This window comes from Bradyrhizobium sp. R2.2-H, assembly GCF_004346455.1.
GTDB classification, from domain to species: domain Bacteria; phylum Pseudomonadota; class Alphaproteobacteria; order Rhizobiales; family Xanthobacteraceae; genus Bradyrhizobium; species Bradyrhizobium diversitatis.
Genome location: NZ_SMBR01000016.1, coordinates 56,719 through 114,389 on the forward strand (window position 1 = coordinate 56,719; position 57,671 = coordinate 114,389).

Below are 57,671 nucleotides of genomic sequence, written 5' to 3' on the forward strand. Positions count from 1 at the left end.
CCAGTAGAACAGGTGGTTGGCGAACAGATTGACACAGACGCCGAGCGCCTTCATGCGCCGGAACTGCGCAGCATCCGCCATCTGGCAATGCTGCAGGGTGTGGCGGTGATCCGCGCGGGGCGTCGCGGCCAGCGCCTTCTCGATGGCATCGAGCGCCAGCTCCGTGGCCTCATCTCCATTGGTGTGGATGTGAAGCTGAATGCCCGCCTTATGATAGAGGTCGACCAGCCGTGGCAGATCCTCGGGCGCAATGTACCAAAGTCCGTTCGGGGCACCGTTGTGATAACCGGGCCATCGTAGTCGGGCGGTGAAGCCCTGGATTGAGCCGTCCACGACCAGCTTGACGATGCCGTAGTGCAGGCTGTCGTTGCCGTTCTCCCGTAATGTCGCGATCTTCGAGATCGCCTGCTCGGGCGTGTGCGAGGCCGATGCCAATGCAGGGACCAACCGCACACCAAACTCGGGCGAACGGGTGGCCGCCGCGTAGAGCTCGATCGTCGGATCCGTGAGATCATTGTGCAGATCGGTGATCGTGGTCACGCCCTGCACGCAGGCGGACGCGGCATAGCGATCGACGTCGTGCATCGTGATGGCGGAGGACAACGGATTGCCGAGCACGCGGAAGACGCGAAACCGAGCGGCGATACCCTGCAGCTCTCCGCTGGCCAGACCGTCCTCGCCGGCGACGACGCCGGAAATCTCGATCGCGTGCAACAATTCGGCGCGCTCCAGCGCCAGCGTGTTGACGTTGCTGATATGGAAGCTCGCATGGATCACCATGATCGGCCGCGTGGTCGAGACGCGATCGAGATCCCGCCGTGTCAGCATGCGTCCGCCGATATGCAGCGGATCGAAGCCCCAGGCGAACAGCGTTGCGTCGGGATCGCCGATTCTGGATTCGGCCTCCTGCAGCCGGGCGACTATCGCGTCGATGTCACGTACGCCCGATACGACCTTGCCTTCCGGCGAGCGACGATCAAACGCCCCGACATAGGGCAGCGACCACATCATGCCCTCCATGATGTGGCTGTGGCCCTCGACGAACCCGGGCAGCAGCACCTTGTCGCGGAAGCGGTCGTCGATCGCTCCGCCGGCGAATGGTGCAATCTCCGCAGCATTGCCGACTGCAACGATGCGGCCATCGCGCACCGCGACATGGGTCGCGTGCGGTCGCGACGGATTCATCGTCACGATCTTGCGGGCCGAGTAGACGACCGTCTCCGCGCTCACATTGAACTCCCAGATGTCACGTTATCGACCCTGGGACCTCGCGTGGGCCTAGACCAGCGCCAGATGCCATGCACAAATGGAGCCAGCCCATGCACGGCAGCGCGCCATTTTCGCCGGTATGGCGCGGTTTTTGCTTGGCTTTTTGTGTTTACGCGACCACCCTGGACAAGCCCCGATGGGAAAATTTGTACTCCTGCGGCAATCCGAAGCAACGGCACCGGCTGCCCCACCAAACGATGTCCTGTTCTGGGGATCGCTATTCCAGGGCCTGGATCGGGGCGGCAGTTTCCTGCAGCTCCAGATTCGCCGGATGATCGTAACGGCCATCGAGGACGGCCGGCTGCCTCTCGGCGTGCGCATGCCGTCCAGCCGAGATCTTGCCGCGCTCCTCAAGGTCTCGCGCAACACCATCGTCATCGCCTATGAGCAGCTCGTCGACCAGAACTTCCTGGTCTCGCGCGAACGCAGCGGCTATTTCGTCGCCGGCCTGCCCAAGCAGATTGGCGAGGCCAAACTGCCTGCGACCGAGGCTTACAGCCGGCGCTGGACCGAGCGCTTCGCGCTCCAGCCTTCGGCGTTCCGCAACATCGTCAAGCCGCTCGACTGGCAGACCTACCCCTACCCCTTTATCTTCGGCCAGTTCGACCCGAGTCTGTTTCCCACCAACGATTGGCGCGAGAGCGCGCGCGCCGCGCTCAGCGTTCCCGAGATCAACAACTGGGCGCGCGACATGATCGACGGTGACGATCCCGCGCTGATCGAGCAATTGCAGCGGCAGGTGCTGCCGCGCCGCGGCATTCGCGCGCGCGCCGACGAGATCATGATCACGATCGGAGCGCAGCATGCCCTCTATTTGATCGCCAAGCTGTTCGTGCGGCCGACGACGACCATCGGCATGGAAGACCCGGGATATCCAGACGCCCGCAACATCTTCGGCATGATGACGTCGGACGTCGTTCCGCTGCGGGTCGATGACGACGGACTGGTGCCCGACGACGACTTCGCGCGCTGCTCGCTTGCCTATGTCACCGCCAGTCATCAATGCCCAACCACGGCTGCGATGTCGCGCGCGCGTCGAGACGAAATTCTGCGGGCGGCGCGGGACCGCGACATCGTCCTGATCGAGGACGACTATGAAAGCGAGCTGATCCCGGAAGGCGATGCGCTGCCGCCGCTGATGAGCCTCGACCAGGACCAGACCGTCCTCTACGTCGGCAGCCTCTCGAAAGCCCTGGCGCCTGGGCTGCGGCTCGGCTACGTCGTTGCGCCGGCGCCCGTGGTCCGCGAGCTGCGGGCATTGCGGCGGCTGATGCTGCGGCACCCGCCTCTCAACAACCAGCGCGTCGCCGCGCTGTTCATCGGCCTCGGCCATTACCGCTCGCACCTGCAACAAGTCGGCCGCGTGCTGCTGGAGCGCGCCAGGCTGGTTGACGAATTGCTGCCGCAGACGCTGCCGACATGCCGTTGGGCCCGCGGATCCGGCAGCACGAGCTATTGGATCTCCTGCCCTGACGGAATCGACAGCGCAAGGCTCTCGGAGGCCGCGCGCGCCGAAGGTGTCGTGATCGAGCCCGGCGACGTGTTTTCGATGAGCCCCGACGCGACACGGCATTGCTTCCGGCTCGGCTTCTCGTCGATCCGGACCGACCGGATCGCCGCCGGCATGGCGAAGCTCGGCGAAGTGTTCGCGCCACAGGGTTAGAACAGGTCGCTCACGCCCTTGATGGCGCTGCCAAGCGCCACCACGGCAAGGCTGGCGATCGATACGCGGCGATGCAGCCGGTCGCTGCCACGGTGAAAGCCGAGATCGCCGAGCCAGGTTCCGAACAACATGACCGGAACGCCCAGCGCGGTCAGCACCACCGTGCTCTGATTCAACAGCCCCAGCATGGCAATGCTGATGAGCGCGGCAACGGACGAAACCAGGAAGAACACCATCATCGAAGCGCGCGCCGCGACGCGGCCGAAGGGACCAGCGCTGTAATAGATGATGACCGGCGGCCCCGGCATCGCCGCCAGGCCGTTGAACAGGCCCGCGCTCATGCCGACCAATGCCGTGACGCTGCGCGATGGAGCCACCGCGAGCCGGAAGCCGGCATTGAGCGCCACAACCGCACCAGCCGTGATCATCGCGATCATGATGCGTGCGGCCGGCGCGGACGCCACGCGCAGAATGAGCGCGCCGAGCGGCGAGCCGATCACGCCGCCGATGACGAGCCAGCGCAGCGACGGCCAATGGCAGACGCGCGAGGCGCGCGGAAGATCGCCAAGACCGATGATGAGCTGAAGACACACCGCGACCGGAACCGATTGCATCGGCTGCATGAACAGCCCCAGCAGCGGCACCGCCGTCAGCGCGAAGCCGAAACCGGTGAAGCCGCGCACCAGAGCCGCCGCCAGGATCGACATCGCGGCGGCCAGCATCACGGCAGGCGTCGGGAGCGCCATTGCGGCGATATCGCGGATCGCGACCACGGCCTCTGGCATAGTCATCGTCGATGCAGGGCGAGAGAGGGGAGATTGGCGGCCATCGCCGGATATCAACAGGCCGGAACTTCGCTGCGGAAGTGCCAGCTGCCTCCGCCTCGCCATGCCAGTCTGGCCGTAGAGCCCGTGCAGTCTGGTTCTACGGCCACCTCCTCACCGCGTGGCATGTCCAGATGCTCCCATCAGGCTGTAGCGGCGCGCGTTGGCGCGCGAGGATACCGGCATGCGCAACATCAATACCATCAGGCAAGAGCTGCTCGAAACCCTGTTCGCCGCCTTCAACCGGCACGACAGCGCGGGCGTAATGGCGTGCATGACCGAGGACATCGTGTTCGACACGGCCGCGGGTCCCGACATCTGCGGCCGACGGCTGGCCGGCGCGAGCGCGGTTCGGGCCGCTTTCGAGGCAACCTGGACCGGGATGCCCGATGTGAGCTGGGAGTGCACGCGGCACACTGTGTTCGGCGACCGCGCCGTCTCCGAATGGATTTTTCGCGCCACCTCGCCGGACGGTGCGCGCATCGAGGTCGAGGGCTGCGATCTCTTCGGATTCCGCGGCGAGAGGATCTGCACCAAGAGCGCCTTCCGCAAGGACAGGCCGGCGCAGCCGGCCGCGCAGCGGAGCGACGCGCGATGAACGTGCACGCTGCGCCGCCAGCGGCGGCCTATGATCCGCACTATGACCCGCTGGTTTCCAGTGGTCCCGGCCGCAATCGGCAATATGCCCCGACCTACTGGATCGCCACGGCCGGCACACCTCCGCCGGACGACGGCCCGATCATGAACGACACGGTTGCCGACGTCGCAATCATCGGCTCGGGCTATACCGGGCTCGCCTGCGCGATCTTCCTTGCGCGCGAATACGGCATCAAGGCCGTCGTGCTCGAGGCCAATCGCGTCGCCTGGGGCTGTAGTACCCGGAATGGCGGCCAGGCGCAGAATGCCTCAGGCCGCCTGACGCGCTCGCAATGGATCAAGCGCTGGGGTCTCGATACCGCCAGGCGCATGCACGCCGAGATCACCGAAGGATTCGAGACCTTTGAAGAGCTCGTTCGCGCGAGCCCGGTCGACTGCGAGCCGCAGCGCGGCGGACACCTCTATATTGCCCATCGCCGGCGCAACCTCGACAAGATCGCAGCCGAATCGAAGGTCCTCAACGAGCTGTTCGGCTATGCGACGCGCGTCGTGTCACACGATGAGCTGCGCCGTGATTTCGTCGACGAAGCCGAGGCCGTCGGCGCGGTCCACGAGCCTCTCGGAACCGGGGTCCATCCGGCCAGGCTCGCGTTCGGCTACCTGCGCATGGCACGAGATCTCGGCGTGCGCGTACATACCGCGAGCCCGGTGCAGCGGATCGAACGGCATGAGGGCGCATATCTTCTGCGCACGCCGGGCGGGACGGTGCGCGCTGCCGCGGTAGGGATCGCGACCGGCGCCTACACATCGCTCGGCCTGACGCCGGAGCTCGGCGGCCGCTGCATGCCGATCCTCTCCAATTCGCTGGTGACACGGCCGCTGACACGGGCCGAGATCGATGCGACCGGGTTCCGCACCAGGCAGGTGATCACGGACACCCGCACGCTTCGCTTCTACTACCGCCTGCTGCCGGACAATCGTCTCCAGATCGGCAGTCGCAGCGCGATCACCGGCGCGGACGCGGCCCACGACCGCCATCTTCAGCTCCTGATCGGTGGCCTTCACCGCAAATTCCCGCCGCTCGAAGGGATCGAAATCGACTACTCCTGGTGGGGCTGGGTCGACGTCAGCCATGACATGATGCCCCGCATCTTCCGGCCCGACGCAAAGCAGAAGCTGGTCTATGCACTCGGCTATGGCGGCAACGGCGTGTCCTATTCTGCGCAAGCGGGCCGCCGCATGGCCCAGATGCTCGCGGGCAAAACATTCAAAGGCCAAGAGCTGCCAATCTTCACCTCCCCGCTCCCGACGCATCCCTTCGCGCCATTCCGCCGTCTCGGTCAGCGCATGCTCTATCATTGGTATCATCTGCGCGATGAAGCCCGCTGATTGCCGGCATCCTTCAGAGCTGCTGGCTAGCTGCAATCTCTACAGGGAACCGGCGAGAAGCCTGGTGCGAACTCAATCCGCCGTGCTTTTGATTTCCCGGTGCACACGTCGTGCACACGCGCCCTCGCAATCGACTGAAATATTTGAACTCTCGCTCGCGTGAGCACAGGAACTGCAGGCGGGCTCGAAAGACACGGAGCAGAATGCAGTCCCGGATGCTGACAGCGATCTGCAAGGGCAACGCACGGCCGAGGTCCGGTCGACGCTGAGGCGGCTGTTGGAGCGGCCAGCGATGGCCACCGGCATCCCTCAGGATGGGCCAGAAGTGGATTCGGGTCCAGCCTCGGCGGGATCGGTCACCCCGACCGTGTGATAGGCACGGCCGAAATAGATCAGATTGTCGGTGCAGCCGGATCTTTGCAGCGCGACGACGCGGCAGAACAGCACATCGTGGGTGCCGACATTGACGACATCCGCAATCCGGCAGTCGAACGCCGCAGCACAGTCGGCCAGCACCGGCGCGCCGGTTGCGAGTGTGGACCACGCTGCTGCAGCAAACCGTTCCTCCGCTGGCACCTTGCCGCCGAACAGACGGGACAGTTGCTCGTGCCGCGCCGAGAGCACGTTGATGCACACCACCTTGTTGCGCGTCACACCGACATAGGCCGAGGAGCCGCGGTTGATGCAGACCAGCAGCGTCGGCGGATCGTCAGTGACACTGCAGATCGCGGAGGCCGTAAATCCAGTGCGGCCCGCGCCACCATCCGTCGTGACGATGCTGACGGCGGCACCAAGACAGGCCATCGCGTCACGGTAGTCCCGGCGAGCCACATCCTGCATCGATGTTCTCACCCCTCGATGGCAGGCGAAGGCGAGCTCGCACAGCACCTGTGCCAACACGGCAGCGCCGGCCGCGACATGATCGGGCTCGGCCCATTCGTGCTCGACATGGCTGGCGCCGTCGCGGCACGGGATGAAGATCATCGCAGCCGGACAGACTTTTGCGAGATGACGGGCATCGTGACCGGCGGCGGAGAGGATCGCCATGGCGGAATGCCCCTGCTCACGCGCGGCCTTCGCGATGCTCGCGCGCAGGCGCGGATCGAACACGTTAGACGGCGCATCCACGAGCGGCGTCACCGTAACCGAGCACGGCGGGGCGGTCTCCTGGCAAAGAGTTTTGATGCGCGCGCCGGCCGCGTCGAGCACGGCATTGTCGGGGTGACGCAGATCGATGCTGAAGCTGACGCGCGATGGCACCACCGACGGCGCGTTCGGCACGACAGCGACCCGGCCGATGGTGAACTTGATGTCGGCATCGATGGTGCCGATCTCGGCATGGAGCGCCGACGCCATCCGCGCAAAGGCCGCGAGCGCATCCCGCCTCTCCGACTGCGCCAGCGTGCCGGCGTGTCCTTCGCTCCCCTCAACCACCACCTGAAAGGTCTTCTTGCCCTGGATGCCGCTGACGACACCGATGGTACAGTCGGCCGCTTCCAGCACTGGTCCCTGCTCGATGTGCAATTCGAGATAGGCGCCGACAGCGAAGCCGAGCGACCGATGCGGCAGATCGGGAAACGCCGCGTGAAGACGGTCGAGCGCCTCGCCGACGCTGATGCCGTCCGCATCGCGCGCGGCGCGGATCGCGTCCAAGCCGCGCTCGCCGGTAAAGGCCTCCGAGCCCATCATGCCCGGCGCGAAGCGCGAGCCTTCCTCGTTCATCCAGGCGACGACGATGAGGTCGCGCATGGGCTTCTCGCCTTGCCCGGCGAGCGAGACGACCGCCTCCAACGCCGCCATCACACCGGCCGCACCATCGAACTTGCCGCCAGTGGGTTGGCTATCGAGATGACTGCCAAGGAGAAGCGGCGGCGCGACCCGATCGCGGCCGGCCAGCGTCAGGAAGAGGTTTCCTGTAGCGTCTGTCGACGGTATCAAGCCCGCCTCGCCGGCCCAGCGGATGACGCGGCGCCAGGCGGCGATCTCGCCATCGCTCAATGCCTGGCGGTTGACCCCGCCGGCCGGCGTCGCGCCGATCTCTGCGAGTGCCATCAAGCGGGTCCAGAGCCGGTCGGCGTTGATCAGGGGCTGGCTCGTCATCGACTACTTCGTGCGCATGATCTGGCCCGGCAGCGCGCGGGGATCGCGCGGCAGCCAGTGTCCCGCCTCGACCTGGGCGATGAACTCGGCGAGCAATGCGTTGAATGCTGCCGGCTCTTCCAGATTGAGCGTGTGGCCGGTCTTTGGAAAGACCGAAAGGCCGCAGGCGGGAATGGTCTTCTTCAGGAAGATGCCGGGCTGGAGACAGTGATCGTCCTCGTCGCCGACGACGACCAGCGTCGGCACCATCATCTTTTTCAAGCCGTCTTCGAGATCGTAGAAGGATGGCCGGCGAGCCTGGACGCCGCGCATGGTGTTGGCGGCGCCGCGGTCGGAATGGGTGGCGAGGCGATCGGCGAATTCCTGCCAGCCACGCGGATCCTTGTTCTGGAACTGCACGCGGCTCGCACCAAGCGCATAGATCTTGGAAAACTCCTTCGCGCCCTGCTTCTCGAAATTGTCGGCGACCTCGAGCGAGACGCCGCGGAAATATTCCTCGAACTCCTTCTCGCAGCCGTAGCCGGCGCCGGCCACCGTGAGAGACAACGCGCGCTCCGGGGTGCGCAGGCCGAAATGCACCGTGCAGAAGCCGCCCATGGAGAGGCCGACGATGTGCGCCTTCTCGATCTCGAGCGCGTCGAGCACAGCAACCGCATCGTCCGCCGCAATCGCCTGCGAATAGGCCTCCACGCCGTCAGGCACATCCGACGGCGGATAGCCGCGCGCGGCGTAGCTGATGCAGCGATGGCGCCGGCTGAAATAACGCAGCTGAGGCTCCCAGCTCTGGTGATTGCCGCCGAACTCGTGGATGAAGAGGATCGGCGTGCCCTCGCCCGCTTCCTCCACGTGCAGCTTCACGCCGTCTTTCGCTGTGATCATCGTCATCTGCATCGTCCCTAGAATTGCGGCGGCAAGTCGTTGAGCGTGCGCGCCTGCGTGACCATCTCCGGCAGCAGCGTGCAAAACTTCTCGACCCAGGCTTGCGGCACCGATGTGCTGATCTTCACGAAGCGGTCGCCGAATCTCTGGGTGTGATAGGTGCCCTGCCGGATCATGATGCCCTGGCGCCGATAGCATTCGACCAGCGCCTCCGGGCGGATGCCCGCCGCGATGGTTTCGAGCACCAGGAAGTTACCGTGCGAGGGCATGATCGGCAGCGCGAGCCCGTCGATCGCGGCGGCGGCCTCCTGGATCATCGCCTTGTTGGCCCGGTCGGTACTGCGGACCTTCTTCATCCATTCGGCCTTGACGGACAACCCCGCCTGCGCCGCGCGTTGGGCAATGACGCTGGCGCCGAGCACGCTGGTGGAGGTCTGCGCCAGTTCCTCGAAAAGGTCGGGCGCGGCGACGAGAGCTCCGATGCGGAGGCCCGCGAGCCCGAGCCATTTCGAAAAGCTGGTCGAGACCACCGAGCCTTTCGGGGCAACATGCAGTGCCGGGGTATGCCCGTCGGCAAAATCGCGATAGGTGCAGTCGTGGACCAGCAGCGCGCCGTAATCGCGCGCGATCTCCGCAAAGCTCTCGATCTCCTCTCGGGTGTATCGGATGCCGAGCGGATTGTTGGGATCGACGAGATAGATGACCGCGGTGCGCTCATCGACGTTCGCCTTCAGAGCCTCGGACGTCAGGCGGTAGTTGCAGGCGGGATCGTAGATCGGAATCTCGATCACCTCGGCGCCCTGCTGCCGCGCGAACAGGCACGGCCATTTCCAGGTTGGATCGGTCGTGACCAGCGTGGTGCCCGGCTTGCAGCGCGCGCGGCAGATCATCGCCAGCGCGTTGACTCCTCCCTCGGTCACCAGCGCTTCTGCGCCGGGCGCGCCGAGATCGGCGACGATCGCCGCGCGTAGCGCCTCGAAGCCGAGCGGCGGGGCATAGGCATTGAACTCGCCCGCCTCGATCGAGCGCAGCATCGCCTCACGCACGGCGGGATGGCTCTCGACGTGATTGGTGTTCTGGCCGAGCCAATAAAGCCCGGGCGTCGCCGAAAGCTCGTCGAAATAGCGGTTGCGGACGAGCGCTGTGGATTGAGATCCCGACATCGACGCCTCAGATCACCGAGCCGCGGGCGGCGATGCCGCCGTCGATCGTGACTACGGTGCCGGTGATGTAGCCGGACCGCGGCGAGGACAGGAAGGCGACGAGATCGGCGACCTCTTCCGAGGTGGCCGGCCGCTTGCCCGGATATTTGTCGAACAGTTCCTGCCAGCGGCCTTCGTCGCCGAGCATGTCGATCGCCTTGCGCTTCATGATCTTGAGCATGCGGTCGGTGGCCACCGGACCCGGATTGACCGCGACGACGCGCACGCCGTGGTCAAGGCTGCGGCCGCCGAGCGCCTTGGTAAAGGACATCAACGCCGCATTGCCGGTCGAGCCTGCGATATAGCTCGCGTCCCAGTTCTCACCGGAATTGCCGATGATGTTGATGATGACACCGTCCTTGCCCTTCATGCGCGGATAATAGAGGCGCGACAGCGTGATGTAGCCGAACACCTTGAGATCGAAGCCGCGCCGCCAGGCGGCATCGTCGAGGATTTCAAGCGAGCCGGCCGGGATGTCGCCGGCATTGTTGATGAGGATGTCGATATCGCCGACCTCGGCCGCGAGCTTTTCCATCGCCGCTGTGCTCGACAGGTCGAGCGCATGGATCGTGATCTTCACGCCATGGCTGGCTTCGAGCTGCTTCTTGGCCTCCAGCATCGCCTCGCCGTTACGGGCGGCGAGATGCAAATGACACCCCTCGGCGGCGAAGAGCTCGGCCACCGCCAGTCCAATTCCTTTCGACGCGCCGGTGATCAGGGCGGTCTTGTTCGTCAGCTTCAGGTCCACTCCGGGTCTCCAGGATGCAAGCCAGATATACAAAGTATAGCAATTTGCATACCAATAGGCCGGAGGTCATTCGAAGGCGGCTAGAAAGTCCAGGAGGTTGTCGCCGAGCAGGTTGACGTGGTCGCGCATCGCGTTGTGCGCCCGCTCGGGATCGTGGGCAAGGATCGCCTGCATGATCGCCTCGTGCTCGCGGACGGTGTCCGCGATCCGGTTCGGCATCCGCGTCACACGGCGGCGATAGGCGGCGACCTGGTTGCGCAGCTTGCGGGTCTGGTCGGCGAGGAACGTGTTGCGCGAGGCCTCGTAGATCGCTTCGTGGAATTCCTGGTTGATGTCGTAGAAGACGTCGATGTCCCCGGCTTCGCCCGCCGCCACAAGTCGCTGGTGAATCTTATCTATTTCAGTTCCCCAGGCCTGCGAGACGCGCCGGGCGGCGAGCCTTGCGCAAAGCCCTTCGAGCTCGGCCATCACCTGGAACATCTCGATCAGCGCCTGCGCCTTGATGCTTCGGACGGTCGCGCCCTGCCGGCCGCGCAGCTCGACCAGATTGTTGGCGGCCATCAGGCGGAACGCCTCCCGCACAGGCGTGCGCGAAACGCCAAAACGCTGGGCGATCTCCTGCTCGTCGAGCCGGCTCCCCGGCTCCAGATGACCGGCCGCGATCGCCCCTTCGAGCTTCTGGCGCAGGCTCTCGGCGAGCGTCACGCCCGGGCTCGCGGCAAGCGCTTCGTGCCCATTTTTGACGCGTTTGCCTCCGTCATGTGCACCAATACCCGCCATTATGTTTCCCCGACATCAAAGAACGTATACATCATGGCATTCTCACCCTAACGAAGCGACCTACTTTCGGTCGGAGATGCCCGTATCTCCGACCTATTCATCGTCGATCTCGCAAGTTTTATGCCTGATTTGCTCGGAAATGACACTGGCACACGAGTTGCTAAGAGATTTCGACGCGGTCCGCTTTCGTATGCGAATGACCGCCGCCATTATACAAGGACATGCTGGTGCAGGCCGCCCGCCTCCCCGATCCCGGACCGACCATCGAAGCCCCGCAGGTTCACCCGAAGCCTGAGCCGCTGCTCGAGCTGCGCGCGATCAACAAGACCTTCGGCTCCGTCGCGGCGCTGTCGGGACTCCAGGCGAGCGTCGCCCCCGGCGAGTTCGTCACCGTCGTCGGCCCCAGCGGCTGCGGCAAGAGCACTCTCTTCAATATCGTTGCCGGCCTTGAGGAGCCCGACGCCGGCGGCATTCTGCGCTTCGAGGGCACGAGCTGCCATGCCGCCGACCTGCTCGGCCGCGTCTCCTTCATGCCGCAGCGCGATTTGCTGTTTCCCTGGCGCAACGTGGTGGACAATGCCATCCTTGCGCTCGAAGTCGAGGGCATGAAGCGCGACCAGGCGCGTGCCAAGGCGCTGAAGATGCTGCCCGAGTTCGGGCTGGCCGGCTTCGAGAAGCAGTACCCCAATCAACTGTCCGGCGGGATGCGCCAGCGCGTCGCCCTGATGCGCACCTTCCTGTTCGAGCGCGACCTGATGCTGCTCGACGAGCCGTTCGGCGCGCTCGATGCGCTGACGCGGGCGATGATGCAGCGCTGGTTGCTCGACGTCTGGCAGAAATACCGACGCACCATTCTCTTCATCACCCACGACGTCGACGAGGCGATCTTCCTCGGCGACCGCGTGCTGGTCATGACGGCGCGTCCCGGCTCGGTGAAGCTCGAACAAATCGTCGACCTGCCCCGCCCGCGCCGGCCCGAGATCGTTACCTCTCCCGAATTCGTGCGCCTGAAGCGCACGCTGCTCGATGCGATCGAGGAGGAAAGCATGAAGTCGTTCCAATCCTCCATCGCGCAGGAGACGTCGCAATGAGCGGGATCGACCCGGCCGAATGGGATGCCCGCGTCAAGCTCGCGGCCTGCTACCGCATGGTCGCCAAGCTCGGCATGGACGACCTGATCTACAACCACATCTCCATGCGTGTCCCCGGTCACGACGACCAGTTCCTAATCAATCCCTACGGTCTACTGTTCGACGAGATCACGGCCTCGAGCCTGGTGAAGATCGACACCAAGGGAAACAAGCTCGACGACACGCCCCACGCCATCAACGTCGCGGCCTTCGTCATCCACGCTGCGATCCACACCTCGAACCACGATGCGGCCTGTGTGCTGCACACCCATTCCGACGCGAGCGTCGCGGTTTCAGGACAGGAGAAAGGCCTGCTGCCGCTCAGCCAGTTCGCGATGCGCTTCTACGACCGCCAGGCCTTCCACGATTACGAAGGCGTCGCCATCGACCTCGACGAGCAGGTCCGCCTGGTTCGCGATCTCGGTCCGCACAAGGTGATGCTAATGCGCAACCACGGCATCCTGACCGTCGGCCGCACGCCGGGCGAGGCCTTCATGCTGCTCTATTATTTCGAGCGCGCCGCACGGATCCAGCTCCAAATGCAGGCGGCGGCCGCAGCCGGCGCCAAGCTGGTGATGCCGCCGCACGAGGTTTGCGAGAAGGCCGCCCGCCAGTTCTGGGAATTGCAGGGCGACATCCTCGTCCCCGGCGAACGCGAATGGCCGGCGTTGATGCGCCAGCTTGACCGCACCGATCCATCCTATCGCAATTGATCTTCACCGTCTGGAGTATGACCATGTTGAGCCGTCGCCACGCCCTCTCCGTCCTCTCCGCGATCGCACTGGCGACCGGCTCGCTTGTCACGGCTGCGCCCTCCGCAGAGTTGCAGAAGGCAAGCCTGCGGCTGAAATGGCTGCCGCAGGCGCAGTTCGCCGGCTTCTACGTCGCGGCGGCCAAGGGCTACTACAAGGCCGAGGGCATCGACCTCACCATCAATCCCGGCGGGCCCAACCTGCTGACCGAAAACCTGGTCGCGACCGGCGCGGACACGTTCGGCCTCTCCGGCGGCACCGACAGCGTGTTCGCCGCCCGTGACAAGGGACTGCCGATCGTCTGCATCGGCGTGTCGCACCAGATCACGCCATTTATCTTCGTCACCCGCAAGGACGGGCCGGTGAAGACGATCCAGGATTTCAAGGGCAAGACCGTCACCACCTGGTTCACCGGCGCCAACCATGTGCTCAACGGCATGCTGGCCAAGGAAGGCATCAAGCCGGACGAGCTGAAGATCCAGCCGCAGCAGGTGTCCGTGACGCCGTTCGTCGACGGCAGCGTCGATGTCGTCACGGCGACTTATTACAACGAGTTCTACACCATCCAGTCGCGCATGCCGAAGGACAGCCTGAAGACCTTCGTCGCCGAGGATTACGGCATCACCTTCCCCCGCGACACGCTCATCGTAGCCGAGGCGACCGCCAAGGAGAAGCCGGAACTGGTCAAGGCGTTCCTGCGCGCTTCGCTCAAGGGTTGGAAGGACGCATTCTCCGATCCCAAGGGGGCCGTCGACACCGTGATGGCCGCCGCTCCGACGCTTGATCGGACGCAGCAGGAGTTCATGCTCATGGAGGTTAAGCGCCTGATGACCGCAGGCGCGGCCGCCAAGAACGGCATGTTCTGGATCGACGCCGACGCGGTCAAGACCGCCCACGACTTCTTCCTGAGATATGGCGTGATCTCCAAGCCGCTGGATCTTGCCGCCGCCTATGATGCCAGCTTCATCCAGAGCGTCCCCGTGGCGGATCGGTTGCCGTGAGCGGCCCTGCCGCGACATCGCTCAGTGAGGCCGCCGCCGCGACGCGGTCGATCACGATGCCGGATCCGCTGCGCAAGCTGATCCGGCTCCTGCTCGGCCTCGCCATCGCGGCAGTGATCTGGGAAGGCGCGGTGATACTGTTCGGTATCAGGCCCTATTACCTGCCGCGTCTCAGCACCATCCTGCTGGCGATGGCGGCGACGCCTCGGGCCTATGTCGACGGTTTCCTGCGCACGTTGGCGGAGACGCTGATTGGCTTTGCGTCGGGCGGCACCTTCGGCGTGCTCATGGGCATCGTGTTCTTCCGCGTCCGCGCGCTGCGTGAGATGATCTTTCCGATCTTCGTGGTGTCGCAGACCATTCCGGTCATCGCCTTCGGCGCGCTGGTGGTGCTGTGGTTCGGCAACACGCTGCTCGCCAAGGCGATCATCGCATTCTACCTGACCTTCTTCCCGGTGACCGTTAATACGCTGCTCGGTCTCGAGACCGTCGATCCCAAGCAGGTCGCCCTGATGCGCAGCTTCGGCGCCTCCAATCGCCAGCTGCTACTGCGCCTGCAGTTGCCGACCGCGCTGCCGCAGATCTTCGTGGCGCTGCGGCTCGCGGCATCGCTGAGCCTCGTCGGTGCCATCGTCGGCGAATGGTTCGGCGACACCACGGGTCTCGGCGTGCTGCTGCTCCAGGCCATGTTCACCGAGAATGTCGTGGCGATCTGGGGCGCGCTGCTCGCCGCAGCCCTGCTCGGCACCGGGTTCTATGCAGTGGTCGCCGCGGCCGAGCGGCACCTCGTGTTCTGGAACGCCGAGCAATGAGCCGGGCGATCGCCTCCCCCTCGCTCGCCGTCCAGCGCGGCATTCTCGGCGCCGTCCTCCTGGTCGCGTGCTGGGAAGGCGTGGCGCGCGGACTGCATCTACCGGCCTATGTACTCCCCGCCGTCAGCGAAATCCTCGTCGGCCTCTGGTCCAAGCGCGCAATACTCATCGACGCCGCCGGCTACACCCTGCTCGAAGCGCTCGCGGGCTACGGGCTCGGATGCCTGATCGGGATTGGCCTCGCCGTCGCCATCGCATTAGTGCCGGCATTGCGCAGCGCGATCCTGCCGCTCGCCACTGCGATCAATTCGGTGCCCGTAGTCGGCTATTCCCCGCTGATCCTGCTCTGGTTCGGCATCGGGGTCAGCTCGAAGATCGTGATGGTGGCGATGGCGGTAAGCTTCACCATCCTGCTGTCGATGCTGGCCGGGCTCGACCGTGTCGATCGTCGCGCCGTCGACCTCATGCGCAGCTTCGGGGCAAGCCGTTTCGGCGTGCTGTGGCGCCTACGGTTGCCGACTGCGCTACCGCTACTGCTCGCCGGCATGCGCGTCTCCACGGTGCGCAGCGTGATCGTGGCGATCGTCACCGAAATGCTCGGCGCGCATGGCGGATTCGGCTGGGTGATCTATCAGGCCGTGCTCCAGATCGACTTCGTCCAGGTCTGGGCAGCGATCTTCGTCGCATCCGCGGCGAGCCTCGCCTTCTTCGGCCTGATCGGTTTCCTCGAACGCAAGATCCTGTTCTGGACGTGACGCCAGGAAACACACCATGAAACGACAGATGCATCTCGGCCTGTTCATCCTGGGCACCGGCAGCCACGTCGCAGGCTGGCGCTATCCCGGCGCGGTCGACAGCTTCCAGGATTTTGCGGCAATCCAGGAGATCGGCCGCACCGCCGAGCGCGGCAAGTTCGACCTGATCTTCATGGGCGACAATCTCTATGCCGACGCCGCCGCCCATCCCTCCTACACGCTGCGGCTGGAGCCGCTGACCATGCTGGCGGCCCTTTCGACCTCGACCAGCCATATCGGGCTCGGCGCCACCGTCTCCACCACCTATAGCGATCCCTTCTCGGTCGCGCGCGTCTTCGCCTCGCTCGATCACATCTCGAACGGTCGCGCCGCATGGAACGCGGTGACGACGGCCAATCCGGCAACCGCGGCGAATTTCGGCACCACCCATCCCGACCACGCCCGCCGCTACGAGATGGCCGGTGAGTTCCTCGACGTGGTCAAGGGCCTGTGGGACGGCTGGGCGGATGACGCCATCGTTGCGGACCGCGCCAACGGCATCTACATCGATCCGGCGAAGCTTCGCCCGATCGACCATGAAGGCGCGTTCTTCAAGGTGAAGGGCCCGCTCAACATCGGCCGCAGCCCGCAAGGCCGCCCCGTCGTGCTTCAGGCCGGCGGCTCCGAGGCCGGACAGGCACTTGCCGCGCGCACCGCCGACATTGTGTTTTCGGTGGTGCAGGATATCGACGAAGCCAAGGCCGGTTACGCCTCGCTGAAGACGCGCCTGCCGGCGTTCGGACGCAGGTCCGAGGACGTCACGGTGCTGCCGGGCGTGATGCCCGTCGTCGGCCGTACCGACAAGGAGGCGTTCGAGAAGCTCAACGTGCTGCAGAGCTTCGTCAGCGGCAGCAACGCACTCGCCATCCTCTCGGACCGCTTCGGCCGCGACATGTCGGCCTACGATCTCGACGGGCCGATCCCCGACATCGCGCCGTCGGACAGCTATCACAGCTTTGCCAGCGTCATGCTCGCCAAGGGCCGCCGCGAGAACATGACGCTGCGCGATCTCTACAATCTCACCGCCGCCGCTCGTGGCCATTGGGTGCTGTGCGGTTCGGCCGAGCGTATCGCGGACACGCTCCAGCTTTGGTTCGAGGAGCATGCAGCCGACGGCTTCAACGTCATGCCGCCCTATTTCCACGAAGGGTTCGAAGATTTCGTCCAGCTCGTCGTGCCGATCCTGCAGGAGCGCGGACTGTTCCGCAGCGATTATGAGGGGACGACATTGCGCGATCATCTCGGCCTCGCGCGGCCGGCGAACCCGTTCTTCGCGGCTTAGAGCACCCCGGCAGTTCGCAGTGCCTGCGCGAGTGCCTGCAACTCGCCGCGTGTCGCTGGCGGCTGCGGCGGCCGCGCCGAGACCGCCAACTCGCTCGAGCAGAAGGGCATCGCAAAATCTGGGTCCGTGACATCGCCGGCACAGACATTACGTTTGCCTTCCGCGACAAGCTGCCTGGCCAAGCCGTTGCCGACGCGCTGACGGCGATCCGCGCCGACGGCACCTATGACAAGCTGTTCGACAAGTTCGGCATGCCCAAACTGAAGGCCACGACGTTCGCCATTCGCGGCGACGGATCGACCAATTAACAAGCTTGCGCTGCCTCATGTGTGGCCGCGCATATACGACCGCCCCTATCAACAACTGCCGTTGATGAGAGAACAGCATCCGCCCGCTATACTCGTTGGTCGCGGGGAACGCGACCAGTCCACACCCTAAGGACGGCTTGATCTCGGATCGATCAGCACGACTATTCGACTACGTGGCGATTGAGTGGCAATTTTCATCTTCGAGAACTGAGGTTGCTCGTCAGCACACGCACAGTCTGCGGTCATCCTCGAAAACTTTACATTGCACTTGCACCACTGAAGGCCGAGCCGTCCGCCTCAGAAGGCTTGCCCCTCGTTGGCTGAGCAGCGCGACATTGGCGCCCGCCTCAGCGAGATGGAGCGCGGTCGCCAAGGCCAGTATATCCGCCGCCGACGATGGCCGTGTCGACCTTGATCGAGCCATTCAGTCCGGCGATGTCAGGCGCCGGTGGTGCGGTCAATTCCCAGAGACCGTGGGCTCTGGCGTTGCCTAGCATCGGCTCCGACGTCCTCTTTTGCGTCCGCCCGCGGGTCGGATTGTCCGAGCACGTTTGCACAACGCTGCGACGCCTCTTCGATCACGAGCAGGTCTATGACAGCTTCGTGAAAGGCTGACATGCGGCGCGCCACCAACACGATCAATTACGGCCGCACGCTTCCGCTCGCCCAGGGCGTCAAGTTCGACGTCGATTGAATGGAAATCGCCGTGAACGCGTCACTGCAGACATCTTTGCATTTCCGGCCGACCTCCCGCCTCTCGTCGATCGGGATATCCAGCGATTTTACGGAGCTGCTTCGCGCGATCGCTCTTGTACCAAGGTGGTTACCGAGGCGAGACAACGACGACTACCCTTCCGCACGGTAGAGCGTTGGAACGCAAAACGGCAGATTACGCTATCGAGACTCTCGTTGACGTCGCGCACGCGATGCCCGTGAAACGCCATCCACGTCTCGATCCGGCGTACGCCCGTGCGTCCCAGCCCCGGCTGTGCAAGGAGTTCGGCCCTGGTATGGAGCGACGCAATTTCGAGGAGATAGTTCATGCGCGTCGACGGCTCCCTGCCGATCAACGCCGCAAGTGGGCTGTAGACCAATATGACTGCGATCCGCTCCGGCAAATGACTCTGGCTTTGCTCGAGAGCGAAGGCTTTCCTCACGGTCAGTTCCACCCGAACCTACAAACATTCCAAAGATCGTTCTAAGAACATCTCTAGCAGAGCCGTTCGGCGTTGTCCCCGGTGCACACCCCCTGGTTGATATCGATTAGACAAGTTCTAGATCGAGGCCGTTCCAGGTCAATTATCGGAACACGCCAGATTGCGTCCTGCGGACATCGCGAATTAGGCCGCGACCTCAGCTTGAGCCGTGCCAGAAGCAACCCTTGGCCGCAGACGTAGGTTTTGCGGTCTCACCGCACTCGTCGATACGGGATCCCTGCCGGCCGTGCTTGCCGTGCCGGATTCGCCTGGTCCGGCACAGCAATTGGCGTGTCATCACCGCGAGCTAGGCAATGAGTTCCCGGCGCGATATGGTCGAAAGCAGCGACTCCGCAATCTCTTGCGACCGCACGGCAATCACCGAAAGCAACGTGTCGCTCAGGCCGTGGGAGGATTCCGAATAGCCCTGGAGGTGGATCTGCGGCCGGAACGCTGGATTGGTCACGAGCCGGTAGTTGCGATCCAGCGCCGCATCGCGAATGTAGCGGCGGATCGGTTCGAGAAACCCGTGCGGCGTATCCCTGTCGTATCCCGTCGCCAGAACGACCACGTCGTAAGTCGAACGACGGTTTTCGCCGCGGAACTTGTCGATCACGCCGATCTCGATGCCGTCCGGTCCCGCATCCACATTGGTAATCTCGCTGCGGGGACGCAACACGACCCTTGCGTCGCCACCGACGCGCTGCTGGTAGAGCAGCCGATACAGCTGGTCCAGCAGGTCGGAATCGACGACGGCATAGTTGGTGTTCCGGAAGTTGCGGACGATCGCATCCCGCCGCTCGGCAGGCTGCGCGTAGACGAAGTCCGTATAGTCCGGGTTGAAGATCTCATTGACGAAAGGACTGCTGTCGGACGGCTTGAGAGCATGGCCGCGGAAGATCAGATCGATGTGCGCTTCAGGACATCGGCCATGAAGATCGACCGTTACCTCCGTCGCGCTCTGCCCGCCACCGACGACGGCCACGCGCACGGCCCGGCCGCGCGGGACAACGCGCTCGATCAGGTCGAGATAGCGGCTGGAATGCAGCAGCCTGCGATCGTCGGCGGCCTCGGCAAACACCTGCGGAACATAGGGCTGGCCTCCTACCGCGACCACGAGATTTCGCGCCAGCCGCACGGTCTCTCCGTCGGCGAGCGAGCGCGAATGCACCCGCAACGATGTCACCGTCTGCCCGGCCGTCACCGGCTCGACGGCGACGATGGTCTCGCCGTAAGCGGCTTGCGACTTGAAATGGCCCGCCACCCACTGCAGGTAATCATTGAACTCGACCCTGCTCGGATGGAACGTCCGGCAGTTGATGAACTCCAGCAAGCGGCCGCGCTTGTGCAGATAGTTCACGAAGGTGAAGGGGCTGGTCGGATCGCGCAAGGAGACAAGGTCCTTGAGAAACGATATCTGCATGTCGCTGCCTGGAAGCAGCATGCCGCCATGCCAGGTGAAGTGCGGCTGCTTCTCCACGAACAGCGGCGTGCATTTTTGCCGAGACCGCTTCGCGCATTCGTCCAATGCGATCGCAAGCGCGAGGTTGGAGGGCCCGAATCCAACGCCGATAACGTCGTGCTCGACCGCAAGTTGATGAGACATGAAGCTGCGCTCCGCTCGAGCTCTAGGATGGGACCGCCGGGCCGGCAGCTGCCGGAAGCCAGAGCCGATCGCCGAAGAAGCGCTCGCGTAACAACATCACCAGGGTCGCGCGCTTATGGGGAAAGTCGAAATTCTTGATCTTCGCGAACCCCGAGCGCTCGAGATTGCGAAGCTGCTGGGAGTGCGCCGCCGCCGGCTCCCCGACGATCCGCTGCGTACGGCAATCGTCAAGGAACATGTAGTGCATCAGTGACGGCAGCCACGCGCTGATATAACGACCGCCGCGAAAAGCGTCCTCGCCCACGACCACGTGCCATCCCCGGTCATAGTCATCGGCATCATAAAACGGCGCGATGCGATTTTCCTTGGCCCAGTAAAGTTCGAAATAGCCAAACGGCTCATCACCGAAGCTGCCGATCAACGGCAGCATATGGGGATCAGCCAGGTTGCCGGCCAGATATCGCCGATGCTTGTCGAGATCGCCCGCCTCGTTCCAGAACGCATCGACGCGGGGGTCATTCATCCAGCGATGCAACAAATGGAGATCATTCTCGAGATCGGCCACGCGAAACGAGATGACCTCAGACAGCCAGGGAATGAAACGGCCGTACACCTTTCCCGTCGGCTTTGCGGCGCGGCGCGGATGGCGCTTGCCGTCCGTCATGACGTGGAGTTGCGGCAATGGCGGTCGCCCGGGGTTGACCAGCCAGTTGTCCCGCCGCTGCATGACCAGTTCGGGCAGCAGCACCAGCTGCCCCTCGGACATGATGGCAAGGCCGCTATCCATCAGTTCCCGTGCAAGCGACGCTCCTTCAGCGAGACCGAGAACGAGCCGATCAGCGCCCGGCCTCCAAGCGAACAGCGCTTCGGCGGACGCCGACACGGCCCTTGCCGCAAGCTGACTGTCCTCCGACGCATTCAAAATCTCGAGGTGATCGACGCGATCCCGAAGACGCAGTTCCAATGCCGTTACGTCGTCGGCAACGACGCGAAGGCGATCGTCCTCCTGGAAAACGGTCTGAGCGGAATATGGGCCGACCGGGAACGCACGAGGTCCGGTCCCGGAATCCGAAGCCTTGTTCATCCGGCCCTCGCATCTCGATCATCGCTGATGTGTGGTGTAGATCACTCGCCTACAGGCTGACAAGGAATGCGCGCACACGCAGATTAGATTCTCTACAAATCTGACGGCCTGTCGCAAAACGGGATCGCATCCTGTCGTTTGCGTGCGACAAATAGCACCAGCGGCTCGCTACAATGTGTCTAAAGCGGCGCATCGGTTGGAACTGCGGAAGCCCCAGCGTCGTTGCTGGCCCTTGCCTCGCTTGCGACGATCTTGCCGTCGCGCAGCCGCACCAGATGATCCGCGATCCCGAAATAGCGATCATCGTGGGAAATCACGATGATGGTCTTTCCGAGATGCTTCAGATCCGGGAGCAGCTCTGTGTAGAAGATGTGCCGGAAGGCCGGATCCTGATCCGCGGCCCACTCGTCGAACACGAGAACGGGTCTTTCCTCCAGCCACGCATTCATCAGGGCCAATCGCTTGCGCTGTCCGGTCGACAGGTCCGTCGTCGTGAACACGCCGTTCTCGACGGAGACCTTATGCGCGACCTCCAACCGCTGGAGGTAGCGCTCCGCGACATCGGGAACCACGCCCTCTCCGCGTATGAGATCCTCGAACAGATAGTAGTCGGAGAAAATGGTCGTGAAGAGCTGGCGGTAATCGTCCCGCGTCTCCGTCAGGACGGGCGAGCCGTCGCGAAGCACGATGCCGCCATGAGGAGCGTATAGACCCAGCAACAGCTTGATGAGAGTCGTCTTTCCGCTTCCATTCTGCCCCACGATGAAAACGATTTCTCCCTGCCGGACAATCAGATCAACCGGCCCAAGGACGAAGGGGGCACTGCCCGGCACGCCGCGAAAGGCATAGGTTACGCCACGGAGCTCGATCGATTCGATCGTAGTCTTGCCCGGCGGAGCGGGAGCAGTGGCCAGAAGATTATGCTCGGGGGTCGAGAACTGCTCCGAGAGTTCCGCAATGCGCCGCATCGCGACCTGGGCGCGGCCAAGCGCCGGCAGGATACCGATGACCTGATCAATGGGTCCGCGCATGTAGAGCAGGACCAGCACGAAGCCACTGGACACTGCGGCAGGGCTGTCGGGCCAAAGGAACGGACGCAAGGTCAGCGCCACGCCGATCACGGCAAAAAACAGCATCGTGCCGAACGCCCGCGCCGTCACGAACAGATTGATCGACCTGATCTGCACCGAGCTGATCCGGTCGACGGTCTGCTGGAGTTGCTCGGCATAGACGCGCCTCCGGCGGACGCGATTGAGACGCAGCTCCTTGGCGCCCTCGGCGATCGCGCGATACTGCTTGTGCAGCTGATCTTCCGCATCGCGCGCCGCGTTGAAGCCGTGGACGCCTCTGGTTCTTGCATAACCATGCGCCAGCGACCCCAGAACGATGACGGCTCCCGTGATCAGGAACAACGGCCACGACAGCACCGCCAGGTAAACCATGCAGCCGAGCGCGATCACGAGCGAGACGAAAAAGGACGAAAAGAAGAACGCGAAATCGCTGATCGTGTCGACGTCCTGCGTGAGGACCGGGATCAGGCGATGGGTCCGGTAGATTTCGAGCTGATCGATGGGCGCGGCCAGGATTTTGGCGGCCAGCGACTTGCGAAGCTCGGCGATGATCCGCTGTCCGACATAGTTGGCGCTGACATCGGCGCCGATGGACCCGATCAGGATCAGGAGGCACAGGCCGGCAAACGCCAGCAGCAGCGTGATGACGTCGGCCTGCGTGGCATAGAGCCCGTGATTGACGACCGCGAGCAACGCCGCGACGCTGGCGCCGCCAACCAGACCCAGAACGATGCCGCCGAGCACGAGCGGCCAGTAAGGCCGCAGGAGGTGCAGAATCTGCGCCATCAGGCCGCTTCGTGAGTTCATGATGAGAGCCGCGCTGGAGAAGACCTGAAGCGAACCTATACGGTCCGTCACGATCAGAACAAGCCGTGCCGATGTGATGCGAATACATGATGGCAGCACCGCTCTTCCAGCGCTTATTTCGTCGGCTCTTTCGATGGATTCTAATTTGGGATCCCCGATGCCTTTAATATGATGCGGGTAGTACCGCTTTTGCAGCGCAGCCGGCGAGCGAGCAGGATTTTGATCCGGCGCCGTGCCGGGCTGCGACATCCGGACATCGAAGCACTTGAAGGCCAGCATCGGACAGGCCCGATGGAGAATGACTTTGGACCCGCTTATCTCCGAAACCCGCATCGTGCTTCCCGATGCCGCCGGCCTCGCTGCGCGGATGATCGATCATCTGGCCGAGCATGACATCGCTTTCGAGGACCGCGGCGGCCTCATGGTGGCGACATTGCCGTTCGGAACCAGTTCCCTCGCCGTCGAGGCCGAAGTGCTCAAGATCCGCGTCGAGGCCGACGACAAGGGCAATCTGGAGATGCTGCGCGCGGTCGTCGCCTCGCATGTGATCGAATTCGCGGGCGACATTGCCCCGACCATCGTTTGGTCCGGTCATGAGTCCAACGGCGGCACGCTGGCCAACTTCCGCGAGGTGCGGCTGAAGGCCGCGATCACCCTGACGCCGCACATGCGGCGGCTGACCTTCACCGGCGAAGACATCGCCCGTTTCGTGAACGACGACGAGTTGCACGTGCGGCTGTACTTCCCGCCCGAAGGCCTCGCCAAGCCCGAATGGCCGTGGCCCGCGCCCGACGGACGTATCCTTTGGCCGGAGCCCGACCGCAGGCCCGTGACCCGCTACTACACAATCCGCCGCATCGACTTGCAGACCCGCGAGATCGATATCGATTTCGTGATTCATGATCATGCCGGACCGGGCTCGGCCTTCGCCGTCAACGCAAAGGCCGGCGCCGTCTGCGGCATGGCCGGCCCGCTCGGCCGCGGCATTCGTCCGGCACGCTGGTTGCTTCTCGTGGGCGACGAAACCGCCCTCCCCGCCATCGCGCGAATTCTCGAGACGCTGCCGGCGACGGCAACGGGTGAGGCCTTCATCGAGGTTGCCGATCGAAGCGAGGAAGTTCCGCTGGTCGCGCCGAGCGGCGTAGCGATCCGCTGGCTGCATCGCGCGGGCCGTCCCGCCGGAACGACGCAGCTCCTGGTCGACGCCGTCAAGGCCGTGCAATGGCCCGACCATGGTGAGGTCTTCGCCTGGGTCGCGTGTGAGGCGCAGGCGCTGAAGACCCTGCGAAACCATTTGCGCGACGAGCAAAGGCTCTCCCGCGATCAGCATCTGGCCGTCGCCTATTGGAGCCTGCGCCAACCATGACTTTCCAAAACGCGCAGACGGACAAAAGCACGCTCGCCGCGTCGACCAGCACCACGCAGGCCTTACAAAATGTACCCACCTCGTTGTTCGAGCTCGACCAGGTCGGCTTCGCGGTGGCTGGGCGCGCGCTGCTCGAACCACTCACCTTGTCCCTTCCCGCGCGCAGCGTCGTCGGACTGATCGGGCATAACGGCTCCGGCAAGTCGACCTTGCTGAAATTGTTGTCGCGCCAGCAGCCGAGCACGTCAGGAACGATTCTTTTCGAAGGCCGCGCACTGCGCGCCTGGAGCGATCGGGACTATGCCCGCAAGGTCGCCTACCTGCCGCAGCAGACGCCGCCCGCCGCCGGCATGCTGGTCAAGGAGCTGGTCGCACTCGGCCGCTATCCCTGGCACGGCGCGCTCGGCCGGTTCAGCGAGATCGACCGCAAGAAGGTCGAAAGCGCCATGGCGTTGACCCATATCGAGCCATTTGCGGACCGCCTGGTCGATACGTTGTCCGGCGGCGAGCGCCAGCGGGCCTGGATCGGCATGCTGGTGGCGCAGGATGCCGAGTGCCTGTTGCTCGACGAGCCGACCTCGGCGCTGGACATCGCCCATCAGATCGAGGTGCTGTCGCTGGTCAGGCAGCTCGCCCGCGAGCGCAATCTCGGCGTGGTCGTCGTGCTTCACGACGTCAACATGGCCGCCCGCTTCTGCGACGAGATCATCGCGCTCCACTCCGGGAAGCTTATTGCCCGCGGCAGGCCGGAAAAGATCATGACGCCCGCCGAGCTCGAAACCATCTACGGCATCCCGATGGGCGTGATGCCGTCGCCGGATCACGGCCATCTCATCAGCTTCGCGCGGTAAGCGGCATCGCTTGGGCCGCAGTCATCGCCGCTGCGGCCGCAGCAGCCAGATGAGGTAGGGTCCGGCGAGCATCATGGCGAAGATGCCGGCGGGCATCTGGAACGGAAAGATCACCATGCGTCCGGCCCAATCCGCCGTGACCATCAGGATCGCCCCGATCAACGCGGCCAGCGCCGCCTGATGCAACGCGCGCTGCGCGCCCATCATCCGCGCCATGTGCGGAGCAATGAATCCAACCAGACTCAGAAGACCGACCATCAGCGTCGCCGTCGCGGTCAACAATGCCGTGAGCAGCATGATGATGATGCGGCTTCTCGCCAGCGAGACGCCGACCGAACGCGCGGCCGTCGCTCCTAGCGGCAGAATGTCGAGCCAGCGCGACAGCAGCGGCACCATGATCAGCAGAACGAGCGCCGCCGCAGCGAGGACCGCGGCCTCGGCCGGACCGATCTGGTAAAGCGACCCGGTCAGCAACGACAGCAGCGTGCCGATCCGCGGATCGCCCGTCGCCAGCGCCATGGCGATGATCGCGCCGAACGCCGCGCTCATGGCGACCCCGGCCAGGAGCACGCGCTCCGGACTGAACTCGGACCGCCGGCTGAACAGCAGCACCAGCGCCAGCACGATGAAGGCGCCGATGCCGGCCGCCGCAATCTGCGCCAGCCGCGTGTGCGCGGGAAAGAGATAGAGCAGAACGATCACGCCCATCGCCGCGCCATAGCTGATGCCCATAACCTCCGGCGCGGCCATCGGATTGCCGGTCATCCGTTGCAGCAGCGTGCCGGCGACCGCCAGCGTCGCACCCGCGGCCAGCGCCGACACCATGCGCGGCCCGCGCCACGGCCAGAACTCCTGCAAGCCGGACGGACCGCTCCAGTGCCAGCCGTCCGAGCCGACCCCCAGGGCGAGTGCGATCCAGACCACAAGCAGCAGCAAGGCAAGAGCGAACAGGATCACGCGCCAGGGGTGATCGAGACGCGGCGGAGCGGATGGCGTCAGATTTCCCATCGGCATAGTAGCCCGCAGCCGCGGCAGCAGCAGGAGCAACATCGGCGCGCCGATCAGGGCCGTCACCGCACCGGCCGGCATTTCGCGATAGCCGGGCGGAATCAACAGCACGAGCTGATCCGTCAGCCACAGCAGCACGGCGCCGCAAAGAGGCGCCCAGATCAGCCGGTCGCGAAAGCGACGCGCGCCCGACAGCATGACGATAGCGGGCGCGGACAAGCCGACGAATCCCATGACGCCGACCACGCTGACGACCGAAGCGCTGAGCGCGATCGCAATGACGAGCGCGAAGATCCGCGCTCGCGTCAATCCGAGGCCCAGATTGCGCGCAGTCTCATCGTCGAAGCCGAGCAGCGTCAGCGGGCGAACCATCACCGCGATCAGGACGATCGAAATCAGGAGCCGCGGCGCCAGGAACGTCACGTTGCTCCAGTCCTGCTGATTGAGGAAACCCGCACCCCAAATGAACAGCCCGATCAGATATTCGTGGTTGAGCAGCACCAGCGCCTGGGTGGTCACGGCGCAGTAGTAACTGACGATCAATCCCGCGAGCACCAGGACGACGGGCGACAGCGCACGTTTCCAGGTCAGCCCGAACACGCAGAGAAACGCGGCGAACCCGCCGAACAGCGCTATCCACTCCCGGCCAAAGGCAAGCAGCGACGGCGCCCACAGGGTCGTCACAGCCAGCGCAAGATAGGCGCCGTTCAGGACGCCGATGGTGCTCGGCTCCGCAAGCGGATTGCGCAACACCTGCTGAGAGACCGTGCCGGCAAGACCGAGGGCCGCGCCGGCCAGCAACGCCACCGCAATGCGCGGAAACACGGTGTAGTGCACGAGCATCTGCTGGGGATCGGTGACCTCGGGCCGCCACAACACCGGCAGCCAGGCGCCGGCGGGCAGATATCCGGACAGGTTGCGCCAAGTCAGCGCGGCCGCGGCTGCCAGCAGCAAGCCGATCAGCACCGCCGGATGCATCTCCAGGCCGGACCGGGCCGGCAGTGCCTCAACCTTGCTCATGGCTTTCCCGCGGCAGACGTTCGGCGAGAAGGCGGGCAAAACGTTCGGCCGCCGGCACGCCGCCATAGAAGAACTGATTACCCAGGACCGTCAGCCGATGCGATCGAAGTGACGGCAGGGTTTGAAGCACAGGGCTCGCCTTCAGCAGCGCCTCGACATCCGTGACCCGCGAGGTCATCAAGACCAGCCGCGCGTCCGGAACCGCGGCGAGCACTTCGAGCCCAACACTGGTATAGCCCCATGGGCCGCTCTGTCCGGTCCAGGCATTCCTCAATCCGCACTGATCGAGCACCTCCTGATAGAGGCTGTTCGGACCGAACACGAGCGCGCGGTTGCGCGCGATCTCGCTGACGAGATAGAGCGGCTTGCCGCCGCGCCCCCGGAGCCGCTCACGATAGCCGGCCATGGCGACGTCGAAACGGGCGAAATAGGCTTCGCACGCCGACTGCACCTCGAGGCGTTTGGCAAGCTCCAGCGTCGAACGACGCGCCGTGTCGAGAGGATGCCCGCCGGGTCTGAAGATCGTGAACGTCTCGACCGGCGCGATCAGCTTGAGCCGCGGTATGGCGGCTGCAATGCTGGGATCGATGATGATGATGTCGGGCGCGAAGCTCTGCAGCAGTTCGAGATTTGGCTCCGAACGCAGACCGATCTCCTGAACGGCGGACGGGACAGCCGGCTCGACGACCAGCCGGCCATAGCGCTCGATCTCCGGAATCACCAGCGGCACGACACCAAGCGCCAGTATCGTCTGGGCACAGGCCCAGCCGAGCGCAGCGACCCGGAGGCCGGATTGCGATCCGGCGGTTTGAGCAAACGCCATGGGCCATCTACCCGCAAGGGCCGTGCCTCCGATCGCCGCGCCCGCGCCGAGGAGCGCACGGCGGGACAGCCTATGGTCTGGAATAGACGTGCTCATGGGATCCGTTCAGGCGCCTCTCGCAGAGGGGCCGCGAGAGATGATGATCATGACATACTCTCGTTCACGCCGCATTGCCATATCAGGCCGCCTTTTCGCCAGCGGCGAGAAAGGCCTTGGCGAGCGCCCGCCCGATGGTGGCCCTCGCCTGCAAGGCATCGGCCACGATATTCCCCATGCGCAGGAATTCATGGATCATGCCGGGATAAACGTGCAGATCGACGGGAACGTCGGCCGCGGCTAACCGCGCCGCATAATTGCGCCCCTCGTCCACCAAGGGATCGAACTCGGCGAGGACGATGCAAGCGGGAGCGAGGCCCGACAAATCATCCGCTGCGAGCGGCGCGAAACGCCAATCGTCGCGATCCGAGTCGTCGCGGAGATATTGCCGGAAGAACCAATCGACAGTGCTACGCTCCAGGAGATGGCCGGTACCGTAGCGCTCGTAGGATGCGGAGGTTTGTCGGGAGCTGAGACCGGGATAGGCGAGAACCTGAAGCACTGGCTGCGGAAGGTCCTTGTTTGTCTTCGCCTCGATCGCGAGAGCGGCGGCAAGCGTCCCGCCGGCGCTATCGCCGCCGACGGCAACGCGGCGGCCGTCGAGCCCCATTGCTCGGCCCTCGCGGCCAATCCAGGTCAGCGCATCGACGGCATCCTCGAAAGCCGTCGGAAATTTGTGTTCCGGCGCAAGCCTGTAGCCGACCGACAGCACGGTCGCGCCACTGTCTTTGGCGAGGCCGCGGCACAATGGCTCGTGCGAATCCAGACTGCCGACGACGAAGCCGCCGCCATGCATATACAGAAGTACCGGCATCGGAAGGCGATCGCTCGGCGCCTCGCTCGCATAGAGCCGCGCCTCGATCACCGCGCCATCCCGCGTCGGCAGCGAGAGGCGGCGCTCATGGGGGAGCGCCGGCGGATCGACATCGAGCAGCGGCGAGGATGCATCGAAATCGGCCCGCGCCTGCGCGGCGGTCAATTGCGGAAACGGAGTTCGCGCACCGCTTTCGGTGCCGGCCTGAACCATCTCGAGCAATGCTGCAATATCAGGATCAAGGCTCAAGGGCTTACTCCGCCGGTTCCGGAACGGCATCTTGTGCGACCGTCGATGCCGACGCCGGCACGAGCAGATCGCAGATCTCATCGAGAAGGCCGGCCTCCTTCAGGATCGTGAAATGGTTGTGGCCTGCGACGCCGCGATCGGTCGCCTTCGGCAGCTGCAGTTCCAGCCGACCGCGCTGCGCCAGACGAGCCGACGTCCACCAGCAGAGCGGCGTGGCTTCGAGGCCGCGTGGAATCGTGGTGTTCCGCGCCAGCCTGTTGAGATGTCGTCCGACAGCGAAGGCGGCGGACAGATCGTCCGCGCCTAGCGACGCATCATCTGCCCTCACGCTCCCGTCCTTCTCTACGACGGCCGCGACCAGATCGCGAATGCTCGCAGGAGTCTCCGGCAAGTCGGCACGCTTCGCTGCCTCGACTTGCGCCTTGATCCGAGAGGCCGCAGCAGCCGGAAGAACCGCCGACAGCAATCCAGCGAGATCATCCGCCCAGTGGGCGATCGCTTCCGGCCGGCTCGATCCGTCCGGCTGCAGCGGCACGAAGCTGTCGACCATGGCAAGACGTTCGACGCGCTCGCCACCGCGTTCGAGCTCGGCCGCAACGAGACCGGCCAGCAGCCCTCCCAGCGACCAACCGATCAGGCTGTAGGGGCCGCGCGGCTGCATCCGCCTGATCTCGGCCGCATAGTCCATGGCCATCGCTTCGAGCGAGCTGTCGGTCCAGGTTGGATCGACCAACATTCTCGACTGCAACCCAACCACCTGCCGATACCCTTCGAGACGGCGCGCGAGCGGCACATAGTCGAAGACCGTGCCGAAGCCGCCATGCACGCAGAACACGGGGGCTACGCCGCCAACCGCAGCATTCAACGCTAGCAGCGCCGATGGCGCCGGCGCGACGGCGGACGCCGCGGTGGCGCTGCCGGCGAGCAGCGCACGGATCGTCGGCTTCTGAAGCAGATCGCGCAGCTTGATCTCGATCCCGAACGCCTTGTCCTGGCGGAGCCGTGCCACGACCTTGAGACACAGGATCGAATTGCCGCCGAGCTCGAAGAAATTGTCGGTGACGCCGACCTGCGGCACGTTCAGAATGTCCGACCACAGGTGGGCCATCGCTGTCTCTGCCGGGCCTTGCGGCGCAACGAAACCGCGTATCGACGCATCGGGAGTCGGCAATGCACGACGGTCGATCTTGCCGCTCGACAATGTCGGCAGCCGCTCCAGCACCATGATGCGAGCCGGCACCATATAGGCCGGCAGGATCCGTCTCAGGAAGTCGCTCAAGCGCTCGACCAACGCCTCGGCCGCACCTGGCGCGGCGTCGCGTGCCACCTTCGGCGCGACATAGGCGATGAGCTGGTTTCCGGCCGCGTTTGGGACTGCCACCACCGCCGCCTGCGCGATCGCCTCGTGACGGAGCAGCGAGGTTTGGATCTCTCCGAGCTCGATCCGGAAGCCGTTGACCTTGACCTGATCATCGCTGCGCCCGAGATATTCGACGGTCCCGTCATCGCGCCATCGCGCCAGATCGCCGGTGCGGTACAGCCGGGCGCCCGGCACCGTCGAGAACGGGTCAGGCACGAAGCGCTCCGCAGTCATGCCAGCCCTAGCGTGATAGCCACGCGCCAGCCCGAAGCCGCCCAAATAGAGTTCGCCGGCAACACCCGCAGGAATGATGTCGAGTGCGCCATCGAGAATGTAAGCGCGGCGATCACCGACCGGAACGCCGATCGGCGCATAGGACGTGTCGCATTCACCCGCCCCGTCGACCTTCCAGACCAGCGGCGTGACCACGGTTTCGGTCGGGCCGTAGCCATTGATCAGGATACGGGGCTTGAGAACGCGCCTGACCTTGTCGAATCCAGCCTTCGGCATTGCCTCGCCGCCGAACGAATAGAGCTTGACCGGCGGCGGGTTGCCGTTCTGCTCGACGCATTCCGCGACCTGCTGGAGGTAGGCCGGCGGCAATCCGATATGGCTGACGCAATGGGCATGCAGGTTTTCGACCGTCTGCTCCGGCGTCCACAACTCGGCGTCACGCATCAGCAGCCGCGCGCCGTGCGACAGAACCGTCAGCCAGCGCTCATGAGCGCCATCGAAGGCCAGTGACAGAAAATGCAGCTCGCACGAGCTTTCGTCGATCTCGTAGAGACCGCCCGTGACGTGACAGTGCATCGCCAGCGGCCCATGGGCGACAGCGACACCCTTTGGTGTCCCCGTCGAGCCCGAGGTATAGATCAGATAGGCAAGGTTTTCAGGATGCAGGTCAGGTTGCGGTGGATGGTCGGGTCCTGCGCCGAAATCGAACGTGGACAGCGAGATCCGTTCGACGCCATCCGGGCTGTCCTCGATGTTGAGCTGTGCCGTCAGCAGGAACGCGATTGCGGCATCGCGCATGACGAACGCACGCCGCGCCGATGGCAGCTCGGGATCGATCGGAACGTAAGCTCCGCCGGCCTTGAGGACGGCCAGCAGCGCGATCATCGTGGCTTCCGTTCGCTCGACCACCACGCCGACGCGCTGCTCGGGCTTGAGCCCGCGGGCGATGAGGTGATGGGCCAGACGGTTGGCCCTGCGTTCAAGGTCCCCGAACGAGAGCACCATGCTGCCTATGGTCAATGCCGTCCGCTCCGGATGGCGCTGCGCATGACCGCTGATCGCCTTATGCACCAGCGGCAGCGGAGCACTCGCCGCGGCATTCCGATTGCAGCGATCTGCCAGTGCGGCGTCGAGCTCCGTGACAGGATCAAGGTTGCCGAGCAGAGCCATTGCGTCCCGCGTCAGAGCCGTTAGCAAATGCTCGAACTGCGCCTTGATCTGCGCCGCCTGTCCGGCCGTGAAATGGCTCGGCATATAGGTGTATTCGACCTGGAGCGTATCTTCAACGAGCACCGACAGATCCATCGGATAGTTCGTCACGTCGACATTCTTCAGGCCGCTGAACTGCAACGCGCCGTCGCCGCGATGCATGCTGCGTTCGATCGGATAGTTCTCGAAGACGATGATGCTGTCGAACATGGTCTGGCCGGCGCGGCCGGCCCAGCCCTGGATGTCGTAGAGCGGCGTGTGCTCGTAGTCCCGGATCGCCGAGTTTCGGTCCTGGAGCGCGCGCAGCCATTCTCCGATGGTGCTGGCGGGCGGAAGCGTTTCGATCACGGGCAGCGTATTGATGAAGAGCCCGAGCATCTGCTGCGATCCGTCAAGACTGGCCGGACGGCCGGCCACTGTCACGCCGAACGTCACGGTGCTCTGGCCCGTATAGCGCTGCAGCAGCAGCGCCCAAACGCCTTGGACGATGGTGTTCAACGTAACCCGCTCGCGGCGCGCGAACGCCTTCAGCTCCGCCGTCGCCCTCTCTCCTAGACGCGTGTAACAGCGTTCGTGGCCGGATGCCTGATGGCGGCGCGGGCCGAAAGCGTCGGCGAGCTGCGTCGGCTGGTCGAAGCTTTTGAGCTGCTCGCGCCAGAAGCCTTCGGCTACCTTGGCATCCTGCGCCAGCAGCCAGTCGATGTAGTCGCGGTAGCGCGTCGCATTCGCGGCGGGAGTCCCGCCGTAATAGCGCTCCAGGACGTCTCCGACGAACCTCGCCGAGCTCCACCCGTCCATCAGGATGTGATGATAGGTCCAGATCAGCCGGTACAGGTCGTCCTGGAGCCGCAGCAGTCGGACCCGCTGGAGCGGCGGCGCCTGGAGATCGAACTCGGCGGCGCGCTCATCGGCAAGGGCAGCCGCAATCCGATCATCACTGACCGCCTGCCCACGCCAGTCTTCCTGCTCGAACGGAGCGATGGCATCGCGATAGACCACTTGCAGCGGAGAACCGGAGAGGTCCCGCCACAGGAAGCCGGTCCGAAGCATCTGATGACGCGCGCCGACCTCGCGCCAAGCTCTGCCGAGCCGTTCCGGATCGAGACCCCGGATCTCGACACTGACTTGGTTGACATAGATGCCGCTGCCGGCATCGCGCAGGCTGTGAAACAGCATGCCCTGCTGCATGGGCGACAACGGATAGACGTCCTCAATGCGGTCCCAGTCGAGACCGAGCCGTTCGAGCTGCTCGACCGAGAGGCCCGCAAGCGAGCCGCGCTCCGATGCCGGGGTGGCCCTGTCGAGGTCCACATCGCGGGACGATGCGATCAGTGCCTCGATGGTCTGATGCCGGAACACGTCGCGTGGCTCGATTCGCACGCCTTCACGGCGCGCGCGGCTGACCATTTGCAACGAGATGATGGAATCACCGCCGAGCTCGAAGAAATTGTCGGTGACCCCGACTTGTGGCTGGCGTAGCAGATCGGCCCAGATTGCAGCCAGTGCCGCCTCGGCCGGCGTGCGCGGCGCGACGTGCTCCGCGCAAGCCGCGAGCTGATCCGGCGCCGGCAGCGCCTTGCGGTCGATCTTGCCGTTCGGCGTCAGCGGCAGGCGCTCCAGCACCACGATCCGCGCCGGGACCATGTAGTCCGGCAACATCGAGGACAAGGCCGTCTTGAGGCCGGCTCCGTCCAGTGCGTCGCCGCTGACATAGCCGACCAGCTGGCGGCCGGCGCCGGCCTCGCGCGCCACCACCACGGCCGCGCGGACGCCCTGCTGCGCCTGCAGCCGCGCCTCGATCTCGCCAAGTTCGATGCGGAAGCCGCGGATCTTCACTTGGTGATCGGCACGGCCGACATAGTCGAGCACGCCGTCGGAGCGCCACCGCGCCACGTCGCCGGTCCGGTACAGCCGCGCGCCGGATGGACCGAACGGATCGGGGATGAAGCGCTCGGCCGTCAGTGCCCCACGCCGCCAATAGCCCCGCGCCAGCCCGGCGCCCCCGATGTAGAGCTCGCCGGCAACGCCGACTGGCGCCAGGTTGAGATCACCATCGAGAATGTGCAGCGTGGTGTTGCCGATCGGACCGCCCAGCAGCGGACGATCGTCCGCCGCCTCGAGCCGATGGCGGGCCGACCACACCGTGGTCTCGGTCGGGCCGTACAGGTTCCAGACCTCGCCGGCCTGCTCCACCAGCCGCTGCGCCAGATCCGGCGGCAGCGCCTCGCCGCCACACAGCACCCGGCAGTTCGCCGGCAGCGAAGGACCTTCGTGATCGAGCAGCATCCGCCAGGTCGACGGCGTGGCCTGGATCAGGGACACGCCGTGTCGCTCCACGAGTGCCTTGAGCCGCGCAGGATCATGCGCGGCCGCACGATCGGCCAGCACCACGCAGGCGCCGATCGTCAGCGGCAGCCACAGTTCAAGGACCGCGATGTCGAAGGACAATGAGGTCAGGCCGAGCACCCGGTCGCTCGCGGTCATGCCGGGCTGCTCCGCCATGGTCGCCAGGAAGTTCGTCACGGCATCGTGGCGGACCATCACACCCTTGGGCAGGCCGGTCGAGCCCGAGGTGTAGATCACATAGGCAAGGCTCTCGCCGTGAACGGCGACACCCAGATTGCCGGCATCCCCGGCCTCACCATCCGAAGCGTCGAGCAGCCAGGCCTCGGCACCGGTCTCCTCCAGCACGGCGGTGAACCGATCGTGCAAGTCCGTCTGCGTCAGCACCAGCGCCGCGCCGCTGTCGCGCAGCATGTACGCCAGCCGCTCCGGCGGGTAATCCGGATCGAGCGGCAGATAGGCCCCACCTGCCTTGAGCACGGCGAGCAGCGCCACCAGCATCTCGACGCCCCGGTCAAGCGCCAGCCCGACCACCACGTCGGTCCCGACGCCGCGATCGCGCAATCGCCGCGCCAGCCGGTTGGCACGCGCATTCAGTGCGGCGTAACTCAGCTCCGTCTCGCCAAACACCAGCGCGATCGCTTCCGGCGACGTCCGGACCTGCGCCTCGAATTGCGCGACGATGCCCTTGCGCAGCACATCTCTGCGCGTGTCGTTCGCCCGTGCGAGCAGGACGTCATCCGCGCGATCGCGGGTCGCAATCATGCCGACCGGTCGATTGGCATCGATGCTCAACGCCTCGACCAGCCGCACAAAGGTTCGCTGCAGCCGTGCGATCTGGGCCTCGTCGAAGTGCTTGCGCTGATAGTTGAAGACGAGGCGCAGGCGCTCGTCGATGCCGATGCTTGCGAACAACGGGTAATTGCTGGTCTCGACGATCCGGGTCTCTCCGACCTGGATCTGCTGGCTCTGTCCGATCAGCGCGCGGTCGACCGGGTAATTCTCGAACACCAGGATGCTGTCGAACAGCGGCCGTCCCGGGCGCCCTGCCAGGCGCTGTATCTCATAGAGCGGCGTCGAACCGAACTCGCGCAAGGCCAAATTGCGATCCTGCAACTCGCGCAGCCATGCGCCGACAGTCTGCTGCGGGCTGACGCCGTCGATGACCGGCAACGTGTTGATGAACAGTCCGACCATTTCTTCAGCGCCGGCAAGCTCAGGCGGCCTGCCCGACACCGTGACACCGAAGCAGACCGTCCTCTGGCCGGTATGCTGTCGCAGCAGCTGCGCCCATGCCGCCTGCACCAGCGTATTCACCGTGATCCGCTCGCTCGCCGCAAATTCCAGCAACCGTCCGGTCAACGCAGGATCCAGCTCCAGCGCAAGCGAGCCGTGACCGGACGAGTGCGCCTCTGTCCGTTCGGCCAGGCTTTCAGCCAGGAAACTTGGCTCGTCCAGCCCGGCTGTCGCATCGCGCCAGAACCTTGCCGGCGCGTCGCTGTCACGGCCCTTCAGCCACGCGATGTAGTCGCGGTAACGATACTGCAGCGCCGGCAGACGTCCCTCGCCGCTATGCTGCATCACCTCCGCGATCAGCCGCGCCGAGCTCCACCCATCGAGCAGGATGTGATGATGCGTCCAGATCAGCCAATGCCGGTCTTCGCCGAGCCGGATCAGCCGGACGCGCTGCAAGGGCGGTCGCGACAAGTCGAACCCCGCGGCCTGCTCCTGCCGCGAGACGTCGACCAGCGCCGCGTCCAACCGTGTCTGGTCCCACCCTTCAATTCGCTCGCGCCAGTCGTCTTCAACAAAGGGCACTTCGGCGCGACGATAAACGACCTGTTGCGGCGCTCCGGACAGGTCACGCCAAACGAACCCGGTCCGGAGAACCGCATGACGATCGCTGGCTGCCTGCCAGGCGCGACGCAGTTTTCCGGTATCCAGGCCGTGGATCTCCGCCGCGACCTGATTGACGTAGAGCCCCCTCTCGCCGTCATGCATCGCATGGAACAACATGCCCTGCTGCATCGGCGACAATGGGTAGATGTCCTCGATCTCGCGCCAATCGAGTGCAAGCCTGTCGAGCTCGACCTGACCGAGCTCCGACAACGCCACGTCGGATGGCGTCAGGCCGCAGGCGCCGCCGGTGCAGTGTTCGACCAGCTCATGCAATGCAGCCTCGTACAACGCGGCCAATCGCTCGACCGTCTCGCGCCGATAGCGCTTGCGGCCGAAGCCGAACGACAGCCGTAGCCGGCCATCGCGGACCGTGCCGTTCACACTCAGCCAGCGTCTCAGCGGGCTCAATGCATCGCGGGATGGACCAGCACTTTCCGCCGCCATCGCGAACAGCACCGCTTCAGCGTCGCCGCCGTCGATCTGGCCCAAATAGTTGAAGGCGATCTTCGGATCGGCAACATGCGACAGCGCCGTGCGTTGCTCCTCCGAGCCGAGATAGCGCAACACGCCGTAGCCGAGCCCGCGGCCGGGAATGCCACGAAGCTCCTCCTTCACCGACTTGATCAACAGCGAGGACTCTTGCGAGCCACCGGCCAATCGCACGGGAAAAGCTGTCGTGAACCAGCCGACCGTGCGCGAGAGGTCGAGATCGCCGGACAGGTGCTCGCGGCCATGACCTTCCAGCTCGACGAGGACGTCGTCCTGTCCGCACCACCGCCAAACGGCGCGTGCAAGGCCGCCGAGAAGGAGATCATTGACCTGCGTGCGATAAGCCGACGGAGCTTCCGCGAGCAGCCGCCGCGTCCATTCGCTTTCGAACGTCAGCAGGACCTCATCGGCATCTGCAATGCAGTCGACGCCATCATGATCGTCGTCGCAAGGAATGTCTGCACCCGCATGGCGGCAGGTCCAGTAAGATAGTTCGCTCGCCAATTGAGGCGATGTTGCGTAGGCTCGCAAGCGCTGTCCCCACAGCGCGTAAGCGTGGGTCTTGGGCGGAAGCGCGACCGTGGCATCACCTTGCGCAAGCTGGGTGTACGCAGAGGCGATGTCCTCCAGCAGAATTCGCCATGATACGCCGTCAACCACCAGATGGTGGATCACGATCAGAAGACGCTGGCTGCCATCGGCGACGTCGATACCGACGGCTCGCAACAGCACTCCGTTGGAGATCGACAGGCTTGCCTGCGCCGAAGATGCCAGCGCAGTCACAGCATCGCGGTCGGCCGCCTGCCGGACCCAGAGCAGTACGTCCGCGGCTGGAGGAACACCGTGCTCGGCACGCCAGCCTTCCTGGCTCTCTTCGAAGCGGAGGCGCAGCGCGTCGTGATGATCGACCACGGCGCTGAGCGCGCGCCGCATCACGTCCCAGTCGAGACGATCTCTGGGCCGCAGCAGCACCGCCTGGTTCCAATGGTCCCGATTTTCCGTATCCTCCGCAAAGAAGCGGGACTGAATCGGCAAGAGCCGATGCGGGCCGGTGACCGGCCCTTGATCGGCGAGCGTCTCAATGGGCTGCTCGATCCGCGCCGCGAGCGCGAGCGCCTCCAGCGTCTGATGCTGAAACACGTCGCGCGGTTCGATCAGGTATCCGGCGCGCCGGGCGCGGCTCACCATCTGGAGCGAGATGATGGAATCGCCGCCGAACTCGAAGAAATTGTCGCAGAGGCTGACGGCTGGCTGGCCAAGCAGCTCGGCCCAGATCGCCGCAAAGGCGATCTCGGCGGGCGTGCGCGGCGCCTGGTGCTCCGCATTCCCATGAATCATGTCGGGCACCGGCAGCGCCTGGCGATCCACCTTGCCGCTTGGCATCAAGGGCAGCCGCTCCAGCACCGCAATTCTCGGCGGCACCATGTAATCTGGCAGGACGGACAACAGCGCCGTCCGCAGCCCCGCCTCTTCCAGTTCACCCGAGCCGGCGACGTAGCCGACCAGTTGGCGGCCGGCGCCGATCTCTCGCGCCACCACGACCGCCGAGCGGACGCCGGGCTGCTTGAGCAGCCGCGCCTCGATCTCGCCGAGCTCGATGCGGAAACCGCGAATCTTGATCTGATGATCCGCACGCCCGACATAGTCGATCGCACCATCGGCCCGCCAGCGTGCCAGATCTCCCGACCGATAGAGCCGCTCGCCCGTTTCGCCGAAGGGATCGGGAATGAAGCGCTCTGCCGTCAGACTCGCGCGCCGCCAATAGCCCCGCGCCAAACCTGCACCGCCTATAAACAGCTCGCCAGTCACTCCCGTCGGCACCAGGTTCAGATCAGTGTCGAGGATACGGAGCGTCACGCCGGGAATGGGCTGTCCGATCGGCACGCGCGCCGCACCTTCATCACGGCAGGTCCAGCAGGTCGCGTTGATCAAGGCTTCAGTCGGACCGTAGCGATTGTCGAACCGGACGCCGGGGAACGTCGCGAGCACGCGCGTCATCAGGTCGAGCGACAGCGCTTCGCCGCCCGCGAACAGGCGCTTGAGCGAGGCGCAGCGCGCTGCGCCGGGCTCGGCCACGAAATGCTCGAGCATCTGTGGCACGAAATGCAGCGTCGTCACGTCATGGGCGATGACCGCCTCCACGAGACGCCGCGGCTCGCGATGCGCCCCCGGAGCCGCGATCGCAAGCCGCGCGCCGGTCGCAAGCGGCCACAGGATCTCCCAGACCGAGACATCGAAGCTGAATGGCGTCTTGTGCAGGAAAGTCTCGCTGGAATCGAGGCGATATTCCGCCTGCATCCAGCCAAGCCGCGCCGCAAGCGCGCGATGAGAACAGGCCACGCCCTTCGGCACGCCGGTCGATCCCGACGTGTACATCACATAGGCCAGACTGTCCGGATGGAGCGCTGCATCAGGATTACCAGCGCAGACTTCGATGCGAGCTTCGTCCTCTCCATCAATGGTCCAGGATTCGGCACTCGCATCCGCGATCACAGGCGCCAGATGCGTCAAGAGCTGCTCCTGGGTCAGCACCAACGCTGTTCCGCTGTCACGCAGCATGTGAAGGAGGCGATCGGAAGGATAGTCCGGATCGAGCGGCAGATAGGCGCCGCCGGCCTTCAGAACGGCCAGGACGCCGACGACCAGCTCGATGCTTCGTTCGAGCGCCAAGCCGACCGGCCGGTCGCGACCGATCCCATGATCTCGCAGCCGCCACGCCAGGCGATTGGCGCGCGCATTCAGCGCGCCATAACTGATCTCGCGGTCGCCGAAAACCAACGCGACCGACGACGGCGAAGCCTCGGCCCGTGCTTCAATCTGCGCGACGATACTCTCACCAGACTTCGGAGCCCCCTCAACGCAGCCGCTCCAACCGAGCACGTTCCGAGTCTCGTCGGCATCGAGGCTATCGAGCACACCAAGCGGACGAGACCCGTCCTCCACGATCCTGACCAGCAGCTGCGACAGCGAGGCTTGCAGATGCCTTATCTGATCGTCGTCAAAGCGGCTGCGGTCGTAGCGAAAGCCCAGATTGATGCCGTCGGACTTGGCGAACACCGCAACCGTCAACGCATAATTGGTGATCGAGACCTGCTCGACCAGGCCGAATCGGCTGCCGCTCTCGCTCTCGTCTCGCAGCGCCTGATCGATCGGGTAGTTCTCGAACACGAGGATATTGTCGAACAGCGCACGCCCGGAGCGCCCGGCAAGACGTTGAATTTCATAAAGCGGCATCCAGCCGTGATCGCGCAGATCCATGTTGCGCGCCTGGAGCTCGCGTAACCACGCCCCCACCTCCTCTTGGGGGTTTGCCTGATCGACGATGGGCAGCGTGTTGATGAACAGGCCGACCATGTCCTCGACGCCACTGATCTCGGCGGGTCGGCCGGAGACCGTCGCGCCGAAACAGACCGCGCGCTGGCCGGTGTGACGACGCAGCAACTGCGCCCACGCGCCTTGCACCAACGTGTTGAGCGTGACGCGCTCGCGCCTCGCGAACGCTTGCAAGCCTGCCGTCAGTTCGGCCGTGAGAAGCATGTCCAGCGAACCGTGGCCGGAAGCGCCCTTGATTGTAGGTCCTCCCAGCGTGGCCGCGAGGACACAGGACTCATCCAATTCTGCCAGCGCGGTGCGCCAGAACGATGTCGACGACTCGCGGTCCTGCTTCTGCAGCCACTGGATATAGTCGCGGTAACGGCCCCGCACGGCAGGCAGCCGCTCGCCGCGCTCGTGCTGCAAGATCTCGGCCATCAGACGCGCCGCGCTCCAGCCGTCGAGCAGGATATGGTGATGTGTCCAGATCAGCCAATGGCGTGTCTCGTCGATCCTGATCAGCCGCACCCGCTGCAACGGCGCCTGCGACAAGTCGAATGCCCTGGCGCGCTCCGCCTGCGCGGCGCGCGTCAACGCGGCCCGGCGCTCTTCATCGTCCATGGCGGTCGCCTGCGTGCGCCAGTCCTCTTCCTCGAACGGCGAATGCGCAGAGCGATGGACCACCTGCTGTGCCGCCCCCGACAGCTCACGCCACGCAAATCCGGTTCGCAACACTGCATGCCGTAAGCTGACCTCGTGCCAAGCCTCGCGCAGCCTGCCGGCATCGAGGCCACGGACCTCCAGGCCGATCTGATTGACGTAATTGCCACTTTCGCCGTCACGCAGAGCGTGGAACAACATGCCCTGCTGCATCGGCGACAACGGATAGATGTCCTCAATCTCGCGACAGTCGATCGTTGCGACCAGCGCATCGAGATCAGCCTGGCTCAAGTCCGACAACGCGAAGTCCGACGGCGTCACGCCGCGCGCACCGCCCGTGCAATGCGCAACGAGTTCGCGTAAGGCCGCAGCATAATGCTCTGCGAGACGCTCGATCGTTACTCGCCGGTAACGCCTGCGGCCATAGTTGAACGACAGCCGCAACTGCCCTTCGCCGACCTGGCCATTGATGCTCACCCAGCGGCCAAGCGGCGCGCTGTCGCTGCGCGTCGGCCCGGAGCTCTCGGCCGCGAGTTGGAACGGGTTGTTCCCGCCCATGCTGGAATCGAACTGGCCAAGATAGTTGAAGACGATGCGCGGCTCAGGCAGCGCCTCAAGCGCGCTGCGCTGCGCCTCCGTGCCGAGATGGCGCAGGACCCCATAGCCCAGCCCGCGGTTGGGAACGGCGCGAAGCTCCTCCTTGACCGATTTTATCAGCGCAGCGTCGTCACCGGAGCCGGCCCGCAAGCGCACCGGAAACGCTGTGGTGAACCAGCCAATGGTGCGGGACACGTCCATGTCCGCGAAGATGTCCTCGCGGCCATGCCCTTCGAGCTCGACGACAACATCATCAATCGCGCCCCAGCGCGAGACTGCCCGCGCAAGCGCCGCCAGCAGGAGATCATTGACCTGGGTGCGATAGGCGGATGGCGCCTCCTTCAGGAGCCGCGTCGTCAGTTCTGCGTCGAACGTGAGCAGAATTTCCTCACTGTCCGCAACCCGGTCGACACCGCCATGATCATCGTCGCAGGGGAACGCGGCATGCGCTCCTCGATCAAGCCAATAGCCGAACTCGGCGACCAGCTCGTCGGTCGTGGCATAGGCCTGCAACTGCGCACCCCAAGATGCGTAGAGCTCGCCCCTCGCCAGAGTGACGGAAGCCGCGCCCTGCCGAAGCTGATCGTATGCCGTCGCGAAATCCTCGAGCAGCACACGCCATGACACGCCGTCGATGACGAGGTGATGCACCACCACCAGAAGCCGCTGGCTGCCGTCCGCGAGGTCCATACCGACCACGCGCAGCAACGGTCCGGCCAGCGAGAGGCTGGCCTGGGCTTCAGAAGCGACTTTCGTGACAGCGGCAGCGTCGCGGACGTCGTTGCGAATCCACAGCAGCTCCGACATTGGCGGCGTTGCGCCATAGATCGCACGCCAAGTGCCATCCATGTTCTCGAAGCGCAGGCGCAAGGCCGCATGATGAGCGACGAGAGCGCCGACCGTGCCCTCGACAAATCGCCAATCGAGCCGCGACTTCGGTCTCAACAGGACAGCCTGGTTCCAGTGATGGCGGTCCCCTGCATCCTCGCCGAAGAACCGCAACTGGATCGGTAGCAACGGATGCTCGCGGCCCTCGATATCGCCTTCGACGACGACATCTTCCGCCTTGCTTTCACTCCGCGCGACGCGCGCCAGATCCTGCAAGGTCTGATGCCGGAAGACGTCACGCGGCTCGATCAGCAGTCCCGCCTGGCGGGCGCGGCCGACCAGTTGCAACGAGATGATGGAATCGCCACCGAGCTCGAAGAAATTGTCCTCGACACCGATGACGGGCTGGCCGAGCAGTTCAGCCCAGATCGCAGCGAGCACCGTCTCAGCCGGGGTGCGCGGCGTGACATGCGCAGCGGTTGCTAAGGGTGTTTCGGGCGCTGGCAGGGCGTCGCGATCGACCTTGCCGTGGGCGCTGAGTGGCAGCCGTTCGAGCCGCATAATGCGGGAAGGCACCATGTAGTCAGGTAGCTCGTCCGCAAGTGCCGCGCGCATCGCCGCCTCGTCGAACGGTCCATCGCCGGCGACATAGCCGACCAGCTGACGGCTGACGCCGGCCTCGCGGGCAACGACGACAGCCGACTGCACCCCGGCTTGCCGCATCAGCCATGCTTCGATCTCGCCGAGCTCAATCCTGAAGCCGCGGATCTTCACCTGGTGGTCGGAGCGGCCGACATATTCGATCACACCGTCGGCGCGCCACCGCGCCAAATCTCCAGTGCGATAAAGCCGTGCGCCCGGCGTACCGAACGGATCTGGGACGAAGCGTTCAGCCGTCAGCTCGGCACGCCGCCAGTAGCCGCGCGCCAGTCCCTCGCCGCCGATGAACAGCTCGCCGATCACGCCGACCGGCACGACATTGAGATCATTGTCCAGGATATAGGCCGAGCGGCGCCCCACCGGACGACCGATCGGGGCGTAATTGCCGTCAATCTCCTCGCTGGCTTCGACTTTCCAGACCAGCGGCGTCACCACGGTTTCGGTTGGGCCATAACCGTTGATCAATGTGCGCGGCTTGAGCGCGTGCTTGACCTTGTCGAAGCCGGCCTTGGGCATCGCTTCGCCGCCGAACGAGTAGAGCTCCACCGGCGGCGGATCGCCACGCCACATCGCGAATTCGGCGAGCTGTTGTAGATAGGCGGGCGGGAAGCCGGCATTGGTGACGCGTTGCCGGCGCAGGACATCGAGGGTTTGCTCGGCCGACCACAAATCTGCGTCGCGCATCACCAGTGCGGCGCCGCAGGTCAGTGCGGTCCAAAGCCGCTCATGTGCTCCATCGAAGGTGAAGGATAGGAAGTGCAGTTCGCGCGAGTGCCGGTCCATGTCGTAGAGCCGGGCCGTCACCTCACAATGCATCGCGAACGGACCGTGCTCGACTGCGACGCCTTTCGGGACGCCAGTGGAGCCCGAGGTGTAGATCACATAGGCAAGGCTGGTCGCAGCCAACGCAATCTCCGGATCGCTTTCGCTCTCCCTCGCGAGGTCGATCCCACCGAGGTAAACGACCTCGATGCCGGGCAGCGACGGCGTGAGCGCCGAACCATCCGCGTCGACCAGCACGATACGCGCGCCGGCATCGCGCATGGTGCCGACCTGCCGCCTCGCCGGATGCTCGGGATCGAGCGGCAGATAGGCGGCACCCGTCTTCAAGACCGCGAGCAGGGCCACGACGAGATGTGGTGAGCGTCGTGCCGAGATGCCGACGAGGTCGGAGCGCCCGACGCCCAGGCGCATCAGGTGGTGCGCGAGGCGATTGGCGCGCCGGTTGAGCTCGGCATAGGTGATTTCATCCTCGCCGAAGACCAGCGCCGGCGCATCGGGCGTTTCGGTCGCCAGCCGTGCGACAGTCCGGTGAACCGGCATGAACGGTGTACCGGTCGTCCCACCATTCCCATCGTTCCACTGGCGCAGCCTCTCCAGTTCCTGCTCGGAAAGCAGCGCCACCTCGGCGATCGATTGCATGTCGTCGGCAACCATCGCCTTCAGTATCGTGGTCCAATGCGTGGCAAAGCGCTCGATCGTTGAGGTCTCGAACAGCGCCTTCGCATAAGTAAAGATCGCGCGAATTTCGCCCGACGGCCCCTCTTCGGTATCGAGCGCGAGATCGAACTTAACCGTGTCAACGTCGGCGTCGACCTTTTCGATCTGAAGGCCGGTCCGATCCGGTGGATTGCCCGACGCCCGACGGTGCTGGTGATTGTAGAGGACCTGAAAGAGCGGATTCTGACTCAGGCTGCGCGTTGGCTGGAGGATCTCGAGCAACCGCTCGAACGGAAGGTCCTGGTTCTCCTGTGCCTCTACCGTGACCGAGTGGACCGCACCGATGAAGCCGGCGATCGCCGCGCGGTCGTCGATCTGTGTGCGAATCACCAGGGTGTTGACGAACAAGCCGATCACGCCGCGCGTTTCGTCGCGGTGCCTGTTGGCGACGGGCACACCGATGTTGATATCGGACTGGCCGGTGTAGCGATAAAGCAGCAGTTTGAAGCTCGCCAGCATGACAACAAACAGTGTCGTACGGTGTCGCCGCGCCAGAGCGCGCAAGCCATCGGCCAATACCGGATCGAGCGGAATGTGGCGTGCGGCTCCCGCAAGATCGGGGACCGCCGGCCGCGCCCGGTCGATCGGCAGCTGGAGCACGGCCGGATCGGCAAGACGCTTGGTCCAGTAATCAGCCTGCCGCGTGCCGTCGACCGCACTCATCCAGAGCCGCTGCCATTCGGCATAGTCGGCACAATCGATCTCCGGCTCAGGTAGAGCGTGCGTTTCACCGTGCGCGAATGCCGCGTACAGCTTCCAGAATTCGTCGACCAGCACGCCCATCGCCCAGCCGTCGGTGACGATATGGTGGAGACTGACGACGAGGAAATGATCGCTCTCGTCCAACGTCAGCAACGCCGCACGCATGAGCGGGCCGGCTTCGAGATCGAACGGCAGCGAAGCTTCTCGCCGCGCCAGCAGGCGCGCCTGCCCCTCGCGGTCATCGCCATCGAGGGACACCTGCCGCAATACGACGGGCCGCGGGTCGCATATGCGTTGCTCGGCGATCTCGCCTTCCTGCCGAAATACCGTGCGAAGTGCAGCGTGGCGGGCGACGAGCGCATCAAACGCCTGTTGCAGCGCGCGCGGGTTCAGCGTGCCACGCACGCGCACCGTCGCCGAGATGTTGTAAGCGGCACTGCCCGGGTCCATCCGCCACAGGAACCAGAGACGCGATTGCGCAAAGGACAACGACGCCCGCTTGCGCTCCTGGCGCACAATCGGCAGCATCGCGAGGTTGACGCCCTTCGCCGCAAGCTGAGAGAGGAGCGCGTGCTGCTTGCCGGCATCGAGGCGCATCAGGCGCCGTGAGATGTCGCGCAGCTGCTGCTTCTGCGTGGTTGCCGTGTCACTCATCGGACAGTTCGACTTCCTTCAACATGTCGAGCATCGCGGCGATGTCGTCGCCCCGCTTGGCGGTTTCGTCCTCCAGGCCCAACGCAGCCGCCATGGCTTCAACAGTCGTCATTTCGAACAGACGGTTGAGTGGCAGGTCGTAGCCGAGATCGCGCTTGATGCGGCTGGCGAGCTGGACGGCGATCAGGGAATCACCGCCGAGCTCGAAGAAATTGTCGGTGACACCGACCTTGGGCTGGCGCAGCAGATCGGCCCAAATCGCAGCCAGTGCCGCCTCGGCCGGCGTGCGCGGCGCGACGTGCTCGACTGACGCTGTGGGCTGATCCGGCGCCGGCAGTGCCTTGCGGTCGATCTTGCCGTTCGGCGTCAGCGGCAGGCGCTCCAGCACCATGATCCGCGCCGGGACCATGTAGTCCGGCAACATCGAGGACAAGGCCGTCTTGAGGCCGGCTCCGTCCAGTGCGTCGCCGCTGACATAGCCGACCAGCTGGCGGCCGGCGCCGGCCTCGCGCGCCACCACCACGGCCGCGCGGACGCCCTGCTGCGCCTGCAGCCGCGCCTCGATCTCGCCAAGCTCGATGCGGAAGCCGCGGATCTTCACTTGGTGATCGGCACGGCCGACATAGTCGAGCACGCCGTCAGAGCGCCACCGCGCCACGTCGCCGGTCCGGTACAGCCGCGCGCCGGATGGACCGAACGGGTCGGGGATGAAGCGCTCGGCCGTCAGTGCCCCACGCCGCCAATAGCCGCGCGCCAGCCCCGCGCCCCCGATGTAGAGCTCGCCGGCAACGCCGACTGGCGCCAGGTTGAGATCACCATCGAGAATGTGCAGCGTGGTGTTGCCGATCGGACCGCCCAGCAGCGGACGATCGTCCGCCGCCTCGAGCCGATGGCGGGCCGACCACACCGTGGTCTCGGTCGGGCCGTACAGGTTCCAGACCTCGCCGGCCTGCTCCACCAGCCGCTGCGCCAGATCCGGCGGCAGCGCCTCGCCGCCACACAGCACCCGGCAGTTCGCCGGCAGCGAAGGACCTTCGTGATCGAGCAGCATCCGCCAGGTCGACGGCGTTGCCTGGATCAGGGACACGCCGTGCCGCTCCACGATCGCCTTGAGCCGCGCAGGATCATGCGCCGCCGCACGATCGGCCAGCACCACGCGGGCGCCGATCGTCAGCGGCAGCCACAGTTCAAGGACCGCGATGTCGAAGGACAATGAGGTCAGGCCGAGCACCCGGTCGCTCGCGGTCATGCCGGGCTGCTCCGCCATGGTCGCCAGGAAATTGGTCACGGCGTCGTGGCGGACCATCACCCCCTTGGGCAGGCCGGTCGAGCCCGAGGTGTAGATCACATAGGCAAGGCTCTCGCCGTGAACGGCGACATCGAGATTGCCGGCATCCCCGGCTCCGCCGTCCTGCCCGTCGAGCAGCCAGGCCTCGGCACTGGTCTCCTCCAGCACGGCGGCGAACTGCTCGCGCAAGTCCGTCTGCGTCAGCACCAGCGCCGCGCCGCTGTCGCGCAGCATGTACGCCAGCCGCTCCGGCGGGTAATCCGGATCGAGCGGCAGATAGGCCCCACCTGCCTTGAGCACGGCGAGCAGCGCGACCAGCATCTCGACGCCCCGGTCGAGCGCGAGCCCGACCACCACGTCGGTCCCGACGCCGCGATCGCGCAATCGCCGCGCCAGCCGGTTGGCACCCGCATTCAGTGCGGCGTAACTCAGCTCCGTCTCGCCGAACACCAGCGCGATCGCCTCCGGCGACGTCCGGACTTGCGCCTCGAATTGTGCGACCAACGGGTGGTCTAGCGGATAATGCGCTCGACTCCGATTCCACACCTCCAGCAAGAGCCGGCGCTCCTCTGCAGGCAGAATGTCGAGCTCTCGGACCGGCGCGCGCGGCGAGCGTTCCAGTGCCTCGGCCAATCGATCGAGCGCCTGCTGCATCAAGGCGCAGATGCGGTCAGACGAGAGTGGACGGACGATCTGAGCCGTCAGCCCCAGCGCCTGACCATAGTCCTCGACAGCCAGCATCAATGGATAATTCGTGCGCTCCTCGCCACCAAGCCATTCGATGCCCGAGCCGTCCCTGTCGCCGGCCAAATCGGCCGGCATTGCGTTGTGTCGATAATTGAGGATCGAGCTGAACAGAGGTGCCGGAGCCACAACGCCGCTACATCGTTGCGCGAGCGCCAGCGAAGCGTGCTCGTGCGCCATCAGCTCGGTCAACCGGTCATGTGCATTTCGAACGCCGTCCTCGACCGCCCTATCATCGAGATCGAGCCGCAGCGGCAAGGTGTTGATGAACAGACCCATGGTGCGATCGCCGCCGGCACCGGCCTGCATGCGACCGAACAGGACCGTCCCGAACACGACGCGCTCGCGCCCGCTGGTTCGTGCCACCACCTGCCCCCAGGCGAGATGACAAAGGCTGGCCAGGCTGACGCCCAGTCGCCGCGCCTGAGCACGAAGCCTTGCGGCCAATTGTCCGGGCAGTATTCGTCGGGCTTCCGTAACGCCCCCGCCGTCCCCGTGCACCCGGTCCAGTCCAAATGGCGTGGTCGGCTCATCGATGTCGGCGAGCATGCCGCGAAAGAAACGCTCGTGCTCCGCGGTCGCCACCGAGCCGCGTGACTGCGCCACCAGATTGCGGAACGGATATGGCCGCGGCAACTCGTGACTACGTCCCGACAAGATCTTCCAGACCTCGTCATGCATCACCTCCAGCGTGGAGTGGTCGCCGATCAAGTGGTGCAGCAGCACCAAGAGCAGCCAGCGCCCGCCCTCGGGATCGGCGGCAATTGCAAATCGCAGCAGCGGTGGCTGACCGAGATCGATCCGATGGAGACGCGGGTCGAATCGTCGCACGAGCTGTTCAACCGCGGGACCTTCGCCATCCAGCACGACCTCGTTGACAACCAGCGGAGCCTGCCGCCAAACCACCTGTGCCGGCGTGGACAAGCCGTTCCACACGATGGACGTTCGCAGAATGTCGTGGCGGTCGACCACCTGACGGACAGCGTCGAGATAGCGATCGAGCAGGCCGCGGCTGCCAAATGCCATCCGGCCGACCAGCAGATATGGATCGCCGTCTTTCGACAGCAGATGGTGAAAGAGGATACCATCCTGAAGCGGCGACAGGCCGTAAATGTCCTGGATGTTGGCAACGCCGCCGGGAACGCCGGCCACGATGCTGTCGATGTCGGATTGCGTCAACGCGATCAGCGGCAACAATTCTGGCGTGATCGCCTTCGTCTGCCGGGTGATCCGGTTGACGGGAACGTCGACGGCTCCGTGGCCACCGAGGCCGGCAGCAAAGTCTGCCAGCACCGGCTTTGCGAACAGCGCGCGAGCGTCCGCTCTCAGCCCGTGCCGCTGCAACCGCTCCAGCATGCGGACGGCGAGCAGCGAGTGGCCGCCGAGCTCGAAGAAGTGGTCGCCGCGTCCCACGCGATCGACGCCCAGGAGCTCGGCCCAAATATTCGCGACGATCTGCTCAGCATCGCCCCGCGGCGGTTCGAAACGGCGCCGCGCAAACGCATCATCCTCCGGCGCCGGCAGCGCCTTGCGGTCGACCTTGCCATTTGGCGTGAGCGGCAGTGCATCGAGGCGCACGAACGCTGACGGTAACATGTAGTCCGGCAAGCACGTACGCAGGTGATCGCGCATCGCGCCGGCAAATTCACTGGCGTCGAGCCCCGCGCTGTTACCGCGACGCGCGGCCACATAGGCAATCAGCCGCATGTCGCCACCACGATCACGCTGGGCCAGCACGACGGAATCGACCACGTCGGCGTGCTCGTTCAGCCGAAACTCGATCTCGCCGAGCTCGACGCGAAAGCCGCGGATCTTGACCTGCTGATCATTGCGACCAACAAACGCGACATGGCCGTCCGGCAGATAACGCCCGAGATCACCGGTGCGATACATACGCGCATCTGGATCGCCGTGGAAGGGATCGCGCAAGAAGCGTTCGGCCGTCAGGTCAGCGCGATTGAGATAGCCACGCGCAACACCGATTCCACCAATGTAAATTTCACCCACCGCGCCGAGTGGAACGGGCGCCCCAAACCGGTCCAGAAGATAGATTCGCGCATTCGGCAGCGGACGACCGATCGGGGCTGCATCACCATCAAAACCCGGTGGCCGCAACCAGCTCGTGGCGCAGACCGTTGCTTCCGTCGGCCCGTAACCATTGAAGACGGCGATGCCAGGAGGTAATCCCTTGATCAGCTCGGTCTTGGGCAATTCACCGGCAAGAACAAGAACCCGCAGCGAGGCCAAGCGGTCGAGATCGGCGCGCCCGTGCAGCATCGCCGGCGGCAGGGTCGCATGCGTGATCGCGTTGTCCGTGAGGTAGCCGAGCAATTCCGAGGTGTCCTGATGCTCGCGCGGGCCAGCCAGAAACAACGAGGCGCCCGAGCACAGCGCCATGACGATTTCCCAGATGCTGGCATCGAAGCTGAACGAGGCAAACTGCACGATACGGCTGTGCGAATTGACCTCGAACAGCGTCCGTTGCGCCAACGCCAGATTCACCAGGCCGCGATGCTCGACCATCACCCCTTTCGGCCGGCCAGTCGAGCCGGAGGTGTAGATGATGTAGGCGAGGCTACGCGACGTCAGTCCTTCGGCAAGGCCGCCCGGATCGCCTGGCGCCTGCGTCGTGATGGCGGAGGCATTCGCCTCGGGATCGACGATCTCAAAGGTCCCATCCGGGAATATCGCCCTTCCCGCTTCGTCGGCTATCAGTACGCGCGGCGCGGCATCGTCGACGATCTGACGCAGCCGCTCCGCTGGATAGGCGGGATCGAGCGGCAGATAGGCCCCGCCCGCCTTCAGCACGGCCAACAGGCTCACGACCATGGCGATGCCGCGCGGCAGGCAGATTGCGACGGGCTGATCCGGCACCACGCCTAAGGCCATCAGGCGCCGCGCAAGCTGGCCCGCTTTGGCATCAAGCTCACCATAGCTCAGGCGGACGTCATCATACACCAGGGCGACGGCCTCCGGCGTCCTTCTCACCTGCTCCGCAAACAATTCATGAATGCAGCTTTCCGAGGGAAATGGCGCGGTGGTCTCATTCCATATGTCGAGAACGCGTCCACGCTCCGCGGCACCAATGATATCGATGCGATCGACCGCTTGGTCCGCATCCGCAACCATCGCACGCAGGACGGATACCAAATAGTCCCGGTGGCGCCTGATCGTCGCTTCGTCGAACAACGCAGTCGCATAGTTCAGGGAGCCGACGATACGTCCGCCCAACTCGCCCAGATCAAGCTCCAGATCGAACCTGACCTGTTGGAGCGGGATATCGGCGGTCTCGGCCTTTAGGCCCGGCAGCTCGAGAGTCCCCGTCTCGTTGCTCTGCCAGGCGAACGCGACCTGAAAGACCGGCGTATGCTCCCGTCCCCACAGCGGCTGGGTGATTTCGACGACCTGCTCGAATGGCAGATCCTGATGATCCTGCGCGGCAAGCGCGGCAGTACGCACGCGACGGAGCAGTTCGGCGACGCTGGGCTCGGCCGAAAGATCGATGCGGACAGCCAGCATGTTGACGAAAAATCCGATCAGGCCCTCGATCTCGGGCCTGTTTCGATTGGCCGTCGGCGTTCCGATGACGATATCCGTCTGCCCGGAAAGCCTCGACAGCACAACCGCCCAAGCCGCCAGCACGATCATGAACGGGCTGGCGCGATGCGACTGGCTCAGTCGCCGGATGCCGGATGCGAGCTCCGCATCGATCTCGATCGGCAAGGACGCCCCGGTAAGGGTCCTGACCGGCGGACGCGGGCGATCTGTCGGCAATTCGAGCACGGCAGGAGCATCCGCGAGCGCCCGACGCCAATAATCTACCTGCCGCTGCGATCGCTCGCCCGTCAGCCATTGTCGCTGCCAGACGGCATAGTCCGGATACTGGATCGCCAATGGCGGCAAGGGATCGTCTTTTCCGGCGACGAAAGCCCGATAGAGGGCACCCAGCTCACGCACGAGCACGCCGATCGACCAGCCGTCGGAGACGATGTGATGCTGGGTGAGCAGGAAGAGATATTCCCTCTCCGGTGTTCGGATCAACCGACCGCGGATCAATGGTCCTTTGGCGAGATCGAACGGCGTCGCAGCCTCCTCGCAACAGAGGCGCGCGAGCTCCTGCTCGCAATCGTCCCGGCCGCGCAGATCCTGTTCAAGCAGCGGGACACGTTCATCGGCGGGCAGCAGCACCACGCGCGGCTGTTCGTCGATCACGCGAAAGACGCTGCGCAGCGCCTCATGCCGCGCGAACAACCGGTCGATGCTCCGACGCAACGCATCGACATCGAGCTCGCCGGAGAGCCGCAATGCTCCTCGAATGTGATAGCTGGAATTGGGACCGTCGAGTTGTGCCAGCAGCCAAAGCCGTTGCTGCGCAAAGGACATCTCCAGTGAGCCGCCACGCGTCACCACGGGAATCGCCTTTGTGTTGCCCCTGTCGGCATTTCGGCCGCGTTCCCGGGCCAGCGAGACCAGCCTCTTCATCTGGGCCGGATCCATCTCTCGCAAGCTCGGCTTTGCCGTGTCGGTCATGCTCACTGCTCCGCTCCAACCAGTTCCCGGAGCTCTTCGGCGTCGAATTCCTGTTCGATCAGCCTGATCGACACGACCCGCGCAAACGATGCCAGATCGGGATGAGCGAACAGATCCGAGACCGCGATCGATATGCCGATCTCCTGCGAGACGCGGCTGAGCACCCGCACCGCGAGCAAGGAATGCCCGCCAAGCTCGAAGAAGTGATCGTTACGTCCGATCCGCTCGACACCGAGCAACTCCGCCCAGATCCTGGCCAGCGCGACCTCGATCTCATCCTCGGGTTCTTCATAGGAGTGGCGCGTCAGCGCATCCTCGCCCCGCGCGGGCAGCGCCCGTCGATCGATCTTCCCATTCGGAGTGAGCGGCAGTTGCTCCAGCACCGAAACCGTCGACGGGACCATGTATTCAGGCAGAATGGCGGACAGTGCATCACGTAAATCGCGACCATCGAGCGTGGGGTCACCGCTGGCATAGGCGAACAACTGGCGTCCGGTCCTGCCCTCGCCGGCCACCACGGCCGCCGCACGCACGCCGCGCTGCTCGAGCAGGCGCGCCTCGATTTCCCCGAGCTCGATGCGGAAGCCGCGGATCTTCACCTGCTGGTCGGCACGGCCGACATATTCGATCACGCCATCGTCGCGCCAGCGCGCGAGATCGCCGGTGCGATAGAGGCGCATGCCGCTACCCCCGAACGGATCGGGGACGAACCGCTCTGCGGTCAATGCACCCCGGTTCAGATAGCCACGAGCCAGGCCCGCCCCGCCGATGAACAGCTCGCCGGTTACGCCAACGGGAACGATGTTGAGATCGGAATCGAGGATGTGCGCCGATCTCACGCCGACTGGCCGTCCGATCGGTGCGGGCTGACCAGGCTTCAACGTCGTGTCGTCGACGATCCATGCGGTCGGGGCGATCACTGTCTCGGTCGGACCATAGGCGTTGACCAGAAGGTCGACATCGGCAGCACCACGCAAGGCCTTGATCCCGATATCCGACCAGGCCTCGCCGCCAACGATACAGGCCCTGATCGCGAGCTTTCGCCCCTCCTGCCGCAACGCCACGCTCAATTGATCCGCATAGGCCGGCGGAAGAAAGATCGAGGTCACCGCATGGCGCGCGAGCTCGCCGACGAGGTCGTCGACCAAGAGGCCGGGCTTCGAGGGCAGGACCAGCGACCCACCCGTCATCAGCGGCACCAGCCAGCGCTCATGGGCGATATCGAAACTGATCGACGCCGTCTGGAACTCGCGATCGCGGGATGTCATCCGGTACAGCCGGCCGATTGCTTCGCAATGCATTGCAAGCGGTCCGCGCGCGACAGCGACCCCCTTCGGCATTCCGGTCGATCCCGAGGTGTAGATGACATAGGCCAGGCTCTCTGGATGGACTTCGACGTCGAGATTGCCGCTGTCGCCGTCAATGGATGGCGATGGCCCATCAATGCAGAGCGCTTCGACTCCGGCTTCGCGCAGCACCGGCGCGAGCGGCTCCAGCAGCATGCCTTGCGTCAGAACCAACGTCGTGCCGCTGTCACGCAACATGTGGGCAAGCCGGTCGGACGGATAATCCGGATCGAGCGGCAAGTAAGCGCCGCCGGCCTTCAGAATCGCGAGCAGCGCAACAATCATGTCCGGGCTTCGGGTCAGCGCAATGCCGACCAGCCGATCCGGACCGAGGTTCCAGAGGCGAAGCCGCCGCGCAAGCGCGTTGGCACGCCCGTTCAGCTCGCCATAGGCGATGCGCTGGTCGCCCCAGACGATGGCGACCGCGGACGGCGCTTGCGCGGCCTGCACTTCGATATGCGTCACGACGTCGGCACAGGAAGGTGCCGAGGTCAGCTGCGCTGCGCCGCTCCAATCGAGAATTCGTCGAGCGTCTTCATCAGACGCCGATCGGAGGTCACCGAGCACGCGCTCCGCGTTCGCCACGATCCGCGCCAGCAGATCTTGCAGAATGTCGCGAAGACGCAGGATATCCGCCCCGTCGAATTGCCGCGCGTCATAATTGAACTCGATATTCAGCCTGTCGCCTACGGCAAACACCGCCACTGCCAGCGCATAGTTCGTCGGCGTCACATGCGCCACACGACCAATCCGAGGGCCGCCCTCGCCGCCCCGCAGCAGTCCCTCGTCGATCGGATAATTCTCAAACACCAGGATGCTGTCGAACAGCGGCTGCCCGGCATGGCCGGCGAGGCGCTGAACCTCGTAGAGCGGCGTCCAGCCGTGCTCGCGCAGCGCCAGGTTCTGTTCCTGCAAGGCGCGCAGCCAATCGCCGACGATCGCCTCTGGGTTCGGCGCATCGACGATGGGCAGCGTATTGATGAAGAGGCCCACCATCTCCTCCGAGCCGGGCAATTCGGCCGGACGACCCGAGATGGTCACACCGAAGCAGACAGCGGGCTGCCCCGAATGTCTGCGCAGCAACTGTGCCCACGCGCCCTGTATGAGCGTATTGAGCGTCACCCGTTCGCGCTTTGCGAACGACTTCAGCCGTTCGGTCAGCGCCGCATTCACGGCAAGGCCGATGCTGGCGTGGCCTTCTGCGCCGGACGTCTTGGTGGCCACCAGCGCATTCGCGAGCAGCGTCGGCGTTCCGAGCCCCGCCAGCACCTCGCGCCAGAATCTCTCGGAGCTTTCGTGATCGCGGCTCCTTTGCCATGCAATGTAGTCACGATAGCTGCCCTGCACGGCCGGCAGCGGTTCACCGCTCGCCTGCTGCAACACCTCTGCAACCAGCCGGGCCGAGCTCCAACCGTCGACGAAGATGTGATGATGGGTCCAGATCAGCCAGTGACGGTTCTCGTCGAGCCGTATCAGGCGAATGCGCTGGAGCGGCGGCTGCAGAATGTCAAAGCCCTTCTCCCGGTCGTGTCGGGATATCTCGGCGAGCGCCGCATCCAGCTCCGCAGGTGGGCTGTCGCGCCAGTCCTCCTCGACGAACGGCACGGTCACATGACGATGCACCACCTGCTGCGACGCGCCTGACAAGTTCTGCCAGACAAACCCGGTCCGCAAGGCGGCGTGCCGGTCGCTGGCCGCCTGCCACGCAGCTCGCAGCTTGCCTGCATCGACACCGAACAGCTCGAGCCCGACCTGGTTCACATAGGAATCAGTGGGACCGTCACGCAGCGCATGGAACAACATGCCCTGCTGCATGGGCGAGAGCGGATAGATGTCCTCGACACCGCGAAGATCCAAGGTCGTGGCTAGGCGATCGAGGTCAACCTGTGCGAGTCCGGACAATGGAACATCCGATGGCGTAAGGCCGACCGCTCCGTTGCAGCAATGCGCGACCAATTCACCCAGCGCATCCTGATAGTGCGCCGCCAGCCGCTCGATCCTGTCGTGCCGGTAGCGCTTGCGTCCGTAGCTGAAAGACACTTCAAGCCGGCCCCCGCGCACGAGGGCATTGATGTTCAGCCACCCGCGCATGGGCGCCGCGGCGCTGCGCGAAGGGCCCGCGCTCTCGGGTGCGAAGGAGAAGCGACGTGTGGCGCCAACACTCGCGTCGAAGCGGCCCAGATAGTTGAAGACGATCTGCGGCTCCGCCAGTTGCGCGAGGGCATGACGTTGCTGCTCGGAACCGAGATAGCGCAGCACGCCATGACCGAGCCCGCGATTTGGAATCGCGCGCAGCCTCTCCTTTACCTCCTTGATCAGTGATGCCTCGTCGACGCCTGCATCTCTCAACCGGACCGGAAATGCCGTCGTGAACCAGCCGACGGTACGGGATATATCCGCGCCCGGAAAACTATCCTCGCGGCCGTGACCTTCGAGCTCCACCACCACCTCGTCGTGCTGGCTCCAGCGCGACACCGCTCGCGCGAGACCGGCCAGCAGCAGGTCGTTGACCTGGGTCCGATAGGCGGCAGGTGCCTGTTCGAGCAGCCGCGCCGTCAACTCGGCATCGAACACCAATGACACTTCGCCGCCGTCACCGACGCGATCGATGCCGCCATGGTCATCGTCACATGGCAAGCTCGCACCGGCACCGCAACCAAGCCAATAGGGCAGTTCGGCCGCGACCTCCTCGGTCGCCGCATAGGCACGCAGCCGCTCACTCCATGAGCCGTAAGACTCGCTCTTCGGGGGCAGCGTGACGGGACCGCCATGCTGCAGCTGGTCATAGGCCGACGCCAGGTCTTCGAGCAGGATGCGCCAGGACACGCCGTCGACGACGAGGTGATGAATCGCAAGCAGCAGTCGTTGACTGCCGTCCGCAAGGTTCATGCCGACCGCGCGCAGCAGCGGTCCCGAAGACAGTGAGAGGCTCTCCTGGGCGGCGCGGGCGAGCCCGGCGATCTCCGTCGGGCCGCCGACGTGCGGGTGAATCCACAATAGTTCGGTGGACGCCGGCGGCGGCCCCTGCTCCCCCCGCCAGACGCCATCCACCTGCCTGAACCGCAGACGCAACGCATCGTGATGCTCTACGATGGCAGCGAGCGCACGCCGCAGCGTCTCCCAATCGATCTGCATGTGTGGCAGCAGCAGAACGGCCTGATTCCAGTGATCCCGGTTGCCGATATCCTCGTCGAAGAAACGCATCTGGATCGGCATCAGGTGACGCATGCTGGGATCTGCATCGCCGCCAGCAGACGGCTTCGTGTCCGGCTTCTCCTTCTTCGCGCTCGTCCCGGTCGATACGACGGCGACGGTCGCCAATCCGGCAACCGTCTGCTGGCTGAATATCTGCTTCGGCGTCAACCGGATGCCGCGCTTGCGCAGGCGGGCGATGATCTGCAAGCTGAGGATGGAATCGCCACCGAGCTCGAAGAAATTGTCATTGCGGCCCACACGCTCACGACCGAGCACCTCGCACCATACCGCCGCGATCGCGACTTCAATATCTCCCGCGGGTGCGGCAAGGCCCGCGTACACCCCGTCTTCCGCCGGTTCGGGCAAGGCGCGACGATCGACCTTTCCATTGGGCGTCAGCGGCAATCGCGCCAGCATGACGACGTGTGACGGCACCATATAGTCCGGCACGATCGCAAGAAGCTGTTGCTTGATCGTATCGGCCTGCGGACTGGCATCGCGCGATGGTACACAATAGGCAACCAGCTCCTTGCGATCGGCATTCGCCCCGATCGCGCGCGGGAGCACCACCGCATCATCGATGCCCGGCAGTGTCCTGATG

Annotated in this window: 27 protein-coding genes and 1 pseudogene (2 of these 28 only partly in view); 11 read left to right on the plus strand and 17 right to left on the minus strand. The window is 64.9% G+C overall.

Annotated features, from left to right (window positions below; genetic code table 11):
* On the minus strand, nucleotides 1-1,230 hold the 5' portion of the coding sequence (locus EDE08_RS32060; RefSeq protein ID WP_131873225.1) for an amidohydrolase. The gene continues 414 nt to the left of window position 1, outside the view; the window shows 1,230 of its 1,644 coding nt (coding positions 1-1,230); the start codon lies at nucleotides 1,228-1,230; its stop codon lies beyond the left edge, outside the window.
* Between the two features lie 175 nt (nucleotides 1,231-1,405).
* On the opposite strand from EDE08_RS32060, the gene pdxR reads away from it, so the two are divergent.
* Nucleotides 1,406-2,932: a MocR-like pyridoxine biosynthesis transcription factor PdxR gene (gene pdxR / locus EDE08_RS32065; protein ID WP_131873223.1), complete on the plus strand. Its 1,527-nt coding sequence runs from the start codon at nucleotides 1,406-1,408 to the stop codon at nucleotides 2,930-2,932.
* On the opposite strand, the gene EDE08_RS32070 is transcribed toward pdxR, so the two are convergent.
* Nucleotides 2,929-3,723 (minus strand): sulfite exporter TauE/SafE family protein, encoded by a 795-nt coding sequence (locus EDE08_RS32070; RefSeq protein ID WP_245524939.1) that lies wholly within the window; start codon nucleotides 3,721-3,723, stop codon nucleotides 2,929-2,931. The two genes, pdxR and EDE08_RS32070, sit on opposite strands and share 4 nt — an antisense overlap.
* Before the next feature lie 217 nt (nucleotides 3,724-3,940).
* Between EDE08_RS32070 and EDE08_RS32075 the strand changes: the two genes are divergently transcribed.
* Both EDE08_RS32075 and EDE08_RS32080 read left to right on the plus strand, forming a co-directional pair.
* Nucleotides 3,941-4,354: a nuclear transport factor 2 family protein gene (locus EDE08_RS32075; protein ID WP_131873221.1), complete on the plus strand. Its 414-nt coding sequence runs from the start codon at nucleotides 3,941-3,943 to the stop codon at nucleotides 4,352-4,354.
* Nucleotides 4,351-5,742 (plus strand): NAD(P)/FAD-dependent oxidoreductase, encoded by a 1,392-nt coding sequence (locus EDE08_RS32080; protein ID WP_131873219.1) that lies wholly within the window; start codon nucleotides 4,351-4,353, stop codon nucleotides 5,740-5,742. Before EDE08_RS32075 ends, EDE08_RS32080 begins: the two co-directional genes overlap by 4 nt.
* Nucleotides 5,743-6,051: 309 nt before the next feature.
* Here EDE08_RS32080 and EDE08_RS32090 read toward each other — a convergent pair whose 3' ends face one another.
* The 5 genes from EDE08_RS32090 to EDE08_RS32110 form a co-directional block, all read right to left on the minus strand.
* Nucleotides 6,052-7,842, minus strand: a complete 1,791-nt coding sequence (locus EDE08_RS32090; RefSeq protein ID WP_245524940.1) for a hydantoinase/carbamoylase family amidase — start codon at nucleotides 7,840-7,842, stop codon at nucleotides 6,052-6,054.
* A 3-nt stretch (nucleotides 7,843-7,845) separates the two neighbouring features.
* Nucleotides 7,846-8,727: an alpha/beta fold hydrolase gene (locus EDE08_RS32095; protein WP_165936347.1), complete on the minus strand. Its 882-nt coding sequence runs from the start codon at nucleotides 8,725-8,727 to the stop codon at nucleotides 7,846-7,848.
* An 11-nt stretch (nucleotides 8,728-8,738) separates the two neighbouring features.
* On the minus strand, nucleotides 8,739-9,884 hold the full coding sequence (locus EDE08_RS32100; protein ID WP_131873217.1) for a pyridoxal phosphate-dependent aminotransferase: 1,146 nt from the start codon (nucleotides 9,882-9,884) through the stop codon (nucleotides 8,739-8,741).
* A gap of 7 nt (nucleotides 9,885-9,891) precedes the next feature.
* Nucleotides 9,892-10,671, minus strand: a complete 780-nt coding sequence (locus EDE08_RS32105; protein WP_131873215.1) for an SDR family oxidoreductase — start codon at nucleotides 10,669-10,671, stop codon at nucleotides 9,892-9,894.
* A gap of 66 nt (nucleotides 10,672-10,737) precedes the next feature.
* Nucleotides 10,738-11,376 carry a GntR family transcriptional regulator gene (locus EDE08_RS32110; protein ID WP_207917526.1) on the minus strand — a complete coding sequence of 213 codons (639 nt, stop codon included), beginning with the start codon at nucleotides 11,374-11,376 and terminating at the stop codon, nucleotides 10,738-10,740.
* 302 nt (nucleotides 11,377-11,678) lie between these two features.
* Between EDE08_RS32110 and EDE08_RS32115 the strand changes: the two genes are divergently transcribed.
* From EDE08_RS32115 to EDE08_RS32140, 6 genes are read left to right on the plus strand one after another with little or no spacing between them, the layout of a single operon-like run.
* Nucleotides 11,679-12,542 carry an ABC transporter ATP-binding protein gene (locus tag EDE08_RS32115; RefSeq protein WP_131873213.1) on the plus strand — a complete coding sequence of 288 codons (864 nt, stop codon included), beginning with the start codon at nucleotides 11,679-11,681 and terminating at the stop codon, nucleotides 12,540-12,542.
* Nucleotides 12,539-13,294 (plus strand): class II aldolase/adducin family protein, encoded by a 756-nt coding sequence (locus EDE08_RS32120; RefSeq protein WP_131873211.1) that lies wholly within the window; start codon nucleotides 12,539-12,541, stop codon nucleotides 13,292-13,294. Before EDE08_RS32115 ends, EDE08_RS32120 begins: the two co-directional genes overlap by 4 nt.
* A gap of 23 nt (nucleotides 13,295-13,317) precedes the next feature.
* Nucleotides 13,318-14,334, plus strand: coding sequence for an ABC transporter substrate-binding protein (locus EDE08_RS32125; RefSeq protein ID WP_131873209.1), 1,017 nt, complete (start codon nucleotides 13,318-13,320; stop codon nucleotides 14,332-14,334).
* Nucleotides 14,331-15,146 (plus strand): ABC transporter permease, encoded by an 816-nt coding sequence (locus EDE08_RS32130; RefSeq protein ID WP_131873207.1) that lies wholly within the window; start codon nucleotides 14,331-14,333, stop codon nucleotides 15,144-15,146. The genes EDE08_RS32125 and EDE08_RS32130 overlap by 4 nt, the downstream gene beginning before the upstream one ends.
* A complete protein-coding gene (locus EDE08_RS32135) occupies nucleotides 15,143-15,901 on the plus strand; it encodes an ABC transporter permease (RefSeq protein ID WP_131873205.1) in 759 nt (252 codons plus the stop codon). The genes EDE08_RS32130 and EDE08_RS32135 overlap by 4 nt, the downstream gene beginning before the upstream one ends.
* 16 nt (nucleotides 15,902-15,917) lie before the next feature.
* Nucleotides 15,918-17,222, plus strand: coding sequence for an LLM class flavin-dependent oxidoreductase (locus EDE08_RS32140; protein WP_131873204.1), 1,305 nt, complete (start codon nucleotides 15,918-15,920; stop codon nucleotides 17,220-17,222).
* 621 nt (nucleotides 17,223-17,843) lie between these two features.
* Here EDE08_RS32140 and EDE08_RS39545 read toward each other — a convergent pair.
* The 4 genes and pseudogenes from EDE08_RS39545 to EDE08_RS32165 all read right to left on the minus strand — a co-directional run.
* Nucleotides 17,844-18,027 (minus strand): annotated as a pseudogene (locus tag EDE08_RS39545) (FAD-dependent oxidoreductase); the annotation flags it as partial.
* A gap of 1,006 nt (nucleotides 18,028-19,033) precedes the next feature.
* Complete coding sequence (locus EDE08_RS32155; RefSeq protein WP_131873202.1) at nucleotides 19,034-20,332, minus strand: lysine N(6)-hydroxylase/L-ornithine N(5)-oxygenase family protein; 1,299 nt, start codon at nucleotides 20,330-20,332, stop codon at nucleotides 19,034-19,036.
* Between the two features lie 22 nt (nucleotides 20,333-20,354).
* Nucleotides 20,355-21,416: a GNAT family N-acetyltransferase gene (locus EDE08_RS32160; protein ID WP_131873200.1), complete on the minus strand. Its 1,062-nt coding sequence runs from the start codon at nucleotides 21,414-21,416 to the stop codon at nucleotides 20,355-20,357.
* 179 nt (nucleotides 21,417-21,595) lie between these two features.
* Nucleotides 21,596-23,572, minus strand: coding sequence for a cyclic peptide export ABC transporter (locus EDE08_RS32165; RefSeq protein WP_349627707.1), 1,977 nt, complete (start codon nucleotides 23,570-23,572; stop codon nucleotides 21,596-21,598).
* Between the two features lie 25 nt (nucleotides 23,573-23,597).
* Between EDE08_RS32165 and EDE08_RS32170 the strand changes: the two genes are divergently transcribed.
* Complete coding sequence (locus EDE08_RS32170; protein WP_165936349.1) at nucleotides 23,598-24,659, plus strand: siderophore-interacting protein; 1,062 nt, start codon at nucleotides 23,598-23,600, stop codon at nucleotides 24,657-24,659.
* Entirely contained in the window at nucleotides 24,656-25,510 is an 855-nt protein-coding gene (locus EDE08_RS32175; protein ID WP_131873196.1) for an ATP-binding cassette domain-containing protein, read from the plus strand. Before EDE08_RS32170 ends, EDE08_RS32175 begins: the two co-directional genes overlap by 4 nt.
* A 21-nt stretch (nucleotides 25,511-25,531) precedes the next feature.
* On the opposite strand, the gene fhuB is transcribed toward EDE08_RS32175, so the two are convergent.
* The 6 genes from fhuB to EDE08_RS32205 form a co-directional block, all read right to left on the minus strand.
* On the minus strand, nucleotides 25,532-27,538 hold the full coding sequence (gene fhuB, locus EDE08_RS32180; RefSeq protein WP_207913185.1) for a Fe(3+)-hydroxamate ABC transporter permease FhuB: 2,007 nt from the start codon (nucleotides 27,536-27,538) through the stop codon (nucleotides 25,532-25,534).
* Nucleotides 27,525-28,361: an ABC transporter substrate-binding protein gene (locus EDE08_RS32185; protein ID WP_165936350.1), complete on the minus strand. Its 837-nt coding sequence runs from the start codon at nucleotides 28,359-28,361 to the stop codon at nucleotides 27,525-27,527. Before EDE08_RS32185 ends, fhuB begins: the two co-directional genes overlap by 14 nt.
* A gap of 178 nt (nucleotides 28,362-28,539) precedes the next feature.
* Nucleotides 28,540-29,520 carry an alpha/beta hydrolase gene (locus tag EDE08_RS32190; RefSeq protein ID WP_131873191.1) on the minus strand — a complete coding sequence of 327 codons (981 nt, stop codon included), beginning with the start codon at nucleotides 29,518-29,520 and terminating at the stop codon, nucleotides 28,540-28,542.
* A gap of 4 nt (nucleotides 29,521-29,524) precedes the next feature.
* Nucleotides 29,525-45,967 (minus strand): non-ribosomal peptide synthase/polyketide synthase, encoded by a 16,443-nt coding sequence (locus EDE08_RS32195; protein ID WP_131873188.1) that lies wholly within the window; start codon nucleotides 45,965-45,967, stop codon nucleotides 29,525-29,527.
* Complete coding sequence (locus tag EDE08_RS32200; protein WP_502700655.1) at nucleotides 45,960-52,535, minus strand: amino acid adenylation domain-containing protein; 6,576 nt, start codon at nucleotides 52,533-52,535, stop codon at nucleotides 45,960-45,962. Before EDE08_RS32200 ends, EDE08_RS32195 begins: the two co-directional genes overlap by 8 nt.
* A protein-coding gene (locus EDE08_RS32205) for a non-ribosomal peptide synthetase (RefSeq protein WP_131873184.1) crosses the window boundary here: on the minus strand, nucleotides 52,532-57,671 show its 3' portion. The gene runs 4,607 nt beyond the window's last position; only the last 5,140 of its 9,747 coding nucleotides appear in the window; its start codon lies off the right edge, out of view — the gene reads right to left on this strand; it ends in the stop codon at nucleotides 52,532-52,534. The genes EDE08_RS32200 and EDE08_RS32205 overlap by 4 nt, the downstream gene beginning before the upstream one ends.

Bases quoted from the DNA above. Each gene is read 5' to 3' on its own strand.
- pdxR (WP_131873223.1), top strand. From the start codon at position 1,406: ATGGGAAAATTTGTACTCCTGCGGCAATCCGAAGCAACGGCACCGGCT.
- EDE08_RS32070 (WP_245524939.1), bottom strand. From the start codon at position 3,723: ATGACTATGCCAGAGGCCGTGGTCGCGATCCGCGATATCGCCGCAATG.
- EDE08_RS32075 (WP_131873221.1), top strand. From the start codon at position 3,941: ATGCGCAACATCAATACCATCAGGCAAGAGCTGCTCGAAACCCTGTTC.
- EDE08_RS32080 (WP_131873219.1), top strand. From the start codon at position 4,351: ATGAACGTGCACGCTGCGCCGCCAGCGGCGGCCTATGATCCGCACTAT.
- EDE08_RS32090 (WP_245524940.1), bottom strand. From the start codon at position 7,842: ATGACGAGCCAGCCCCTGATCAACGCCGACCGGCTCTGGACCCGCTTG.
- EDE08_RS32095 (WP_165936347.1), bottom strand. From the start codon at position 8,727: ATGACGATGATCACAGCGAAAGACGGCGTGAAGCTGCACGTGGAGGAA.
- EDE08_RS32100 (WP_131873217.1), bottom strand. From the start codon at position 9,884: ATGTCGGGATCTCAATCCACAGCGCTCGTCCGCAACCGCTATTTCGAC.
- EDE08_RS32120 (WP_131873211.1), top strand. From the start codon at position 12,539: ATGAGCGGGATCGACCCGGCCGAATGGGATGCCCGCGTCAAGCTCGCG.
- EDE08_RS32125 (WP_131873209.1), top strand. From the start codon at position 13,318: ATGTTGAGCCGTCGCCACGCCCTCTCCGTCCTCTCCGCGATCGCACTG.
- EDE08_RS32135 (WP_131873205.1), top strand. From the start codon at position 15,143: ATGAGCCGGGCGATCGCCTCCCCCTCGCTCGCCGTCCAGCGCGGCATT.
- EDE08_RS32140 (WP_131873204.1), top strand. From the start codon at position 15,918: ATGAAACGACAGATGCATCTCGGCCTGTTCATCCTGGGCACCGGCAGC.
- EDE08_RS32155 (WP_131873202.1), bottom strand. From the start codon at position 20,332: ATGTCTCATCAACTTGCGGTCGAGCACGACGTTATCGGCGTTGGATTC.
- EDE08_RS32160 (WP_131873200.1), bottom strand. From the start codon at position 21,416: ATGAACAAGGCTTCGGATTCCGGGACCGGACCTCGTGCGTTCCCGGTC.
- EDE08_RS32165 (WP_349627707.1), bottom strand. From the start codon at position 23,572: ATGCTGGCCTTCAAGTGCTTCGATGTCCGGATGTCGCAGCCCGGCACG.
- EDE08_RS32175 (WP_131873196.1), top strand. From the start codon at position 24,656: ATGACTTTCCAAAACGCGCAGACGGACAAAAGCACGCTCGCCGCGTCG.
- fhuB (WP_207913185.1), bottom strand. From the start codon at position 27,538: ATGAGCAAGGTTGAGGCACTGCCGGCCCGGTCCGGCCTGGAGATGCAT.
- EDE08_RS32185 (WP_165936350.1), bottom strand. From the start codon at position 28,361: ATGGCGTTTGCTCAAACCGCCGGATCGCAATCCGGCCTCCGGGTCGCT.
- EDE08_RS32195 (WP_131873188.1), bottom strand. From the start codon at position 45,967: ATGAGTGACACGGCAACCACGCAGAAGCAGCAGCTGCGCGACATCTCA.